The sequence below is a fragment of the Sphingomonas sp. BL-S-05 genome (assembly GCF_055521695.1).
Genome location: NZ_CM145499.1, coordinates 235,325 through 292,995, shown reverse-complemented (window position 1 = coordinate 292,995; position 57,671 = coordinate 235,325). Strand labels below are relative to the sequence as shown.

The 57,671-nt window shown below is 66.5% G+C and carries 44 protein-coding genes, 1 tRNA gene and 2 riboswitches (2 of these 47 running past the window's edge); of the genes, 19 read left to right on the top strand and 26 right to left on the bottom strand.

Annotated elements, in window-relative coordinates; all coding sequences use genetic code 11:
- The 6 genes from ACZ1JS_RS01285 to ACZ1JS_RS01260 all read right to left on the bottom strand — a co-directional run.
- Positions 1-9,121, bottom strand: partial view of a hypothetical protein gene (locus ACZ1JS_RS01285; RefSeq protein ID WP_465167360.1) — the 5' portion only. Its footprint begins 1,160 nt before the window's first position; 9,121 of the gene's 10,281 nt are visible here — the first part of the coding sequence; its start codon is at positions 9,119-9,121; the stop codon falls past the left edge of the window.
- A 650-nt stretch (positions 9,122-9,771) separates the two neighbouring features.
- The gene (locus ACZ1JS_RS01280) at positions 9,772-10,731 is read right to left on the bottom strand and encodes an ATP-dependent nuclease (RefSeq protein ID WP_465167359.1); all 960 of its coding nucleotides are present in this window, start codon (positions 10,729-10,731) and stop codon (positions 9,772-9,774) included.
- A complete protein-coding gene (locus tag ACZ1JS_RS01275) occupies positions 10,704-12,359 on the bottom strand; it encodes a relaxase/mobilization nuclease domain-containing protein (RefSeq protein WP_465167358.1) in 1,656 nt (551 codons plus the stop codon). The genes ACZ1JS_RS01280 and ACZ1JS_RS01275 overlap by 28 nt, the downstream gene beginning before the upstream one ends.
- A complete protein-coding gene (locus ACZ1JS_RS01270) occupies positions 12,356-12,733 on the bottom strand; it encodes a hypothetical protein (protein ID WP_465167357.1) in 378 nt (125 codons plus the stop codon). The genes ACZ1JS_RS01275 and ACZ1JS_RS01270 overlap by 4 nt, the downstream gene beginning before the upstream one ends.
- 199 nt (positions 12,734-12,932) lie before the next feature.
- The gene (locus ACZ1JS_RS01265) at positions 12,933-14,771 is read right to left on the bottom strand and encodes a site-specific integrase (protein ID WP_465167356.1); all 1,839 of its coding nucleotides are present in this window, start codon (positions 14,769-14,771) and stop codon (positions 12,933-12,935) included.
- Between the two features lie 262 nt (positions 14,772-15,033).
- Positions 15,034-15,108, bottom strand: a tRNA-Gln gene (locus ACZ1JS_RS01260).
- A 122-nt stretch (positions 15,109-15,230) separates the two neighbouring features.
- Here ACZ1JS_RS01260 and ACZ1JS_RS01255 point away from each other — a divergent pair.
- A complete protein-coding gene (locus tag ACZ1JS_RS01255; protein WP_465167355.1) occupies positions 15,231-15,710 on the top strand; it encodes a pyridoxamine 5'-phosphate oxidase family protein in 480 nt (159 codons plus the stop codon).
- 57 nt (positions 15,711-15,767) lie between these two features.
- Here the strand turns inward: ACZ1JS_RS01255 and ACZ1JS_RS01250 are convergent, their stop codons facing one another.
- Positions 15,768-17,000, bottom strand: a complete 1,233-nt coding sequence (locus tag ACZ1JS_RS01250; protein ID WP_465167354.1) for a polyhydroxyalkanoate depolymerase — start codon at positions 16,998-17,000, stop codon at positions 15,768-15,770.
- A gap of 219 nt (positions 17,001-17,219) precedes the next feature.
- Here ACZ1JS_RS01250 and ACZ1JS_RS01245 point away from each other — a divergent pair, with 219 nt between their 5' ends.
- Positions 17,220-18,998: an ABC transporter transmembrane domain-containing protein gene (locus tag ACZ1JS_RS01245; protein ID WP_465167353.1), complete on the top strand. Its 1,779-nt coding sequence runs from the start codon at positions 17,220-17,222 to the stop codon at positions 18,996-18,998.
- A 576-nt stretch (positions 18,999-19,574) separates the two neighbouring features.
- On the opposite strand, the gene ACZ1JS_RS01240 is transcribed toward ACZ1JS_RS01245, so the two are convergent.
- Together ACZ1JS_RS01240 and ACZ1JS_RS01235 are read right to left on the bottom strand one after the other, a co-directional pair.
- Positions 19,575-20,843, bottom strand: coding sequence for a methyl-accepting chemotaxis protein (locus ACZ1JS_RS01240; protein WP_465167352.1), 1,269 nt, complete (start codon positions 20,841-20,843; stop codon positions 19,575-19,577).
- Positions 20,844-20,937: 94 nt separating this feature from the next.
- On the bottom strand, positions 20,938-22,770 hold the full coding sequence (locus ACZ1JS_RS01235) for a ribonuclease R family protein (RefSeq protein ID WP_465168602.1): 1,833 nt from the start codon (positions 22,768-22,770) through the stop codon (positions 20,938-20,940).
- A 525-nt stretch (positions 22,771-23,295) separates the two neighbouring features.
- Here ACZ1JS_RS01235 and ACZ1JS_RS01230 point away from each other — a divergent pair.
- Positions 23,296-23,757 (top strand): DUF3597 domain-containing protein, encoded by a 462-nt coding sequence (locus tag ACZ1JS_RS01230; RefSeq protein WP_465167351.1) that lies wholly within the window; start codon positions 23,296-23,298, stop codon positions 23,755-23,757.
- 131 nt (positions 23,758-23,888) lie between these two features.
- Here the strand turns inward: ACZ1JS_RS01230 and ACZ1JS_RS01225 are convergent, their stop codons facing one another.
- Positions 23,889-25,154: an aminoacyl--tRNA ligase-related protein gene (locus ACZ1JS_RS01225; protein ID WP_465167350.1), complete on the bottom strand. Its 1,266-nt coding sequence runs from the start codon at positions 25,152-25,154 to the stop codon at positions 23,889-23,891.
- A gap of 319 nt (positions 25,155-25,473) precedes the next feature.
- Positions 25,474-25,650 (bottom strand): hypothetical protein, encoded by a 177-nt coding sequence (locus ACZ1JS_RS01220; RefSeq protein WP_465167349.1) that lies wholly within the window; start codon positions 25,648-25,650, stop codon positions 25,474-25,476.
- A gap of 250 nt (positions 25,651-25,900) precedes the next feature.
- Between ACZ1JS_RS01220 and ACZ1JS_RS01215 the strand changes: the two genes are divergently transcribed.
- Positions 25,901-26,797, top strand: coding sequence for a DMT family transporter (locus tag ACZ1JS_RS01215; RefSeq protein WP_465167348.1), 897 nt, complete (start codon positions 25,901-25,903; stop codon positions 26,795-26,797).
- On the opposite strand, the gene ACZ1JS_RS01210 is transcribed toward ACZ1JS_RS01215, so the two are convergent.
- From ACZ1JS_RS01210 to ACZ1JS_RS01185, 6 genes are all read right to left on the bottom strand, one after another.
- On the bottom strand, positions 26,794-27,648 hold the full coding sequence (locus ACZ1JS_RS01210; RefSeq protein WP_465167347.1) for a formate/nitrite transporter family protein: 855 nt from the start codon (positions 27,646-27,648) through the stop codon (positions 26,794-26,796). The genes ACZ1JS_RS01215 and ACZ1JS_RS01210 overlap by 4 nt on opposite strands.
- Before the next feature lie 49 nt (positions 27,649-27,697).
- Positions 27,698-29,272: an aminomethyl-transferring glycine dehydrogenase subunit GcvPB gene (gcvPB, locus tag ACZ1JS_RS01205; protein WP_465167346.1), complete on the bottom strand. Its 1,575-nt coding sequence runs from the start codon at positions 29,270-29,272 to the stop codon at positions 27,698-27,700.
- Positions 29,269-30,627 carry an aminomethyl-transferring glycine dehydrogenase subunit GcvPA gene (gene gcvPA / locus ACZ1JS_RS01200; protein ID WP_465167345.1) on the bottom strand — a complete coding sequence of 453 codons (1,359 nt, stop codon included), beginning with the start codon at positions 30,625-30,627 and terminating at the stop codon, positions 29,269-29,271. The genes gcvPB and gcvPA overlap by 4 nt, the downstream gene beginning before the upstream one ends.
- A 161-nt stretch (positions 30,628-30,788) precedes the next feature.
- Entirely contained in the window at positions 30,789-31,160 is a 372-nt protein-coding gene (gene gcvH, locus ACZ1JS_RS01195) for a glycine cleavage system protein GcvH (RefSeq protein ID WP_110153316.1), read from the bottom strand.
- Positions 31,161-31,174: 14 nt separating this feature from the next.
- A complete protein-coding gene (gcvT, locus tag ACZ1JS_RS01190) occupies positions 31,175-32,380 on the bottom strand; it encodes a glycine cleavage system aminomethyltransferase GcvT (protein WP_465167344.1) in 1,206 nt (401 codons plus the stop codon).
- A gap of 62 nt (positions 32,381-32,442) precedes the next feature.
- A riboswitch (glycine riboswitch) is annotated at positions 32,443-32,551 on the bottom strand.
- Positions 32,552-32,640, bottom strand: a riboswitch (glycine riboswitch).
- A gap of 215 nt (positions 32,641-32,855) precedes the next feature.
- Positions 32,856-33,506, bottom strand: a complete 651-nt coding sequence (locus ACZ1JS_RS01185) for a hypothetical protein (RefSeq protein ID WP_465167343.1) — start codon at positions 33,504-33,506, stop codon at positions 32,856-32,858.
- Between the two features lie 180 nt (positions 33,507-33,686).
- On the opposite strand from ACZ1JS_RS01185, the gene ispH reads away from it, so the two are divergent.
- Genes ispH through ACZ1JS_RS01165 form a run of 4 tightly spaced genes read left to right on the top strand, consistent with a single transcriptional unit; the run spans position 33,687 to position 36,704 of the window.
- Positions 33,687-34,640 carry a 4-hydroxy-3-methylbut-2-enyl diphosphate reductase gene (ispH, locus tag ACZ1JS_RS01180; RefSeq protein WP_465167342.1) on the top strand — a complete coding sequence of 318 codons (954 nt, stop codon included), beginning with the start codon at positions 33,687-33,689 and terminating at the stop codon, positions 34,638-34,640.
- Positions 34,640-35,593 carry a homoserine kinase gene (gene thrB, locus ACZ1JS_RS01175; protein ID WP_465167341.1) on the top strand — a complete coding sequence of 318 codons (954 nt, stop codon included), beginning with the start codon at positions 34,640-34,642 and terminating at the stop codon, positions 35,591-35,593. Before ispH ends, thrB begins: the two co-directional genes overlap by 1 nt.
- On the top strand, positions 35,590-36,042 hold the full coding sequence (gene rnhA, locus ACZ1JS_RS01170) for a ribonuclease HI (RefSeq protein ID WP_465167340.1): 453 nt from the start codon (positions 35,590-35,592) through the stop codon (positions 36,040-36,042). The genes thrB and rnhA overlap by 4 nt, the downstream gene beginning before the upstream one ends.
- Positions 36,039-36,704, top strand: a complete 666-nt coding sequence (locus ACZ1JS_RS01165) for a spermidine synthase family protein (protein WP_465167339.1) — start codon at positions 36,039-36,041, stop codon at positions 36,702-36,704. The genes rnhA and ACZ1JS_RS01165 overlap by 4 nt, the downstream gene beginning before the upstream one ends.
- Before the next feature lie 396 nt (positions 36,705-37,100).
- On the opposite strand, the gene ACZ1JS_RS01160 is transcribed toward ACZ1JS_RS01165, so the two are convergent.
- From ACZ1JS_RS01160 to ACZ1JS_RS01145, 4 genes are all read right to left on the bottom strand, one after another.
- Positions 37,101-37,244 carry a hypothetical protein gene (locus tag ACZ1JS_RS01160; protein WP_162235335.1) on the bottom strand — a complete coding sequence of 48 codons (144 nt, stop codon included), beginning with the start codon at positions 37,242-37,244 and terminating at the stop codon, positions 37,101-37,103.
- A 72-nt stretch (positions 37,245-37,316) separates the two neighbouring features.
- Complete coding sequence (locus ACZ1JS_RS01155; protein ID WP_465167338.1) at positions 37,317-38,894, bottom strand: aldehyde dehydrogenase (NADP(+)); 1,578 nt, start codon at positions 38,892-38,894, stop codon at positions 37,317-37,319.
- Positions 38,895-38,969: 75 nt separating this feature from the next.
- Entirely contained in the window at positions 38,970-40,061 is a 1,092-nt protein-coding gene (locus tag ACZ1JS_RS01150; RefSeq protein WP_465167337.1) for an NAD(P)/FAD-dependent oxidoreductase, read from the bottom strand.
- Positions 40,058-41,017 carry an alpha/beta fold hydrolase gene (locus ACZ1JS_RS01145; RefSeq protein WP_465167336.1) on the bottom strand — a complete coding sequence of 320 codons (960 nt, stop codon included), beginning with the start codon at positions 41,015-41,017 and terminating at the stop codon, positions 40,058-40,060. Before ACZ1JS_RS01145 ends, ACZ1JS_RS01150 begins: the two co-directional genes overlap by 4 nt.
- Positions 41,018-41,063: 46 nt before the next feature.
- Between ACZ1JS_RS01145 and ACZ1JS_RS01140 the strand changes: the two genes are divergently transcribed.
- From ACZ1JS_RS01140 to ACZ1JS_RS01105, 8 genes are all read left to right on the top strand, one after another.
- Positions 41,064-41,537 (top strand): A24 family peptidase, encoded by a 474-nt coding sequence (locus tag ACZ1JS_RS01140; RefSeq protein ID WP_465167335.1) that lies wholly within the window; start codon positions 41,064-41,066, stop codon positions 41,535-41,537.
- A 44-nt stretch (positions 41,538-41,581) separates the two neighbouring features.
- Positions 41,582-42,631: a Flp pilus assembly protein CpaB gene (gene cpaB / locus ACZ1JS_RS01135; protein ID WP_465167334.1), complete on the top strand. Its 1,050-nt coding sequence runs from the start codon at positions 41,582-41,584 to the stop codon at positions 42,629-42,631.
- On the top strand, positions 42,631-44,292 hold the full coding sequence (locus ACZ1JS_RS01130) for a type II and III secretion system protein family protein (protein WP_465167333.1): 1,662 nt from the start codon (positions 42,631-42,633) through the stop codon (positions 44,290-44,292). The genes cpaB and ACZ1JS_RS01130 overlap by 1 nt, the downstream gene beginning before the upstream one ends.
- Positions 44,293-44,303: 11 nt before the next feature.
- A complete protein-coding gene (locus tag ACZ1JS_RS01125) occupies positions 44,304-44,969 on the top strand; it encodes a CpaD family pilus assembly lipoprotein (protein WP_465167332.1) in 666 nt (221 codons plus the stop codon).
- On the top strand, positions 44,969-46,249 hold the full coding sequence (locus ACZ1JS_RS01120) for a pilus assembly protein CpaE (protein ID WP_465167331.1): 1,281 nt from the start codon (positions 44,969-44,971) through the stop codon (positions 46,247-46,249). The genes ACZ1JS_RS01125 and ACZ1JS_RS01120 overlap by 1 nt, the downstream gene beginning before the upstream one ends.
- Positions 46,250-46,265: 16 nt before the next feature.
- Positions 46,266-47,243 (top strand): type II secretion system F family protein, encoded by a 978-nt coding sequence (locus ACZ1JS_RS01115; protein ID WP_465167330.1) that lies wholly within the window; start codon positions 46,266-46,268, stop codon positions 47,241-47,243.
- A 4-nt stretch (positions 47,244-47,247) separates the two neighbouring features.
- The gene (locus tag ACZ1JS_RS01110; RefSeq protein ID WP_465167329.1) at positions 47,248-48,240 is read left to right on the top strand and encodes a type II secretion system F family protein; all 993 of its coding nucleotides are present in this window, start codon (positions 47,248-47,250) and stop codon (positions 48,238-48,240) included.
- Between the two features lie 73 nt (positions 48,241-48,313).
- Positions 48,314-48,859 (top strand): hypothetical protein, encoded by a 546-nt coding sequence (locus tag ACZ1JS_RS01105; protein WP_465167328.1) that lies wholly within the window; start codon positions 48,314-48,316, stop codon positions 48,857-48,859.
- 30 nt (positions 48,860-48,889) lie between these two features.
- On the opposite strand, the gene ACZ1JS_RS01100 is transcribed toward ACZ1JS_RS01105, so the two are convergent.
- Positions 48,890-49,339: a winged helix-turn-helix transcriptional regulator gene (locus ACZ1JS_RS01100; protein ID WP_465167327.1), complete on the bottom strand. Its 450-nt coding sequence runs from the start codon at positions 49,337-49,339 to the stop codon at positions 48,890-48,892.
- Positions 49,340-49,389: 50 nt separating this feature from the next.
- Here ACZ1JS_RS01100 and ACZ1JS_RS01095 point away from each other — a divergent pair, with 50 nt between their 5' ends.
- Entirely contained in the window at positions 49,390-49,998 is a 609-nt protein-coding gene (locus ACZ1JS_RS01095) for an NAD(P)-dependent oxidoreductase (RefSeq protein WP_465167326.1), read from the top strand.
- A 40-nt stretch (positions 49,999-50,038) separates the two neighbouring features.
- Here ACZ1JS_RS01095 and ACZ1JS_RS01090 read toward each other — a convergent pair whose 3' ends face one another.
- From ACZ1JS_RS01090 to ACZ1JS_RS01075, 4 genes are all read right to left on the bottom strand, one after another.
- Positions 50,039-50,233, bottom strand: a complete 195-nt coding sequence (locus ACZ1JS_RS01090; RefSeq protein WP_465167325.1) for a hypothetical protein — start codon at positions 50,231-50,233, stop codon at positions 50,039-50,041.
- Between the two features lie 7 nt (positions 50,234-50,240).
- Positions 50,241-52,901 (bottom strand): pyruvate, phosphate dikinase, encoded by a 2,661-nt coding sequence (ppdK, locus tag ACZ1JS_RS01085; protein ID WP_465167324.1) that lies wholly within the window; start codon positions 52,899-52,901, stop codon positions 50,241-50,243.
- Between the two features lie 101 nt (positions 52,902-53,002).
- Positions 53,003-55,231: a glycine--tRNA ligase subunit beta gene (gene glyS / locus ACZ1JS_RS01080; protein WP_465167323.1), complete on the bottom strand. Its 2,229-nt coding sequence runs from the start codon at positions 55,229-55,231 to the stop codon at positions 53,003-53,005.
- Entirely contained in the window at positions 55,228-56,094 is an 867-nt protein-coding gene (locus ACZ1JS_RS01075; protein WP_465168601.1) for a glycine--tRNA ligase subunit alpha, read from the bottom strand. The genes glyS and ACZ1JS_RS01075 overlap by 4 nt, the downstream gene beginning before the upstream one ends.
- Before the next feature lie 124 nt (positions 56,095-56,218).
- Here ACZ1JS_RS01075 and ACZ1JS_RS01070 point away from each other — a divergent pair, with 124 nt between their 5' ends.
- Together ACZ1JS_RS01070 and ACZ1JS_RS01065 are read left to right on the top strand one after the other, a co-directional pair.
- Positions 56,219-57,076, top strand: a complete 858-nt coding sequence (locus tag ACZ1JS_RS01070; protein ID WP_465167322.1) for a TraB/GumN family protein — start codon at positions 56,219-56,221, stop codon at positions 57,074-57,076.
- A 277-nt stretch (positions 57,077-57,353) separates the two neighbouring features.
- Positions 57,354-57,671, top strand: partial view of a 50S ribosomal protein L25/general stress protein Ctc gene (locus ACZ1JS_RS01065; protein ID WP_465167321.1) — the 5' end (the start) only. 351 nt of this gene lie beyond the right edge of the window; the window shows 318 of its 669 coding nt (coding positions 1-318); it begins with the start codon at positions 57,354-57,356; its stop codon lies off the right edge, out of view.

The window sequence follows — 57,671 nt, the reverse complement described above, 5'->3', positions numbered from 1 at the left end:
TTTCGACCTTCAGCCCCGACACGTCGAGATCACCCGCCGCGCTGATGATGGTCTTCAGGATCGTACCGGGCTTGATCGCGCCGAGATTGAGCAGCGTCGGGCGCAACGTGCCGGCCAGCTTGCCGGTGCCCGTCACCTCGAAACTGTCGGCCGCGCCGGTCGCCTGATCGAGGCGGACCAGCAGCGACGCACCCTCGGACTGGATCAGCGACCCGTTGATCGTGACCTTGCCCAGGTTGCCCGCATTGGCCAGCACGCCCGCGTTGTTGAGCGTGCCGCCGCCGAGGTCGAGCGACGCGCCGGCGTTGATGATGGCTCCTTCCAGATTGTGCAGCACGTTCGTACCGCCCTGGGCCAGCTTCACCGATCCGATCAGCGTACCCTTGTTGGTGAAGGTCGTGTCACCCGAAAGGGTGTGGACGGTCCGGCCAGCGGCCCCATCCATCGTCGACAATGTGCCGGCATTGGTGATCTGGCTGATCGGGCTGTCGAGCAGCAGCGCGGACCCGCCGACGCCACCGGTGATCTGGACACCTTCGGCGATGTCGATGACCGGATCGTTCGAGGACATGGCGACGATTGCGCTCGATCCAGTTCCGCTGACATGCACGTTGGCGTTACCGGTGACGTAGACGATACCCGAACGGCCATCGCCTCCGGCGTCCTGGACGGCACTGGTCGTGCCGCCAAGTACGACACCGCCGCCGCCACGGATGGACTGGGCGATCACGCCATGCGAGTAATCGCCGGAGGTCGTGACGCTGTTGTTGATCGTGACGGTCACGTCGGACGAGCTACCCGATCCACGGACAAAGCTCGTCGAAACGGAGCCACTGTTCGACAGGACGACGCCGCCACCGCCGCCGACACTCTGCGCGATGATGCCAGGCGAGTTCCTACCATGGGTTTCGATCGCGGCATCGCTGGTCACGTTGACGGTTCCGGCATCTGCACCGGGCTGGCTGCCTCCAGATCTCGTGTTATTCGTTCTGCCGGCACTCCCGACGCTAGCCACGCCACCGCCGCCCAATGTCGCACTGTCGACCGCGATGGCGAAGCCGCCGCCCCCTGCAACGCTCTGCGCTACGATCCCAGGCGACGCGTCGGCGTTGGTGACGATCGCAGAAGCGTTGTTGATCGTTACTCCGCTGCTGAAGCCCACGACACCGCCGCCCAGTGCGGCCTCGCTGTGCCGCGTCAGAGACAGTCCGCCGCCACCCGAGACACTCTGCGCCACCAGTCCCGGCGAGTAGAGCGCCGACGTCGTGATCGTGCCGTAGTTGCTGACGTTGACCAAGCTCGAGCTCTGTCCCCCGGACCCGTACCTATAACCGAGCTGTACCCTATCGTTAAAGGTCGCGTTGTTCGTGGTCAGCATGCTGGCCAACCCGCCACCGGCGCTGATGCTTTGGGCAACGATACCGGCGGATTGCTGGCCATGCACGGTGACGTTCGCGTGCGAGGCGACGTTCACCGTGCTGGACGTGCTGGAATATGCGTCGCCGTCATACTGCCCCAACTGGGCGCTGCCCGATGCGCTATTACTCGTGCTGCCGGCCGCGAACGTCGCGACGCCACCGCCGCCGCCGATCGATTGCGCGACCAGGCCATAGCTGTTGCCCCCGGCCAGATCGATCGTCGTCGACCCGATGATCATATCGACCGTACCGGCATCATTATGGCCAAGGGCCCTGCTTCCGAGCGTGACGGGCGCGTTGATCGATCCTTCGGCGGCGACGTTGTCGATATGGAAGGACGCGATACCGCCCCCGCCACCGATCGACTGCGCGATGATGCCGCTGCTGTTGACGCCGGTGGTGGTCAGGGTCGCCCGCGTTCCGCCGGTGCCATCACCGGTTATCAGCGTGACGCTCTTGCCTCGCCCGGCGGCACTCGAATGGGTCGCGCCGAGGTTCAACGGCGCGGTGACGCTATTCCCCGCTTGGCCGCGCGCAACGTCGGAGATCGCCACACCGCCGCCGGCACCGATCGACTGCGCGATGATCGCGGTCGCCTGGTTGCCGGTGGTGCTGTAGCGGCCATATTCGGCGTTGGTGTAATCGGCAACGGAACCAGCGCCGACCGACAAGGAGCGATCCTCGTTCTTGCCACCCCCGATATAGTGATTGGCCAACCCGGTGACGTCGGCGCCATAGCCGGCACGCAGGTCGGCATTGTTCGCCCAATATTGCGAGACGTTGAACGCGGTCGGTGACCGCATATCGGCGGTGTTGACATAGTGGGCCTGCGCGGCCGCATTATTCTGACCGAAAGCGTTGATCAGATCGGTATAGCCCGCCGTATAGACTGCAGGGTCGAAACTCGCGCGGACCGAGACGTCTTCGCCGTTACCCTGGCTAGTGCTCGCGCCGACCTGGAAGGACATGCTGGTATCACCGGCGCTGATCGTCGCCAGTCGGGATACGGTGTTGCCACCGCCGCCGCCGATCGACTGCGCCATGATGGCGCTGGAACCGGCGCCACTGGTCGCGATCTTGCCATCGCTCCAGACATGGATTTTCTGGGCGTGCTGATTGCCGCCGCCCGCACCGCTGAGCGACAGGGATCCGCTACCGTTGCCGCCATCCGCCGCCGTGGCGCTGGCCACGCCCGCCGCGCCGCCGCCGCCGCCGACCGATTGCGCGAAAATGCCGTGCGACATGGTGCCCGAGGTCGTCAGAACGCTGCCACGCATCGCGGACACATAGACCTCGCCGCCCTGGCCGCCACGTCCACCCGAACCGCCGAGCGCCAGCGCCACGGCATAGGTGCCGCCATTGGCGTTGCTGATCGAGGTGCCGCCCGTGCCGCCGCCGCCGCCAATCGACTGACCGAACAACGCCGTGGCGAAGTCACCCGTGGTCGTCACCCGCGCCGCGCTTTGGATCTGCACCACGCCGCTGCTACCGCCATACGCGCCTTTCCCGCCAAGGCCCATCGATACCGCGACGCCAGATTCGGTCGACGACTCCGATCCGGAATCGTCGTTCGATACCATCGCGACCGCGCCTTCCTTCTTGTCTGTAGTTTTCGCCGTGGTCGCGGTCGTCACGGACCCGCCGGATCCGCCGCCGCCGCCGACCGATTGGGCGAAGACACCGTGGCTGTTGGCGCCCGCCGTCGTCACCGTGCCCGAAAGGAAGGTTGCGCACGATCCATCGTCCTTGAACGTGCCACAGACATAGACCCAACCGGCATCACCGCCGCCCTCGCCGGAACCGCCCAGGCCCAACGCGACTGACGTCGCGCCGCCGTCGCCAGTCTTGGAGGAAGCGGAACCGCCCGTACCGCCGCCGCCTCCGACCGACTGCGCGAAGACCGCGGCGGAATTGGCCGCATAGGTGCTGAGCGTACCCGTCGAACCGGCACGGACCTGACCACCGTTTCCGCCACCAGCGCCGGTGCCGCCGATCGATAGCGCGACGCTGGCCTTGCCCGCATTGGCTTCGGAACTGGTCGACCCGCCATTGCCGCCACCGCCGCCGATCGACTGCGCGAAGATCGCGTGCGCATTGGCGCCCCCGGTCGTGATCGTTCCGGTGTTTTCAACCTTCACGTCGCCACCCGGGCTGCTGGTGCCGCCCGCACCGCCTATGGCGATGCCGGCCGCATAGCCCCCACTGGCCCCGGCACCAGCACCCTTGTCGGTTCCTTGCCCGGTCTTCCCAGCAGAAGCCGCGCTATGACCACCGCCCGGCCCCGAACTGGCGGGCTTGGTCGAGGCGCTGGTGCTATTATCCTCCTCCTCCTCCGCCATCGCGGCCACCGCGCCGGCCGATGCCGCGCCGCCATTGCCACCGCCGCCGCCGACCGATTGGGCGAAGACACCCGCCGAGTTGCTGCCGGTCGCCCGAATCGTGCCGTCGTTGCGAACCAGCACCGCGCCGCCGGTGCCGCCACCGCCGCCCGAGCCGCCAAGGCCCAGCGACACGGCGGCAATACCACCCGATTCGGACGTTGCGTGCGCGGCACCCCCATTGCCGCCGCCGCCGCCGACCGACTGGGCAAACACGGCGGTCGCTTGACTGCCACTCGTAGTGATCCACCCATGGTTCAGGACGTCGACCGTATTACCGTTTCCGCCGCCGCCGCCGGTGCCACCGAGGCTGACCGAGGCCGCCGCGTTGCCGCCCTTGGAGTCGGACACTGCGGAACCGCCGTTGCCGCCGCCGCCGCCGATCGACTGCGCGAACACGCCGTTGGACAAGGCTCCGCTGGTCAGGACCGTAGCCGCGGTTTCGACATGCACGATACCGCCGTTACCGCCGCCGCCGCCGGCACCGCCGATGCTGATGCCCGCCCCAGCACCATTGTCGGGACTTTCCTCCGCGGCAGCATCACCCTTGCTGCTTTCGCCCGAACTTTCGCTCAGCTTGCTCGCGATCGCCAGCGTGGCCTTTCCGGCCATGTCGCCGACCAGCCCTGTCCACGCCGCGGCGCCCGCCTCCTCCAATGCGCCTTCCGCACCGGCGCCGCTGGCGGAAGTCGAGCCGCCATTGCCGCCACCTCCGCCGACCGACTGGGCGAAGATCGCGGTCGACATCTTGCCGCTGGTGCTCAGCGTGCCGCCATCGCGGAAGACGACCACGGCATCGCCGTTGCCGCCGCCACCGCCAAAGCCGCCGATCGAGACCGAAGCCGCATATTTATTGCTCGTTGCAGCCGACAGCGCCGACCCGCCATTGCCGCCGCCGCCGCCGATCGACTGCGCGTGGATCGCCTGCGAGTGATCGCCGGTCGTCACGATATCGCCGGTGTGCGGCATCGCCACGACCTGGCGTCCGGTCAGCGCCGTGTCCGTTCGACCTTGGGCATAGCCGGTAGTGATGAAATGATGGGCCGCCGCGCTCAGGTCGTCCCCGAACATCGTCTTCACATCGTCGTAGTTCGCCAGATATTGTGCCGCGTTGAATTTGTTCGGCGCACGGTCGAAATAGGTCGTGCGATGCCAGATCGCCTTGCTGATGTCGTCGCCCAACGCCGTGATGAGGTCGGCGTAAGAGGCGACATATTGATAGGGGTCGAACCCTACCGTGACCGTGCTGGCGGTATTGCCCGAACCGCCGCCGCCGCCGACCGCGACCGAAACGGCCGCCGACTTGGAGAACGACTTGGACACGGACGAGCCGCCATTGCCGCCGCTGCCCCCGATCGACTGCGCCAAAATGCCGGCCGATCCAGCACCGTCCGTATGGATGTCGCCATATTGCGCAACGGTGACGCGCTGCCCGGTGCCGCCCGCCGCACCCTTGCCGCCGACGGTCACGGAAACCGCGCCGGACTTGGTTTCCGGGTTCGGGGCGAGCGCCAGGCTGAAGGCCATGCTCGACCCGCCGTTGCCGCCGCTGCCGCCGACGGACTGGGCGATGATGCCAAGGGAGGTATTGCCGTGGGTGGCGATATCCCCCCGGTTGGAGACGAACACGGTGTCCGCATTCTGACCGCTGCCGCCATTGGCGCCATTGGCCCCGGCGCCGCTGACCGATAGCTTTGAATCGAGAACGCCGATCGATGCCGCGGCCGAGACGCTGGACCCGCCATTGCCCCCGCTGCCGCCGATCGACTGCGCGACGATACCGTGCGACAGTTCGGCCGCCGTCTCGACGTCGGCGGAGGCGTTGACGTAGACGGCGCCGGCCTTTCCACCGGTACCGCCGCCGCCGCCGATCGAGACGGCCGGTGCCGCCACGAGCGAGGCGCTGGCCGCGACCGTAAAGCCGCCGTTACCGCCCGCACCACCGATCGACTGCGCCACGATGCCGGAGGATTGATCCTTCAGCGTGCTGATCGACTGACCCATCATCGTGCCGATGGTGACGTTGCGCGCCTCGCCACCGCCGCCGCCAGCGCCGCCGAGAGCGACCGAGGGCGAGGCGATTCCAGCGATGGATCCCGCCACGGACCAGCCGCCCGATCCGCCGCTACCGCCGATCGACTGAACCAGCAATCCGGTCGATTGCGATCCATTGGTGGTGATGTCGACCTTCCGGTCGCTTAACGCGATCATGGCGTCGCCGGCTCTACCGCCAGCCCCGCCCTCCGCACCGATCGCAGCAGAGGCGGCAACACCTGCGGCAACACTCCCCGCAACCGTGAAGCCACCCGTGCCGCCGCTGCCGCCCATGCTCTGGGCGACGATGCCGGATGACACGGCACCCGCCGTGGAAACGTCCTCCGTCGTCGTAACAAAGACCGTCTGTGCCGTACCGCCGGGACCACCGCTACCCCCGATCGAAACGCTGAGCGCATCTAGGAACGATCCCGCGCCCGTTACGGCAAAGCCACCCGTACCGCCGCCGCCGCCCAGCGATTGGGCGAGAATACCGGGTGCATGACCCGCATTCGCCGTGGTGGCCAGCGTCTGGATGGCGCCGTGGTTTTCGACCGTGACGGTGCCGCCGCGAAGGCCGGCCCCGGCGCTGCCGCCGATACCGACAGCCAAAGCACCACTACCGCTAAGCGCTCCGGATATAGCACCCCCGCCGTTACCGCCGCCGCCGCCGATCGATTGTGCGACCAAAGCACCCGCGCCGCCACCCCTTGTCGTGAGCGCGCCGTAGTTGTGGACTGTTACGCCTGCCGCATAGCCACCAGCGGCGCCGCTGCCACCGATCGACAGCGCGGCGGCATTGCCGGTAGACACAAGGGCGAGCGAACCGTTCATCGCGAAACCGCCGTTTCCGCCGCCCCCACCGATAGACTGCGCCACGATAGCGCTGCTGGCGTACCCGCCCGTGGTGATATTACCGGTGCCGTAGGTGGAATTGAACGCGGACGACGCATTGCGGACATAGACGCCGTTGCCATCACCGCCCGTCCCACCATTGCCGCCGAGCGAAAGGCCGAGCGATAGATATCCCGATCCTTGCAATCCGAGCGCCATGCCACCCGATCCGCCGCCGCCGCCGACGGACTGCGCGCTGATGCCGGGCGCATTCCTCCCCTCGGTCGTGATCGTGCTGCCATTGTTGAACGCCGTAACGACGCCACCGTCGTTGCCGGCCCCGCCCTTGCCGCCGACGGTGAGGCCGATAGCCGCGAAGCCACCGACAGCGCCGCTGACGGAGAACCCGCCGCTGCCGCCGCCGCCGCCGATCGACTGGGCAAACAGACCTGCGGAATCGTCACCGTTCGTCGAGATGTTCACGCCATTCGTAGCGGCATACACCTCCCCGCCTTTGCCGCCCGAGCCGCCTGAACCACCGAACGACAAATTCAGAGCCGCGATTATCGAGTCCGCCCGGGAGATCGCATAGCCGCCATGGCCGCCACCGCCGCCGATCGACTGTGCAAGGATACCGGGGGAGGCCGCGCCTGCCGTTGCAATCGTCTTGCCGTGCGCTACGCCACCCGTTGAGGGGGCGCCGATGGCAGTCGATGTGCAGACCGCATTGCCCCTTAAATCGGTGTAGCTGTCGCAGTTGACGCCAACGCCGCCACCATTCCCGCCGCTACCGCCGCTACCCCCATGGGAAACGCTGATGGCCGTCAAACCACCTTTGGCAACCGACAGGGCACCACCGCCGGAACCGCCGCCACCGCCCACCGACTGCGCGAAAATGCCGGCCGAATTCAGTTCATTCGTGCTGATGGATCCCGCGTTCACGACGCCGACGCCGCCGCCCGCGCCGCCATTGCCGCCCGCGCCTCCAACAGCATGGGCGCTGGCGAAGAACAGCGAGGTCGCTTTCGCCTTTGCGAACGCGCCGTCACCGCCCCCGCCGCCGACCGACTGTGCGAAGATGCCGTAGGAATTCCCTCCGACATCTTCGAGCGCATTTGTATTCAGGGCACACGTCGTCCCGGTGCAGATATCTCCCGAATTGTACAGGAAGACGCGACCGCCATCGCCGCCGCCGCCGCCGCTGCCGCCGATCGCCGAGGTATGCTCACCGCTGGCATAGGCCATACCCCCCTTGCCACCGCCGCCGCCGACCGATTGCACGTACAGGCCGGCCGATGCCAGATCATAGACCGACACATTGCCGCTGTTACCCAAACTGGCCGTGCCGCCACTGCCGGCGGCGCCCCCGCTATTGCCCAGGACGCGCCGTCCGCGCTTGGCGCCTGCATCGCCGCCGCCGCCGCCGACCGATTGAACCCCTATCCCGACCATCCCTTGGGGATTGCAATAATTCAGCAACGTTTCGGTGCAGTTGGGTGCGTTGGGATAGCCGGCCCGAATGTTGGCGGAATTGCTGACATTCGCCCAGCCGCCATTGCCGCCGCCGCCACCCGAGCCACCATATCCGCCGCCGTTCAGCCCGGCATCACCACCAAATCCACCGATGCTCTGTGCGAAAATGCCGCTACCGCCGCCCGTGCTGATCAACGCACGATTGTCGATGAAGGCGTTGCTTCCGTTACCGCCAACCCCGCCTGATCCGCCCGCGGCGGAATTCGTGGTCGTGCCGTCGGCGTTACGGAAAATACCACCACCACCACCGGCACCGCCGCCGCTCTGGGCCACGATGCCGAACGCTTGACCGACCGTGTCGGCCATTTCTCCAGTGATCCTCATCGGCACGTAATTGGTTATATAGACGCCTGCGGCGTCGCCGCCGTACCCGCCTTCGCCGCCACGGCTGCCACTTCCCTCCTTTACAGCGCCACCCGTGCCGCCATTGCCGCCCAGGCTTCGGGCAACGATGCCGGAGTTGCCGATCTCCCATCCGTTCGGCGGCTTGTAGGCATTACCGTCATGCAGCGTGATATTGACGTCGCGGCCGTTTCCACCGCGCCCACCGACTTCGCCATGATAGTCGCATTTGTCAGATTGCGATGCGCCGCCGGTTCCGCCACGTCCACCATTATTGCTCGCCGCCACCAGCGTACCACGATATACATAGTCGTTGTGCGGTGTGACGTACGACTGATCGTAGTTGATATTCCCGCTGGCGTCCGACCCCCATGTGCCGGCCGTAGGCCCACGGCACTTGCTGGATCTCGATCCGGCACCCTCCTGTCCATCGGTTCCCTCGACCCGCAGTTGCGTCGAATAATAGGCGTCGCCCCAATCAACGAGCTTATCGTCCTGTGCGTGGGCCGGCGTGGACAACATCGTCACCACATTCACGGCGACTGCCAGCGTCGACGCCGACGAAAGGAACGTTCTGCGCATGCAACCCAATGCCCCCTGTGTTTCAGGAAGCCCGGACGAAAACGCGTCGATGCCGATTTTGGTGAACTGATTCGATCCGACGACCGGACGAAATCTTTTCTACCTAGCCAACGAGCTAACCAGCTAATCCTCGACACGAACCTCATCACGAGCTTCTTACCACGCCGAGAATTAATCTGGATCAGTTAACAACGAATTCACGCAAACATCATGTTGAAGACGAGATCCCAATATTTGGTCGCTATATGATTGAAATATATTGAAAAATATAGGGTTGGCCCGCCGGCCGTTCAGTAATGCGCTACAGCGTGATCGCGACCATTGGATACTCTACTTCAGGGAATCCTATAAATTAGTAGCCTCGACAGGTTGTGCAGGATCGCTGTCATCGGTCGTCTGCGATCGGCATGGCGCAACGTTGCCGGGCGAATTTGCGCTGGGAACGGCTGGTTTTGACGGAAGCTGATCTTTAACGCGAAATCAGCGAACGGCGTATGTTGGTCGGGAGCTGCCGCCCTTCCCTTCTGTCCCGCCGACCAGGTGCAGAGGTTGGCGACCCCAATTTCGTAGGCGCAGTTTCTGCCGTTCGCTCATCTCGCGTTGGCGCAGGTTCCTAGTGTCACAATCGCGGTCGTGGCACATTGCTCAAATTAAACCAGCGCAGCCATTTTCCTGAGCCAGCCCTCGATCTCACCGCAAGGATCACGATCGCGAACTTGGGTGGCGGTCATGTGACTGAATGCCTTCGAGAGATACCCCTTGGATTTGTCGGCCCCCATTCTCCCGTCGAAGTTTCGCTTAGCCGAGAACGCGATTGCGAACGCTTCGGGGACAGACGGCAATCCTTCGGCGGGATGGTCAACACAAACCACGTCGACATCGAAGGCAGCTTTAATTGCGTCGGCGTGCAGGTAGCACTCTATCTCATGCTTCTGTGTTTGGGCCGCCCACGAGCCGAGACCGTCGGCTCGCCCATTCACCTCTGCAACCGATGCCGCATATTTTGCGACGTCTGAGTCGTAAATGTGCGCCTCAGGCCGGTGCATATTACGCAGGTAGTTCTCGGTGACCCAGTGCTTGAGCGTTGACCCTCCTGCAGGAATGAACGCGAAACGCTCATCGATCATCAGGTTCGGTATCGTGTCATCCTCTGCGTGCAGTGCTGCACTGAGACACTTCAGTGCCGTGACATCCGTAGGTCCTTCGACGCAGATGAGCACGCGCACTCTGCTGTCGGGAGTAAGGCCGAGAGCCTTCGCCACGGTGTCGAAGATGTCCACGCCGGCCTTGACTGCTGGCGTTGCCGGCGGACCTTCACCGGGAACAAACCGAATACTCTCTATAGGGAGGTCAGCTGCGAGCCCTGGACTGTGAGTGGTGAGGATCACTTGACAATGAGGTGCCGTCGCAATCTCTTTGAACGCATCAATAAGGACCCGCTGATTTGCCGGGCGCTGCGACGTCTCGGGCTCCTCAATCGCGTAAATAAGGTTCCGCTTCGACGAGCTCGTCAGCTTCCGTTCCGCTTCGGCTTTGAAAAAGCTTACCAGGATAAGCCTACGTACTCCGCTTCCGCGCTTGTTCAGAGGGATCCGATCATCGGTATCCATGCCGAGCGAAAAGAGGCCCATCCACTTGGCTGCAGTCGGCGGAACAAACTTGGCGGAGCAAGGCGCTCAGCGAGAGCCTTATCCGGTTGCGGGGGCGACGGCTGAAGCGCGAGCCACCGCTGCGCTAGGTCAGCGTCCGCCAGCGCATCGGCGAGGCCATATTTGACGGCCATGGCGTAGGTCCGCTCACGGAATTCGGGATCGCCCGTCACAATCACGCGGCCGTCCGATTTTTGAACGGCAAGACGAAACGCCGCGAGCATGGCCACCTCGTCCCGTGCGATCACGTCGATTGCCTCACCCCTGTCGAGGAAGGCTGTGGGACCATCGGCTTTCCGGGCGTAGCGGACGCCGTCCGAGCAGGGATAGGCCTGAAATCCATCGATCGACGGCAGATCGGCCGGGCGCTTGCCGCCCCCTACTCCGAAGCTGGGGAACGCCCTTGTGCTATGGCGATGACGCCACGCTTCGGCAAAGGGCCCTTCCCCCTGCTCATAATACCAGCTTTCCAGATTTGGCGGGGGCCGTTTGGGCGCCTTTTGCCTGGCGAGGGCAGCCGCGCGTGCGCGATCGGTGGCATGCTCCGACGATGCGACGTCGCGCTTGGCTTTCTGCCACCTTTTCCACCGCTCGAGCTCCCCGCGATATTCATCAGCCCTGAAGGCCTTCGCTAGCCGATCCCTCTTCGCGTCACGGGCCGCGATTTCCACAGCGGCCGTCCGCGGGACGAAGTCCCCAAGGCGCTTTTCCAAGCGCACGCGGGTGATCGACCGATCGACGGCCGATGCTCGTACCTTCTCGTTTCCAACCGACAGGATGACGCCGTCCGTCCCGATGGTGTCATAGCTGATACCAACCTCGGCGAGCGACCGATGCAACGTGTCCCACGATCGCGCCGCCCGGATCAGGGGCACGGCTTCCTCCTGGGCGATGCGTTGCGCGGAACGATAGCCCGTCCGGGTTTCGAACGCCGCGGCCTTCTGGGAGATCGGTTTCCGATCCGCATCGACGCGCGCCGCTGCCCCGGCACTCATCACCACCCGACCATCGACCACCTGATAGCGCGCATCGGCTTCGGCCTGCCAGCCGAACCGATCGACGATCAGGGCAACCGCCTGATGCGCTGCCTCGAGCGTGAAGCCATCGTTGATCTCGATCATCCGCCCGGCAAGCGGATCAAAGCGATTGAGCGCGATATGGACGTGGCGGTTGTCGGTGTCGCCATGGCAAGCATAGATGCACGGCTGGTCGCTGACGCCGAGATGCTCAAGGAACATGCCGACCGCTTCGTCAATCTGGGTAGGCGTCGGCAACTCGCCCTCACGCCAACTCAGTAGCCAGTGGTCGATCGGATTGGGGCTGCGGGTCGCCGCCTGCGCGACGGCGATCATCTCCGCGCGTTGCCCCTTGATGGCGGTGCTGACGAAGTTGCGACCACCGATGTGGAACAGGCGCTCGCCTTTCGTGCCGCCGAGCTTCTCGCGCAGCATATAGGCGACCTGATAATCCCTCTCCTCGCTCTGCTTCTCGGGCTGCCGGAGATAGTCGACAAGGTTGCGAGCATGCCTTGCCCGCTCGGTGGTCGCATTGCGTCCGGCAGGGCGCGCCGGGATTCGTTTCACGATCACGGGGCGTCAGCCTTTTCGCTGTCATCGACCATATCGTCTAATTCGTCAGCTAATCGGAGAATCGTAGCGCACACATCGCCGAGCGTGGTGGCAATGATGAGCTCATCGACATGATGCGTCTCTGCCAACTTCTGGATGCGGCGACCCGCGGCATGCAGCACGGCGATCTTGCGCAGGGCATCGCGATTGCGCACACCACCACCGAACAGACGGGCACGAATGTATGTAGAAAGCCCGACTTCACCGGCTTCGCTGAGCAGGCGCTGCCGCTCCTCATCAGTCACCCGGAATACGATGCGGTCGCCGGAATCCTTCCTCGGCGGACGTTTGGCGCGTGCCTTTCGAGGAGATCGGCTGGCTTGGTTCTCGCTCACGCCACTTCCCCTGCGACAAGCCTCCGGCGCGGAGCAGGACCCGCAATGCGGCCGGTGGTGTCATACACCACCCATCCTGCTACCTTATTTCCTCCTTCTACTGTGCGGAGGCGAGAGCCGAAGTGCGTGCTCCTTCTCACTTGGGTGCGCACCCTCTTTCTTCTGTCCTGCCCAGTCCACCGGGCTGGCTTGGCGCGCGTCATGCGCGGTCCCCCTTCGAGCGCGTGGGGCGCGCCTGCCGCAGTTTTTGCGGCAGGAGGTGGATGGTCCGCTGGTCGGGCAGATGGCCGGTCACGGTAGGGATCTTCGCCACCGTGACCTTGAGCTTTTCGAGCGAGGCACGGCCCGGATAGCGGGTCATGCCCTCGCCACCGGTCCCCTTGTGGCCGAGCAGATCGTTGCGGAACTCGATGAACACCTCCTGGTCCTTCAACTCGTCCGAGACGGTGTGGCGGGCGGAGTGCATCGCCTGACCGCGCTTCCGGTCTGGCACGCTCGGCGCGATATAGATCCACCACAGCTTGTAAAAGACATTGCCCAGCTTCCGCTTGGTATCGCCGCCGGGCACAAACTCGGGGAACAGCAGCGTCTCGCCAGCCGCGCGCATCGCCTCGACATAGCGCAGGAAGCCGAGCCGGATCAGTTCGTCGGCAATAACGATCACGCGCCGGGCGGACTTATTCTTGATCCGCCCGGTGATGGTGGGGCGGATCAGCAGATAGTCGATACCATGCCGCTCCTCGACATCGTCGAGCATGAGCTTGGCCAATTCCTCGCGCCGCGCACCGGTGTACCAGACGAGCAGCAGCAGATAGAACAGGCCATCGTGGATGATCTTGGAGCCGGGCTTCAGTCGCTCCTCGGTGCCGACGCAGCCCGTCCATGGCGGCAGGCGGAAGATCGCCTCGCCCTGCTCCCGCGTGTAGCGCAGTCGTGCTTCGCGCTCATCCTTATCGATCGGGGCCGTGAACTCGCCAAAGTCGATCGGCTCGGCGATGGGCACCGCCTTGCGCGTGAAGCTGTGGATCTGGCCCAGTTTGTTGAAATGCTTGTTGGCGGTGCCGGTGGACAAGCCGATCTGGTCCATCGGCACGTCGCCCGTCTCGACTCGATCGGCGAACACGGCCGCGGCCTGTTCCAAGCTCTGCCCGAGGTCGTGATCGCCAGCCGCCTTGCCATAGTTGACGGAGAGCTGATCGAACCATTTGTCCAGCTTGACGATGTCCGCCTTGGTAACCCGCCACATCGGCGTGCCGGACGGCAGCGACTTCTGTAGAAGCACAGCGGCCCATCGAATCTGGCGCAGCGTCTGTTCGCCTACGCTGTCCTTCTCGCGCTTGCCGCCCTTGCGATGCTCCAGCAAGCGGGGCGTCGTGGCGATCATGCGCTCTGCTGCCTCGACGGGGGTGCAATGCAGCCAGTCGTCCGGCACCGCTGGCGTGGCACCGACCGGCGCCGGATGAACGCCAGCGACGGGCGAAGGAGACGGCTGCGCCGGGGCAGGCGTGGCTGAATTGCCAAGCGACGCCATCCCCGGCGTGGCCGCGCCTCGAAGCTGCGCCTCTGCGGCGGCATAGACGTCGCGGTACGCTGGGTAGAGGGCAAGCTCCAGCATCCAGCGCAGCCGATCATCGATCGCGAAACCGGCGGCGGCAAGATGACGATCGATCTCCTCCTGCCGGATCGGGTCGATGCCGCGCTCCTCCCGCATGGCGATGATCCTGCGCAGGCCGGCGATCCGCTGCGCGCTCCAGCCCTCCGCCTCCAGTTTGCGCTCTTCGGCCGGCAGAAAGGACATATGGCCGCCCTGGTTCTTCAGTCGCTCGAAATAATCGATGAACGCCAGATTGGCGGCCGAGTGGTTCTCGACATCGTATGGCGTCGATCGCTGCAGGGTGCACACCTCCGCCAGCCGCTCCTCGTACATCGCCTTGGCGATCGTCTGGAGCTCCTGCTCGGTGATATCGGTCTTCTGCCTGGCCCGCCTGTCGAGCATCTCCAGCACCTTCGGCGTCACCGCCGTGAGCGCCGCCCCCATGTTGCGCGCTGCCTTCCGGTCGGTGGTCCGCAGCGACAGCCGGACATCTAGGGTGCCATTATCCAATAAACGGTGAATTCGGCGCCACCAGAAAATATGCCCGCGCCGATATACATGCTGAAGACAGTCCAAAACCGCGGCCTTCCCGGCCAGCGCATTGGCACAATCCGATGCACAATTGTGCAGGTGCCAACGGCCGACCCTTATAGTCAGCCAGCATCTTCAAACACTTAGCAGCCAATTGGCTGGGATTTCAGGCAGATGGCTGGGGCGGCAGGATTCGAACCTACGAATGCCGGTACCAAAAACCGGTGCCTTACCGCTTGGCGACGCCCCAGCGACCGCGCGTTGCGCGGTGGTGGGGCACTAGGGGGATTGTCGTTGTTGTGCAACCGGCTTTGTGGGGAAACCTGTACGCGCTGGGTCGTTGAGGCGGAACACAGCCAGGAAGGAACATTCATGTCGACCAAGAGCCCCGCCGAAATCCGCGAAACCATGTGGAAGGCGATGGCCGCCAGCCCCTATGTCATGCTCGGCCTGACCGGCAAGCACCAGCATTCCGAACCGATGTATGCCGTGCTCGACGAAGAAGCCGACAGCGAATTCTGGTTCTATACCAAGCGCGACAACCGCGCGGCCGAGGGCGGTCCGGCGATGGTGCAGTTCGTCGCCAAGGGCCATGACCTGTTCGCCTGCATCGCCGGCACGCTGACCGAGGAAAGCGACCCCGCCGTCATCGACAAATATTGGTCGAAGCAGGTCGAAGCCTGGTACGAACAGGGCCGGCAGGACCCGTCGCTGCTGATGCTGCGCTTCGACCTCGACAGCGCCGAAATCTGGGAAACCGACCAGTCGCTACTCGGCAAGCTGAAGATGTTCACCGGCCAGACGATCAAGGGCGGCGACGAAGCCGGTAGCCACGCCAAGGTCGACGTCTGATATGAAAGAGGGCGGGGGTTCGCGCCCCCGCCCTCTTCCTTTCCGCTAGCCGTCCGGTCAACCGGCGTGGCGCGCGATCCATTCCTCCAGCACCGGCGCGATGCGGTTGCGCCATTTCGACCCGTTGAAGATGCCGTAATGGCCGACTTCCGGCGCCATGTGATATTGCTTCAGTTCGTCCGACAGGCCTGTCGCCAGCGTCAGCGCGGCGCGGGTCTGGCCCAGCCCCGAAATATCGTCGCGCTCCCCTTCGATCGCGAGGATCGCCGTGTCGGTGATCGCACCCGGATCGACCGGCCGCCCGCGATGCTTCATCGTGCCCTCGGGCAGGGCATGGGTCTGGAACACCACGTCGATCGTCTGCAGATAGAATTCGGCGGTCATGTCGCACACCGCGCGATATTCTTCGTAGAAGCGCTGGGTCGTCCCCGCCCCCTCGCCATCGCCCTGCACCAGATGCTTGAACATCTCCCAGTGCGAGATCATGTGGCTGCCGAGGTTCATGGTCATGAAACCGGCGAGTTGCAGAAAGCCCGGATAGACGCGACGGCCGGCCCCGGGATAGGTCATCGGCACGGTCGCGATGACATTCTGTTCGAACCAGGCATGCGGCCGTTCGGTCGCCAGCGTATTGACCGCGGTCGGCGCTTCGCGCGTGTCGATCGGCCCGCCCATCATGGTCAGTGTGCGCGGACGGTTGGGATGCCGGTCCGCGCCCATCAAAGCGGTCGCGGCATAGACCGGCACCGACGGCTGACACACCGCCAGCACATGGGCCCGCGCATCGCCGGTCTCGCCCATCTTTTCGAGGAAAGCGGTGACATAGTCGATATAATCGTCGAGGTCGAAACGGCCCGCCGACAGCGGCACCAGCTTCGCATCGCGCCAGTCGGTGATGTAGACGTCGGCCGACGGCAGCATCCGTTCGACCGTACCGCGCAACAGCGTCGCATAATGGCCGCTCATCGGCGCGACGATCAGCAGCTTCGGTCCGCCTTCGACGCCTTCACGAACGAAGCGCTTGAGTTGTCCGAAGGGGCGGCGCAGCACGATCTCCTCGCGCACCGCCACCTGCCTGCCATCGACCGTCGTGCTGGTCAGGTCGAAGGCCGGCTTGCCGCGCGGGGCGGCGGCATGGGCGAACACCGCCAGCGCCGATCCGAGCACCGGCCCACCGCCGAAATAGGCGAAGGGGTTGCTGGGGTTCTGCAGCAGGCCCGCGCCGAAATTGGCCATCGCGCTGGCACCGGCGAGCAACGAGCGTTGCCATTCATAAGTGTCGTACAACATGGGGCACCCCGAACCTGGTCTGACGGGGAACACCCGTACCAGTAAAAATATAGCGATTCGTTGCCATCAGCAACGCTCCGAACGTCGTACGCCATAGCTGACCCTACGCTGAAAGCGCATGGGCGATACGGAGCACCGCATCCTTCGATACGTGTAAGCAACGAAGCGGGGCAGAGGTTCCCTTTGCGGTCGGTTCGCACAACCGCTAAGCCGCGCGCCATGGCAGATCCGGCCCCCGCCCCCGACCGTTCGAAGATGCTGCCGGCGCTCCGGCTGGTCTGGCGATTCACCATTCGGTACAAGCTGCAACTGGTCGGCGCCCTGGTGTCGCTGATCACCGCGGCGATCGCGACGCTGTGGATTCCGCGAACCTTTCAGAAGGTCGTCGACAACGGCTTCGCCATGGGCGCGAACCCCGACCAGATCGGCACCTATTTCGAAGGGCTGCTGGGCGTGGTCGTGATCCTGGCGATCGCGACCGCCGGGCGCTTCTACTTCGTGTCGTGGCTGGGCGAACGAACCGTCGCCGATTTGCGGCTGGCGGTCCATCGCAACCTGTTGACGCTGTCGCCGGGCTATTTCGAGGAAAACCGCCCGTCGGAAATCGCGTCGCGGCTGACCGCCGATACCGCGATCGTCGAAGGGATCGTCAGCACGACGGTATCGGTCGCGCTGCGCAACCTGCTGGTCGGGGTCGGCGGGGTGCTGTACCTGTTCACGCTGCAGCCCAAGCTGACGCTGTACCTGATCGTCGGCATTCCGGTGATCGTGCTGCCGATCATGTGGCTGGGCGGGCGGGTGCGCAAATTGTCGCGGTCGAGCCAGGACCGGATCGCCGATATCGGATCGGTGGCATCGGAAACGCTGGGCGCGATGAAGATCGTGCAGGCGTTCGGACAACAGGGCCGCGAAGGCGACCGGTTCGAAGCCGCCGTCGATCGCGGCTTCGAAACCGCCAAGAAACGCTTCGCCACCCGCGCGATCATGACCGCATTCGTCATCGGCATGTTGTTCGCCGCGATCACCCTGATCATGTGGGACGCGGTCAGCGACGTGGCGGCGGGGCGGACGACGGGGGGTGCGATCACCGCCTTCGTGCTGACCGCCGCGCTGGTCACCGGGTCGTTCGGTGCGCTGACCGAAGTCTATGGCGACCTGATCCGCGCCAGCGGTGCCGCCGGGCGGCTGGCCGAATTGCTGGCACAGCGTCCGGTGATCGCCGCGCCCGCCCGGCCGGTGGCACTGCCCGAACCGGCGCGCGGCGCGGTGTCGTTCCAGGGCGTCACCTTCCACTATCCGACCCGGCCCGAGGTAGCGGCGCTGGCCGACTTCACCCTCGACGTCACGCCCGGGGAAACGGTGGCGGTGGTCGGCCCGTCGGGCGCCGGCAAGTCGACGCTGTTCCAGCTGGTCGAGCGTTTCTACGATCCGGCAACGGGCATGGTCGCGGTCGACGGCGTCGATGTCCGCGATGCCGATCCCGAAGCGGTGCGCGCGCGGATCGCGATGGTGCCGCAGGAAACGGTGATCTTCGCCGCCTCGGCTCGGGACAATCTGCGCTATGGCCGCTGGGACGCGAGCGACGAACAGCTATGGGCGGCGGCGGAGGCGGCCAATGCCACCAGCTTCCTGCGCGCCCTGCCCGACGGGCTCGACACGTTCCTCGGCGAAGGCGGGGCGCGGCTGTCGGGTGGCCAGCGGCAGCGGGTGGCGATCGCGCGCGCGCTGTTGCGCGACGCGCCGATCCTGCTGCTCGACGAAGCGACCTCGGCACTGGATGCGGAGAGCGAGCGGCTGGTCCAGGACGCGCTCGACCGGTTGATGGCCGATCGGACGACGCTGGTCATCGCCCATCGGCTGGCGACGGTGCGCGCGGCGTCGCGGATCATCGTCATGGACCATGGCCGGATCGTCGAGACCGGACGGCATGGCGAGTTGATCGCGCAGGGCGGACTGTATGCGCGGCTGGCGAATTTGCAGTTTCACGAAGCGGGTTGAGGGGGCTTTCCCTAGCCGTTCGGTTCGAGCGCAGGTTCGAGCCTGTCGAGAACCGAAGTCGAGAACGGGGTGCCTCAAACGGGGCGTTCCCGACTTCGCTCGAAGCTGCTCGAACCGAACGAATGGGATCTGGGCCGGATCGACATTCAGATAAGCCCTTCTTTCCCTCGCCCCTCGTAGAGGGGAGAGGGTTGCGCAGACTTGGTCTTTGCGTAGCAAAGGCTTAGTCGGAGCTGGGTGAGGGGTGAAGCGCTCGCGCAAGCGAGCGCGCGAGCCTTTGGCTCGCTCGACCCCTCTCCCAAGCTGCGCTAGCCAGCACGCGGGCAAGCTCCGCTAACCCTCTCCCCTGCCCCGGGGAGAGGGAAGGGTGGCGACCGTTGACTGTCGATCCGCCCTAGCGTCGGTTGACTTGAACCTGACCCGTTCGTCCTGACTAGCCATTGCGCCTGTCGAAAGGGCGTATCGAAGGACCGTCGCAAGCATGTGCTTCGATACGGGTCTTCGACAAGCGCAGCCCCTACTCGGCACGAACAATTCTACCTGCTGTTATCATGCTGTGGGGTCGGCGCCCCTGAGCTACGCCACCGCTGCGACCAATTCGGTCGCGCGCCCCTGCAACTGGGTGTTGAGGGCACCCAGTCCATCGACCAGTCGGGCCAGCGCGCCCGCCTGTTCGCCGATGCCGTCGGCGGCCGTCGCGATGCCGCTGGCGCGCGCATCGATATCGGTGCCGGCGCTGCGAGCTTCCTCGACCCGGGTCGCGATGGCGTGGATCGTGTCGCGTTCGGCGGCGATGGCGGTGGCGATGGTCGTGGTGATCGATCCGATCGCGGCGATGGCCGACTGGACCGCACGCTGACCGCCGGCCACGTCGTCCAGCAGCGCCCGGACGGCGTCGACGCGTCCGGCGATATCGCTTGCCGCATGCTCGGTCTGCCGCGCGAGGGACTTCACCTCGCCCGCGACGACGGCGAAGCCCTGCCCCGCCGCGCCCGCCCGCGCCGCCTCGATCCCGGCGTTGAGCGCCAGCAGGTTGGTCCGTTTGGCAAGGCCGCGGATCAGGTCGAGCATCGCTTCGATCGTCGTGGCGACGTCGGACAGCGACTGGACATGGTCGCAATTGCGGTCGACCAGGTCGCCGGCGTCGCGGCGCAGCCGGTCGGCGCGCTCGGTATCATGGGTGATGCGTTCGAACGACGCGGCCAGCGCGTGGCCACGCTGTTCGATATCGACCATGCCGCGTGCGGTCTGATGCGCGGCGGCGGCGACCGACATCGCCCCGCCCCGCGCCGCTGCGGCACGCTGGTCGAGATCGCCGGCCATCCGCCCGATCGCGGTACAGGCCGCGGAAATATCGCCCGACAGCCGGGTGATCCCGGTTTCGAAGGCATTGGCCGCCTGCCCGACCCGCTCGGCGCGGCGGCGGGCCGCCACCGCCATGTCGCCGTGCCAGCCCGCCGCCATTCGCAACAGCCGCGTCGCATCGAGCAGCCCGGCGAATTGGCCGCCGCGCACCAATACGACGCCATCGTCGCTGTGCAGCCCGACCAGTTCGGGGACCGTCGTATCGGCATCGGCGATCGTCGCCCGGCGGAGCAGCCGCCCGATACCGTTGCCGAAGCTGGGATTGCCGAGCAGCGCGTGACCGAACGGATTGAACAGCAGCTCGCGAATGTCGATTTCGCGCAGCACCCCCACCGGGCGGCGCTGCGGATCGAGTACCGCCAGCAGCCGCAGGTCGTGATGCGCCCGAAACCGCTCGACGACCGCGGTCAGCGTCGCATCCTGCCCGATGGTCAGGTGGTCGGCGGTAATGCCGGGGTCGAGGCGGGAAGGACGGGTCATCGCACGTCCGACCTTGGGGCCATAGGGTAAACCGGTGGCTAACCGGGCGTGACAATGCGATGACACGCCCGGTTTTCTTGTAATTTGCCGGTCGTCAGCGCTTGCGCCCCTGATGCCGGTTATTGGCGGGGCGGCCACGACGCTTGAGCACGCGCGGCGGCGGCCCCTTGCGCCGGTCGTGGCCACTGCCGGTCGCCGACCCCTTGCCATCGGGCAGTTCGAAGCGGAGCGCCCCCGATACCGGGTTCGCTTCGGCAAGGCGGAGCGACAGGCGCTGGCCGGCGCTGAACGTCTCGCCGCTATGGTCGCCGATCAGCGACTGCGACGCTTCGTCGAAGCGGAAATATTCGGTGCCGAGGTCGCGGGCCGGGACCAGCCCGTCGCCGCCCACGCCCTCGACCGTCGCGAAGAAGCCGAAGCTGGCGACGCCGGTGATCCGCGCCTCCATCACCGTGCCGACATGTTCGGCCAGATAGGCGGCGACATAGCGGTCGACCGTCTCGCGCTCCGCCTCCATCGCGCGGCGTTCGAGGCCGCTGATCGCCTCGCCGACGCGCTCCATGTTCGCGGCATCGTCGGCGGGCAGCGCCCCGTCGCCAAGGCCATAGCTGCCGACCAGCGAGCGATGGACGATCAGATCGGCATAGCGCCGGATCGGCGAGGTGAAATGCGCATAGCTGCCGAGGCTCAGGCCGAAATGGCCGTGGTTCTGCGGGCCGTAGAATGCCTGGGTCTGGGTGCGCAGGATCTGCTCCATCACCTGCGGTTTAAAATCGGCCTCGCCGATGCGTTCGAGCACATGGTTGAACGTCGCCGGGCGGATCACCTGCCCCAGCGCGAACGGCACGTCGAACGTCTCCAGATAGTCCTTCAGCGCCACCAGCTTCTCGCGCGTCGGCGGTTCGTGGACCCGGTACATGACGGGCGCCTTCTTCGCCTCCAGCGCTTTCGCCGCGGCGACGTTGGCGGCGATCATGAAATCCTCGATCAGCCGCATCGAATCCAACCGTTCGCGCGGCGCAACCGACAGGATGCGGCCCTTCTCGTCGAGCACGATCCGCCGTTCGGGCAGATCGAGGTCGAGCGGCTCACGATGCGCCCGCGCCTTGGCCAGCGCCGCCCAGCAGCCCCACAGGGGTTTCAGCGCGCCATCGACCAGTTCCGGCGCGACCGGTGCGTCGGCGACGCCGTCGATCGCCGCCTGCGCATGTTCATAGGCGATGTTGGCGGCGACGCGGATCACTGCGCGGGAGAAGCGCCAGTCCTTGAGCTTCCCGTCCTTCGCGATGGTCAGGTGACACACCAGCGCCGCGCGATCCTGCCCGGCCTTCAGCGAACAGACGTCCGCCGACAGGATCTCGGGCAGCATCGGCACGACCCGGTCGGGGAAATAGACGCTGTTGCCGCGCGAGCGCGCCGATTTGTCGAGTTCCGATCCGGGCCGGACATAGAAGGACACGTCGGCGATGGCGACGATCGCCTGCCAGCCGCCCTCATTGTCGGCGCGGTCGTCGGGGCTGGCCCAGACCGCATCGTCATGGTCGCGCGCGTCGATCGGGTCGATCGCGACGATCGGCAGGTGCCGCAGGTCCTCGCGGTCGCCATCGAGCGGATACCCGGCAACCTTCTTCGCCTCGGCGAGCACTTCTTCCGCAAACACGTCGGGAATGCCGTGCTTGTGGATCGCGATCAGCGAGAAGCTGCGCGCCTCGAACGGATCGCCCAGCCGCTCGACCACGCGCGCGGTGATGCGCGGGGGACGGCCGCCCAGCGCGGCGAGCACCAGATCGCCGGGCGCGGCACCGCCGGCATCGGTCACCGGCACCTCGCGGCGCTCCTTCTTGTCGACACCCTGCAGCCACAGCTTGTCGCCCTCGGCACGCAGCACGCCCAGCACCGCTTCGGCGGCGCGGTCGAGCTTCTTCATCGGATAGGCGGCCCAGCCGCTGCCGGCCTCCTCGGTCCGGGCAAGGATGCGATCGCCGACGCCCAGCGCGCTGCGCCGCCCGCGTTCGCGCACCCGGACACGCGGCGGTTGCGTATCCGCATCCCATCGTTCGGGCACCGCCCAAACATTCCCCCCATCGTCGACATCGGCGACGCGCAGCACGGTCACCTTGGGCAGCCCGCCCATCTTGTGAAAGGCGCGGCCCGGCGCGCTGTCGATCAGCCCTTCGTCGGCCATGTCCTTCAGCAGTGCCTTCAACGATATCTTCTGCTGCGCCGACAGCCCGAACGCACGCGCGATCTCACGCTTGCCCGCCGGGGTGTCGGACGTCTGGATGAAGTCGAGGATCTGCTCGCGGGTGGGCAGGCCGGGCGGCGTCTTGGTGCGTACCATCGCCCAGGACATAGGGCGTGCGGGGCGTCAGACCAATGGCGTATCGTCGGCGGACCCGAACCGCCCGCCGTCCGTTGGGCCGCAAACCCTATTGGACAGGAGGAGACGGCCATGGGAATCTTCGAACGCATCAAGACGCAGATCTTCGGTAAGGACGGTGGCCCGTTCGGCGACAACTATCTGGGCAAGAAGAAGGAAGCGCCCGCGCCGCAGCCCGTGCCCGCTCCCGCACCGGTGCCGCAGCAGCATGCACCCGCGCCGGCACCGGCAGCCCCCGCCGCTCCGGCACACGCTGCGCCCGCCGCGCCGCAGCCGGTCGATCCGATGACCGCGATCGAGCGGATCGCGCAGCAGAAGGGCAATCCCGCGCTCAACTGGCGGACGTCGATCGTCGACCTGATGAAGCTGCTCGACCTCGATTCCAGCCTCGACAACCGCAAGGAGCTGGCCACCGAACTGGGCTATACCGGCGCCAAGGACGGCAGCGCCGAGATGAACATCTGGCTGCACCGCGCGGTGTTGCAGGAACTCGGCAAGGCCGGTGGGCAGGTGCCGGGGAACTTGAAGGACTGAGTAGTTCGTAAACGTCCGTCGAACCGTACCCCCGCGCAGGCGGGGGTCCAGAGCCACGGGCGAAGGCGTTGGTGGCCCTGGATCCCCGCCTACGCGGGGATACGCTGGGAGTGACCTCGCGGGCTAAACCGTCAATACGCGCGGCCGATCAGCACGCGCTCGACCGCCGGCTCACCGGTGAACACACACGGGCCGTCGTCGCAGCCGGTCTGGCCGAGCGGCGCGTTGCGGATCGTCAGCTTCAACCCCTTCAACCGCTGCACCACCGTTTCCAGTGCGTCGCCGGTCGGCTTCGACCAGCGGACATCGACCCAGCCGGGGTTCTTCACGCCATCAGCGAAATGCGCTTCGACGCCGGCCCAATCGTCGATCGGCACGATTGCGGCCCGCAGCCGCTCGGTCGACTGCGCCAGCAGCGTCGCTTGAATGTCGGCCAGCGTTTCGCCGATCGTCGCGGCAAAGTCGTCGCGGGCCACGACCTGCGAATCCAGCTTGCCATCGGCACGGTACAGCCGGTCGCGACGCACGACCGAGACATTGCCGCCCGCCATGTCGCGTCCGCCGACCTCGACGATCACCGGCGCGCCCTTCTTGACCCAGCCCCAGCGCTTGTTCGCGGCCTTGGCCGGCTTCAGGTCGAGCAACGCACGCACCGGTTCGCCCAGCGCCGACTGCTTCGCCAACGATGCCTGCAACTCGCGGCAATAGGCGATCAGCGGTTCGTCCTCCGGCGCATCGCGCAGCATCGGGACGATCACCACCTGCCACGGCGCGATCGCCGGCGGCACACGCAGGCCGTCATCGTCGCCATGGACCATGATGACGCCGCCGATCATCCGCGTCGACACGCCCCAGCTGGTCGTGTTGGCGTGTTCGAACTGCCCCTCCGCATTCTGGAAGCGGATATTCTGCGCATGCGCGAAATTGGTGCCGAGAAAGTGCGAGGTGCCCGCCTGCAACGCCTTGCCGTCCTGCATCATCGCTTCGATGCTGTAGGTCGCGACCGCGCCGGGGAAGCGTTCATTCTCCGGCTTCTCGCCCGCGATCACGTGCAGGCCGAGACAGGTCTCGGCGAACTCGCGATACACTTCGAGCATCTTGAGCGTCTCGCCCTGCGCCTCTTCCGCCGTGGCATGGGCGGTATGCCCTTCCTGCCACAGGAACTCGGCGGTGCGCAGGAACATGCGGGTGCGCATTTCCCAGCGGACGACGTTCGCCCATTGGTTGATGAGCACCGGCAGGTCGCGCCACGACTGGACCCAGCGCGAAAAGGCGGTGCCGATCACCGTCTCGCTGGTCGGACGCACGACCAGCGGTTCCTCGAGCTTCGCTTCGGGATCGGGCACCAGCCCGCCCTTGCCGTCCGCGACCAGCCGATGGTGGGTGACGACCGCCATTTCCTTGGCGAAGCCGTCGACATGCTCGGCTTCCTTCTCGAAATAGGAGAGCGGGATGAAGAGCGGGAAATAGCAATTCTCGTGCCCCGTCGCCTTGATCCGATCGTCGAGCAGCCGCTGGATCCGCTCCCAGATGCCATAGCCCCATGGCCGGATGACCATGCACCCGCGTACCCCGGATTCCTCGGCCAGATCGGCCTCGGTGATGACGGCTTGATACCAGGCGGCGAAATCCTGTTCGCGCGTGACGTTGAGAGCGTGCTTCATGCAGCGCGCGATAGCGGCAAAGGGGGCCGTTCGCCAAGCGGCGATACGCGGCTCAGCCTCGGCGCAATGCGAGTGCGACGATGACGATCCACGGCACGATGGCGATCGCCAGCCAGAACAACAAGGTCGTCCGCGGTTGCAGGCGATCGCGACCGGCGCGGCGCACGATCCGTTCGATCGGGAAGACTTCGATTTCCGCAAAACGATCGATATTCTTCTCGTACTTCATGCCTTACGCTCCGACGATCCAGTCCTGTCGCATCCATGTACCGCCGCTTTCCTTGCCACTGCGCGCACGGACCCGCCGGCCAAATCGCGTGGCCGCCGCAACCGCCGGTGACGGCGGACAGGCGCCGGCTCCTCCGCATGGGCACCATGGTTAGCGAAGTCTCTCGGTGCGCGAAGGCGACAAGCCTGCAAACTCCATGGGCAGGCGCATGGGGTGGCGTCGGCGCGACACAGTCTGTACGTGCCCGTTCATGCCCGGCGACCGCATCCTGAAGGGGCTGGCGCTCCGCCTGCTCGCAATCTTCTTCCTGTCCACCATGTCCGCACTGGTGAAGTTGGCCGAAACGCGCGGCGCGTCGCTGCCCGAGACGATGTTCTATCGTCAGCTATGCGCGTTGCCGCTCGTGCTGGGCTTCGTCGCCGCCGGACCGGGGTTGCGATCGCTGCGCACGACACGGATCAAGGGGCATCTGACCCGGTCGATGATCGGGCTGGTCGGCATGGTCTTCACCTTCGGTGCAGTGCTGCTGCTGCCGCTTGCCGAGGCGACGACGTTCCAGTTCACCGTGCCGATCTTCGCGACGCTGCTGGGGGCGCTGGTCCTGCGCGAACCGACGGGGTGGCAGCGGTGGGGCGCGGTGCTGCTGGGCTTTGTCGGCGTGCTGGTCGTGGCGCAGCCGGGCAGCGCCCATGTACCGCTGTTCGGGGCGTTCGTAGGGTTGATGGCGGCGCTGTTCGTCGCGCTGGTCGCGATCGCGCTGCGCCAGTTGCGCGACGAACCGGCGGGGACCACGGTGTTCTGGTTCTCGACGCTGACGCTGCCGTTCATCGCGACGGCCTATGCCTTCAACATCCGCTCGCACGACTGGCTCACCTGGGCGAACCTGATCGCGATCGGCATGGTCGGCGGCATGGGACAGATCGCGCTGACCGCCGCGTCGCGTTCGGCCCCCGTCGCGGCGGTGGTGCCGATGGACTATTCGGGGCTGCTCTGGGCGACCGTCTATGGCTGGTTGCTGTTCGGCGTATTGCCGACGCCGATGACCTGGGCCGGCGCCCCGATCATCATCATGAGCGGGCTGTTCATCGTATGGCGCGAACATCGCCTCGGTCGGCAGAAGGTGCGATCGATGGTCGAGGAGGATTAACTCTCCTCGATCTCACCGCGCACCTGGGCATGGGCGAGCAACGCGAACAGCACGCTGCCACCGACGATATTACCGAACAGCACCGGAAGGAAAAAGGCCAGCGCCTGTCCGGCGCCCATGTCGCCATGCAACACCAGCACCCACATTTCCGCCGATCCGGCGACGACATGCGCGAAGCCGCCAAGATCGATCAGCCCGGTAAGCAGCACGATCAGCGTGACCTTCTGCCCCTCGACGCTCGGCAGGCACCATACGACGCTAGCCAGCAGGATGCCCGACGGGATGCCTGCCAGAAAGCCCTCCATCCCGACATGCTCCAGCACGACGCCGCTGACCTCGACCAGTTCGCGCGCCTGTTCCACGCCAAGACCGCCGAGCATCGCGAAGCCGGCAAAGGCGAAGGTGCCGACCATGTTGGCGAGCAGCACGATACCCCATAGCCGGAGCGTCCGTACCAGATTGCGGGCCGACGGATCGGTCGCCAGCGGCAGGACTGCCGACAAGGTGCTTTCGGTGAAGAGCTGCATTCGGCCGAGGATCACGACGACGAACCCGATCGCATAGCCCAGCGACTGAAGCAGCGGCGTCCATGGTCCGGCGGGAACCGCGGTTTCCATTACCGCCTTGCCCAGCAGCGACAGGCCGATCGCAATGCCTGCGGTAATGCCCGACCACATCAGCGAAGCGGCAGGGCGTTCCAGTTCCTCGATGCCCTGTCGCCGCACGACCTCGTGGACGATCAGGGCAGAGGCGGCACGGCGATCGTCGACCACCTCCTCCTGTTCGGGATTCAGCGCGACCTTCTGTTCTTCGTCGTCGGTATCGGGTGCAGCGGGTTGTGGGTCGGCCATAGGCCATTGGGAACCGCCGGTTGTTGCGGCGGTTCCTTTTACCAACCCGTTACTCCGCCGCTTCCGCGACAGGAGCCACCGGTTCCCTCCACGCCAGCACCGGCTTGCGCGCCGCCAGCGTCTCGTCGAGACGACGGCGCGGTGCGAAATGCGGAGCCGATTTCAGTGCGGTGTCGCCCGCCTTGGCGCGTTCGCCGACCGACTTCAAAGCGCCGATGAACTGGTCGAGCGCCGCCTTGCTCTCGGTCTCGGTCGGTTCGACCAGCATCGCGCCGTGGACGACCAGCGGGAAATACACCGTCATCGGGTGATAGCCCTCGTCGATCAGCCCCTTGGCCACGTCGAGCGTCGAGAAGCCGTCGGCGAGGTTCGCATCGCTGAACAGCGCCTCGTGCATGCACGGGCCGCTCTTGCCGAACGGTGCGTCGAGCGTGTCGTCGAGGCTGCGCAGGACGTAATTGGCGTTGAGCACCGCGTCTTCCGACACCTGCTTCAGTCCGTCCGCGCCATGGCTGAGGATGTAGGACAGTGCGCGGGTGAACATGCCCATCTGGCCGTGAAACGCCACCATCCGGCCGAAGCTGTCGGCATGATGCTCGCCTGCGGTTTCCTCCTCGACCAGCACGAACTTGCCGTCCTGCTTCTCGACGAACGGCAGGGGCGCGAACGGGGTCAGCGCCTTGGAGAATACCACCGGCCCCGACCCCGGACCGCCGCCGCCATGCGGGGTCGAGAAGGTCTTGTGCAGGTTGATGTGCATCGCATCGACACCGAGATCGCCCGGCCGGACCCGCCCGACGATCGCGTTGAAGTTCGCGCCGTCGCAATAGACGTACCCGCCCGCCGCATGGACCGCGTCGGAGATTTCCTTGAGGTCGCGTTCGAACAGCCCGCAGGTGTTCGGGTTGGTGATCATCACGCCCGCGACGTCGGGACCCAGCCGGTCCTTCAGCGCCTGCGTATCGACGCGGCCGTCGGCGGTCGCCGGAATGTCCTTGACCGTGAAGCCCGCGAACGCGGCGGTGGCGGGGTTGGTACCGTGCGCGCTCTCGGGGACGAGAATGACCTTGCGATGCCCCTCGCCGCGCTTCTCCAGCGCCGCTTTGATCGCGAGGATGCCGCACAGCTCGCCATGCGCGCCGGCCTTGGGGCTCATCGCCACCGAATCCATGTTGGTCAGCGTGACCAGCCAGTGCGCCAGCTGATGGATTACCTCCAGCGCGCCCTGCACCGTGTCGATCGGACCCAGCGGGTGCAGATCGGCGAAGCCCGGCAGTCGCGCCATCCGCTCGTTGAGGCGCGGATTATGCTTCATCGTGCACGACCCCAGCGGGAACAGGCCGAGGTCGATCGCGTAGTTCTGCCGCGACAGGCGCGTATAGTGACGCACCGCTTCGGGTTCCGACAGACCGGGCAGGCCGATCGCACTCTTGCGGGCATGGTTGCCCAGCCGCGACGCGACCTTGGGTGCGTCGTCGATATCGACGCCGGTCGTTTCCGCCGACCCGATCTCGAAGATCAGCGCTTCTTCGAGCATCAGCGCACGGTTGCCGGTGAAGGTCGCCTGCGCACCGCCCGTTGCCTCACCCATGGCCGGACGCCAGCCGCTCTGGTTCACGCTCATGCCAGTACCTCCGTGAGCGCTGCGGCGAGCGCTTCGATATCTTCCTCGGTCACCGTCTCGGTCACCGCCACGACCAGCCCGTTGGCAAGGCCATCCTCCCCCGGATAGAGCCGGCCGAGCGATACGCCGGCCAGCACGCCGCGATCGGCGAGTTCGCGCACTACGGGCCGCGCCTCGGTCGGAAGCTTCAGCGTGAATTCGTTGAAGAAGCTGTCATTGACCAGTTCGACGCCCGGCACCTGCGCCAGCCGCGCGGCCGCCGCGCATGCCTTGGCATGGTTGACCTCGGCCAGCTGCCGCAACCCCTTTTCGCCAAGCAGCGTCAGATGGATCGAGAAGGCGAGCGCACACAGCCCCGAATTGGTGCAGATGTTCGACGTCGCCTTTTCGCGGCGGATATGCTGTTCGCGGGTCGACAACGTCAGGACGAAGCCGCGCTTGCCCTCGGCATCGACCGTCTCGCCGCACAGCCGCCCCGGCATCTGCCGCACCAGCTTTTCCGAACAGGCGAACAGCCCGACATAGGGACCGCCGAACTGGAGGCCGACGCCCAGCGACTGACCTTCGCCCACCACGATATCGGCGCCCAGATTGCCCGGCGCCTCGATCGCGCCCAGCGCGACCGGCTCGGTCACGACCGCGATCAGCAGCGCCTTCACCGCATGCGCGGCATCGGCGATGCGCTGCAGGTCGGGGATGCGGCCGAGGATATCGGGATACTGGACGACGACGCACGAGGTATCGGCATCGATCTTCTCGATCAGCCGGTCGTCATCGGTCTCGGCGACCAGCCATGGCTGGGTCGTGTCGAGCACGTCGCCGGTGAACTTCGCCATGGTCTTCGCGACCGAGACATAGTGCGGATGCACGCCGCCCGAAAACACCGCCTTGGCCTTGCGCGTCACGCGGCGGGCCATCGTCACCGCTTCCCAGCAGGCGGTCGACCCGTCGTACATCGACGCATTCGCCACGTCGCAGCCGAGCAGCCGCGCGACCTGGCTCTGGAATTCGAAGAGCATCTGGAGCGTACCCTGCGCGATCTCCGGCTGGTACGGCGTATAGGCCGTCAGATACTCGCCGCGCTGGATCAGGTGGTCGACGCTGGCCGGCACATGGTGGCGGTACGCGCCACAGCCGAGGAAGAACGGCACCGACCCCGCCGCGACATTCTTCGCCGCCAGCGCCGACAGATGCCGCTCGACCGCCAGTTCGCTGGCATGGTTGGGCAGGCCCGGCACCGGCCCGTCGAGCCGTGCGGATTCGGGGACGTCGACGAACAGGTCGTCGATGCTGTCGGCACCGATCGTGGCCAGCATATCGGTCCGGTCGGTCGGGGTCAGGGGAAGATAGCGCATGATGGTCCTTGTTGGTCCGCGGGAAGCTGGAGACTGATCCGCCACCGGAACCTGCGTCATCCCAGCGAAGGCTGGGATCTCTCGGTAATAGCCGGGAGACAGGAGCCGCATGATGCCCCAGCCTGCGCTGGGGCGACGTCTCCCGTCGAACCAGCCAGTCCTTACAGCCGCGCGACGTAGGCGGCGTATTTGTCCTCATCCATCAGCTCGCCCAGCTCGCTGTCGTCGCGCAGCGTCAGCTTGAAGAACCAGCCCTCACCCTCGGGGTCCTCGTTGACCAGCGCAGGGTTGTCGGCCAGCGCGGCATTGCCCTCGAGGACCGTGCCCGATGCGGGGGTATAGACGTCCGACGCGGCCTTGACCGATTCGACGACGGCGGCGTCATCGCCCTTGGTCAGCTGCTTGCCCTCTTCGGGCACGTCGACGAACACGATGTCGCCAAGCTGCCCGGCGGCATATTCGGTGATGCCGACGGTCGCGACTTCACCGTCGACCTCGATCCATTCATGTTCCTGCGTAAAATAACGGCTCATCCGACAAGCTCCCTTTAGCGGACGTAACGATGGGGGACGAAGGGCATCGGCACGACGCGTGCCGCATGCACCTTGCCACGCTGGCGCAGCATCACGGTACCGGCTTCGGCCAGCGCCGGCGGGCAATAGGCCATGGCGATCGGCGCCTGTACGCTCGGCGCGAACCCGCCCGAGGTGACGCGGCCGACGGCATTGCCATCGGCATCGATCACCTCGGCACCCTCGCGCACCGGCTGGCGACCTTCGACGATAAGGCCGATCCGCTTCGATTCCGGTCCGGCGGCGCGCTCGGCAAGGATGCGCTCAGCACCCGGAAAGCCACCTTCCTCACGACGGCGCTTCGACAGCGCGAAGCCGAGATCGGCGGCGACCGGCGTGGTATCGGGACCGAGGTCATGGCCATAGAGCGGCAACCCAGCCTCCAGCCGCAGCGAGTCGCGCGCGCCCAGACCGATCGGCTTCACCTCCGGCTCGGCGCAGATCGCGTCGGCAAAGGCGGTGGCGGCATCTTCGGGCAGCGAGATCTCATAGCCGTCCTCGCCGGTATAGCCCGAGCGGCTGACCCACAAAGCATGGCCGTTCCAGTCGAACGCGCCGGCGGTCATGAAGGTCAGCGCGGCGACACCCGGCAGGATGCGATCGAGCGCATCGACTGCCTTCGGCCCCTGCAACGCCAGCAGCGCGCGGTCGTCGAGATGGTTGAGCGTGATCTCGTCGGCGAGGTGCTCGCGAAGATGACCGATGTCGTCATATTTGGTCGCGCCGTTGACGACCATGTAGAAGGCGTCCCCGCCCTCGGCCGCATCCATCGGGAACGGCACGCCCGGCTCCGCTCCCAGCCGCGTGACCATCAGGTCGTCGAGGATGCCGCCCTGCTCGTCGAGCAGCAGCGAATAGCGCATCTTGGCGGGCTTCAGTATCTTCAGGTCGCCGGGCAGCAACGCCTCCAGCGCCGCGGTCGCATCCGGCCCCTGGATGAGCAACTGGCCCATATGGCTGACGTCGAACAGCCCGGCGCTCTCGCGCGTCCACAGATGCTCGGCCATGATGCCTTCATACTGGACCGGCATCATATAGCCCGCGAACGGGACCATCCGCCCACCCTTGACCCGGTGCCATGCGTCGAGCGGCAGCGTCTGCGGCGGCAATTCCTCGACGGGATCGCTGCCGTCGGCGCGCAGTTCGTGGGCGGGTTCGCTGTTCGGGGCGCTATCGCTCATCGCCAAAGTCCTTCGTGAATCGGTTCAACGACGCCCGACGGCACAAGGGTGCCGGATCGGTCGTCGCCCCCTCTGTCACGGAACCTGAGAGCTTTCGCACGGGCGATTGGCCCGGCTTACCCCTTCGGTGGTCCGGCCGTTACGGCCGCGACGCTTTCCAGAGTATCTTGTGCCAGTTGCGCGGTCCCTGTTGCCTGAGAGATTCCGGGGCGGTTGCTCCTTCGGCGGCGGACTGCTCCGCACTCTCCCGCGCATGGCGTCGGCTGTAAGCCTGTCGATGGCAAAAGCTCTGGCTCGGGGGCCGGGATTAGTCAATCGGGAAAGCGGGGATGGAACCGGACAGACGGCAAACGTCCCTTTGCACGACCGCCCCGTACCCTCGCGCCGGCGGGGGTCCAGGGCAGCATACGCAACCCAATTCTTGCTCGGCTCTGGACCCACGCCTGCGCGGGGGTACGTCAAGGAGCCAATTTCCTTACCGCGTAACGTTGTACTTCAGTTGCTCGTCGGTAAGCTGGAAGCCGACCAGCGCCTCGAAGGTCGCAGCGAGTACCGCCTGCCGCACCGCCGGATCGGACAGCGGATCGACCGCCGCGTCCTGATCCCCGGGCTTGCGGCGACGGTTGATCTGGTCGCGGGTCTCCTGCGGCAGCGTCGCGGCGGCGCGGTCGACGATCGCGCTGCCCTGCCCCTGTGCCTGTGCGCGTGCCTGCCCGTCGGCGAAGTTCAGCGTCACCTGTCCCACCCGCTTCGACACGACCTGCGTGCCGCCGCGCACCACCGACACGAAATAGGGCAGCGTCACGGTCCGCGCACCCTGCACATTGTTGCGGCGCGCCTGCACGTCGAAGGTCAGCGTGCTGTTGATGGTGTCGGTGCCCTCGGCGCAGGTGGCGCGCACATTGGTCAGTGTCGCGACGACGTCGATCGCCTTTGCTTCGCGGCTGGCGGGCGGGTCGAACAGGGTGATGTCGCCGGTCCCCGCCGGGACACCCGCCACCGGACAGGCCGATCGCACCGCCGAAATGCCGACGCCCTGCGTCACGTCGAGTTCGCCGGTGCGCTTGCATCCACTCAAAGCCAGAACGGCGACGGCGGCAATGGCGGCAGTTTTGCGGAGGGTCACGGGAACACGATACCTTATGCACGGGTGCGGCGATGCCGCGCCTCCTGATCGCACGCTTCATAGGAACCGGCTTTCGCGCGCGCAAGCAATCGAGTCGCTTTCGAGGCAGGCGGCACCAGCCCGCTCCTCAAACCGTGCACGGCTTGGCGTGCCTTCAAACAAGCTGTAAGCGCTTGGACCATGACCGACATCCACCGCCCCGTCATCGAACTGCTGATCGCGGCCCCGCGCGGCTTCTGCGCCGGCGTCGACCGCGCCATCCAGATCGTCGAGCTGGCCATCCAGAAGCACGGCGCGCCGGTCTATGTCCGGCACGAAATCGTCCACAACAAGTTCGTCGTGGACTCGCTGCGGGCGAAAGGTGCGGTGTTCGTCGAGGAACTCGATCAGGTGCCCGACGGCGTGCCGGTCGTCTTCTCCGCACACGGCGTACCCAAATCGGTCCCCGCCGCCGCCAGCCAACGCGGGCTCGAATATCTCGACGCCACCTGCCCGCTGGTGTCGAAGGTCCATCGCCAGGCGGAACGGCTGGTCGCCAGCGGCCGCCACATCCTGTTCGTCGGCCATGCCGGCCACCCCGAAGTCATCGGCACCTTCGGCCAGGTGCCCGCGGGTCAGATGACGCTCATCGAAACGGTCGAGGACGTAGCCGCGCTCCAGCCCGCCGATCCCGACAACCTCGCCTTCCTGACGCAGACGACGCTGTCGGTCGACGATACCCGCGCCATCGTCGAGGCGACGATCGCGCGTTTCCCGACCATCGTCGCGCCGAAGGCCGACGATATCTGCTATGCCACGTCGAACCGGCAGAATGCGGTGAAGGCGATCGCGCAGAGCTGCGACATGATGCTGGTGATCGGCGCGCCCAATTCGTCGAACTCGGTCCGACTGGTCGAGGTCGCCGAGCGCGAGGGCACGCGCGCGCGCCTGATCCAGCGCGCGGCCGAGCTCGATTTCGAATGGCTCGATGGAGTCGGCACGCTCGGCATCACCGCCGGCGCCTCGGCCCCCGAAGTGCTGGTCCGCGAACTGGTCGACCGCATCGCCGAGCGGTTCGAAGTGACCGAGCGCGAGGTCGAGATGACGCGCGAGACGATCGCGTTCAAGCTGCCGCGCGGTCTCGAAGCCGCCTGATGGCCGTCTATACGCAGGTGTCGGCGGAGGCGCTCGCGCGCTTCCTGTCCGCTTACGACCATGGCGAACTGATCTCGGCCAAGGGCATTGCTGAGGGGGTCGAGAACAGCAACTATCTGGTCGACACCACCACCGGCCGTTTCATCCTAACGCTGTACGAGAAACGGGTCGATCTCGCCGACCTGCCCTTCTTCTTCGCGATGACCGACGCGCTGGCGGACGCGGGCAATCCGGTGCCCCGCGCGCTGCCCGATCGCGCGGGACAGGTGATCCAGACGCTGGAGGGGCGCCCCGCCTGTCTGATCGAATTCCTGTCGGGCGTCTCGGTCAGCCATCCGACCGCCGGACAGGCGCACGCCGCCGGTGCGGCACTGGGCGCGCTGCATCGCGGTCTTGCCGGCTTCGCGCCGAAGCGCGCCAATTCGATGGGCGTCGCGGCATGGCCGAAGCTGTTCGCCGATTGCGCGCCGCAACTCGATTCGATTCAGGCAGGGCTGCGCGCACGGGTCGGCTCGGCGCTCGACAGGGTCGTCGCGGCTTGGCCCACCGATCTGCCGACCGGCGCGATCCATGCCGATCTCTTTCCCGACAACGTCCTGATGCTCGGCGACCGCGTCACCGGCCTGATCGACTTCTATTTCGCCTGCACCGACATCATCGCCTATGACGTGGCGATCACCCATTCGGCATGGAGCTTCGATGCGAAGGGCGAACCGCTCGACCCGGCGATCGGACAGGCGCTGCTGGCGGGGTACCGGACGCAGGCGACGCTCTCCGACGCGGAAGTCGCCGCGCTGCCGCTGCTGGCCAAGGGTGCCTGTATCCGCTTCCTGCTGACCCGCGCATGGGACTGGATCAACACGCCCGCCGACGCGCTGGTGACGCGCAAGGACCCGCTTGCCTATCTGCGCCGGCTCGACTGGTACGACGCGAACCCGAACGCCTTCGCATGACCGACACCGCCGAACTCCCCCGCGTGGAAATCGCGACCGATGGCGCGTGCAAGGGCAATCCGGGGCGCGGCGGCTGGGGCGCAGTGCTGCGCGCTGCGGACGGCCGCGAACGCGAATTGTCGGGCGGGGAGAAGGTCACCACCAACAACCGCATGGAATTGATGGCCGCGATCGAAGGGCTCAAGGCGCTTAAGCGCCCGTGCCGCGTGATCCTGTCGACCGACAGCCGTTATGTGATGGACGGCCTGACCAAATGGATCAAAGGCTGGCAGAAGAATGGCTGGAAGACCGCCGCGAAACAGCCGGTCAAGAACGCCGAACTGTGGCAGGAACTGCTCGCCGCCGCCAAGCCGCACCGCATCGAATGGGTGTGGGTGAAGGGCCATGCCGGTCACCCCGATAACGAGCGCGCCGACAAGCTCGCCAGCGATGCGGCACTGACCCAATGATCCCCCGCGTCCTGATCGACACCGCCCAGGTGCCCGGCGACAATGTCGAACTGCGCCTCGTCCAGCGCGGCGACGATTTCATGATCGTCCTCGACCGCAACGAATTGATGAGCAGCCGCATGTCGGCGTCGGAGGAGGCGCTGGCCGATCTCGGCTGCGCGCATCTGAAGGGACGGAAAGGCGCACGCGTGCTGATCGGCGGCCTCGGCATGGGCTTTACCCTGCGCCGTGCGCTCAGGATTCTGCCCGCCGATGCCGAGGTGGTGGTCGCCGAACTGGTGCCCAAGATCGTCGAATGGGCGCGCGGGCCGCTGGCGCATATCTTCGATGGCTGCCTCGACGATCCGCGCGTGCGGATCGCGGTCGGCGATGTGGCATGGGCGATCGAGGAGGGCGGCTGGGATGCGATCCTGCTCGACGTCGACAACGGTCCTGACGGGCTGACCCATGCCGGCAACGACAAGCTGTATTCGACGCGCGGGTTGCAGGTCACGAAGCGTTCGCTCCGGGTCGGTGGCGTGCTGGCGATCTGGTCGGCCTATGCCGATGCGGCGTTCACCAAGCGGTTGAAGGATAGCGGCTATGCGGTGGACGAACAGGTCGTGCGGGCGCGGGGGACCAAGGGCGCGCGGCATGTGATCTGGCTGGCCGGGCGGCGGTAGGGGTTCCTCAACCCTCACCCTCTCCTTCCCCCTCCCCGTTCGGTTCGAGCTTGTCGAGAACGGGGTTCCGCGAGGGCGCCGTGGCAGACCGGCAACCGCCTTCTCCACCGTTCAGTTCGAGCTTGTCGAGAACCCGCCAGCCCCAAACAACCCGTTCTCGACGGACGCTTCTCGACAAGCTCGAAGCTGCTCGAACCGAACGGCGTGGGGGAGGTTGAGACAAAAACCTCAGCCGTTCGTGCTGAGTAGGGACCGAGCTTGTCGAAGGCCCGTATCGAAGCACCTACCCCTTCACGATCCTTCGATACGCCGCTTCGACAGGCTCAGCGGCTACTCAGGACGAACGAGTCGGAGCCTATCCACGACCTCCCCTACCAACAATACCGGGCAAACCCCTTACTCATCCGTCCGTATCTTCACCTTGTTCGGCAGGTCCTTCCCCTTGGTCCGCCGCGAAGGCACCTGCACCGGGTTCTTTTTCTTCCAATCCCCCCAGCGCTTCGGGCCTTCGGGGGTATCGATGATCGTATCGTCGTCCATGCGCGCTATCCAAAACGAAAAGGGGCGGCGGATCAACGACCCGCCGCCCCATTCTTTCCAGCTCGGAAACGATCAGCCGACCGTCCACGCCCCGTCGATCCGTGCCAGCGCACCCTGCTGGTTCCCTTCGCGCAGGGTTTCCGGCAGCAGCGCTTCCGGGAAGTCCTGATAGGACACCGGCCGCAGGAAGCGGTGGATGGCGAGCGTGCCGACCGAGGTCGTGCGCCCGTCCGACGTCGCCGGGAACGGCCCGCCATGGACCATCGCATGGCCCACTTCGACGCCGGTCGGCCAGCCATTGCACAGGATGCGGCCGACGGTGCGTTCCAGCACCGGGATCAGCTTCCGCGCGTCCTCGTAATCGCCCTCGTCGATCTGCAGCGTCGCGGTCAACTGCCCTTCCAGCTTCGAAAGCACCTCGACCAGTTCGTCGGCGCTCGCGCACTTCACGACCATCGACGACATGCCGAACACTTCGTGCGCATGCGCCGGATCGGCGATGAAGTCCTTGCCCGACACGGCGAAGATCGCCGCGCGGCCACGGGTCGGGCCTTCCGGTTCCTGACCTTCGCCGACCAGCGTCACCGCCGGGCTCGACGCCAGCTTGGCGCGGCCTTCCTCATACGCCTTGTGGATGCCGTCGCTCAGCATGACCTGCGCCGGGGTGCCGAGGAGCGCGTCGCCCGCGATGTCGAGGAACGCGTCCAGTTCCGGCCCGTCGATGCCGAGCACCAGACCCGGGTTGGTGCAGAACTGGCCCGCGCCCATGCTGAGCGACCCGACATAGCCCTTGGCCAGCGCTTCGCCGCGGTTCTTGAGCGCTTCGGGCATCAGCACGACCGGGTTGATCGACGACATTTCGGCATAGACCGGAATCGGCTGCGGGCGTTCCTGCGCCACCTTCATCAACGCGGTGCCGCCGCTGCGCGATCCGGTGAAGCCCACCGCCTGCACGCGCGGATCGGCGACCAGCGTCGTGCCGATCACCTGACCCGATCCCGAAACCATCGAGAAGACGCCATCGGGCATGCCGGTCTTTTCGGCCGCGCGGATGATCGCCAGCGCGACCAGTTCGGCGGTGCCCGGATGCGCCTGATGCGCCTTCACGATCACCGGGCAGCCCGCTGCCAGCGCCGACGCGGTGTCGCCACCGGCGGTCGAGAAGGCGAGCGGGAAGTTCGACGCGCCGAACACCACGACCGGGCCGACCGGAATGGTGCGCAGCCGCAGGTCGGGCTTCGGCACCGGGGCACGCGCCGGGTCGGCATGATCGATGCGCAGCTGCTGCCACGCGCCGTCGCGCACTTCCTTGGCGAACAGGCGGAGCTGGCCACAGGTACGGCCACGCTCGCCGGTCAGGCGCGCGGTCGGCAGGCCGGTCTCGCGGCTGCCGCGCTCGATCAATTCGTCGCCCAGCGCCTCGATTTCGTCGGCGATCGCGTCGAGGAAGCCAGCGCGCGCTTCGAGCGGCAGCGCGGCATAGATCGGGAATGCCTCGGCCGCGCGGGCGCAGGCCTCTTCCGCGTCTTCCTTGGTGCCCTTCGAGAAACCTTCGCCGAACAGCGCGCCGGTCGCGGGGTCATAGGCCTGGAACAGATCGTCGCGGGCAACCCGCTTGGACCCCAGGAACAGTTCGCCGGTGATCGTCATGTGCATCCTCTTGGGCTGATAGCGTTGGCGCTGGAGATAGGGATTGATAGCGCTAACGTAAAGTCGACTCGAATATTACTCCGACAATCTATGCGGCGAATAGGCAGCCGGGTCGACCCCCTGCGGCACATCGCAGTGACCAAGCAGCGCCGCGCAGAGCTGTGCTGCGGCCGGCGCGGTCTGAATGCCGAAGCCGCCCTGCCCTGCGCACCAGAAGAGACCGGGAATGTCCCTGTCGAACCCATAGACCGGCAACCGGTCGGGCGCGAAGCTGCGCAAGCCGGCCCAGCGCCGCTCGACCGCCTCGACCCGCCAGTCGACCGCTGCCTCGAACCGGTCGATCGCCAGCGCGACGTCGATCTCCTCGGGCGCGACGTCGTGCGGCCGGTCGGGCGTCTCGTCGTGCGGCGACAGCCACAGCCGCCCACCCGGCTCGGGCTTGAAATAGAAACCGCCCGCCGCGTCGATCACCAGCGGCAGGTCGGGCGATGCCGGCGGATCGACCCGCAGCTGCACCACCGTCCGCCGATAGGGGCGGATGCCGGGCGGCGCCGCCCCGAACAACGCGGCGACGTCGTCCGCCCATGCCCCCGCGGCGTTGACGACGATATCGGCCATGATGGTCCCCGCCGCCGTGTCGAGCTGCCAGCCGTCAGCGACACGCCGAACGCCGGCCAGCCGCGCATCGCACCTTAGCTGCACGCCGCTGCGCCGGGCCTTGGCAAGATAGGCGGCATGCAACGCTCCGACATCGATATCGGCACAGCCAGGCGACCACAGCGCATGCCATTCGCCGCGCAGCCCCGGCACCACGCCATGCGGATCGCGCCGTCCGATCGGTACGCCGCTGTTCGCGAAATCCTGCGCCAGAGCGTCCAGCACCGCCGGATCGCGCGCCAGCAACAACTCGCCCCGCGTTCGCAGGAAACTCCGTTCGGCGAAATCGGCGGGCGGGGCGTGTAGCAGCGGCCCCGACGCCGTCGTCAGCGGCTGGACCAGCGGCCCGCCATAGGTTTCCGACCAGAATGCCGCCGAGCGACCGGTCGCGTGATAGCCCGGCTGCGACTCGGCCTCGCACAGCACCACATCATCGTGCGGCGCCAGTTCGGCAGCGAGGCTCGCTCCGGCCATCCCCGCACCGATGATCGCGACACGGCGCCGCGTCACGCGTGCGTCCGGTGCGGCGCGGGCGCGCGGGCGTCGAGGAAGGTGTCGATCGCCGCAATGGCTTTGCTGCGCACCGGATCGGCCTCGCGCAAAATCTCGTGCGCCGACTCCGCACCGAAGCGCAGCAGTTCGACATCGGGCAATCGCCCGGCAATCTCGATCGCCGCGCGCGGATCGACCAGCGCATCGGTGTCGGCGACCAGCATCTGCACCGGCACCCGCGTTTCCGCCAGCCGCGGATCGCCGCGCAGTTCGCGGGTCGACCGGAACGCATCGATCACCCAGCGCCAGCTCGGCGGGCCGGTATGGTGCGACGGGTTGGCGCTGTGCCACCACAATTCGTCGGCATAGCGCGCCGGGTCGTGCGTCAGCATCGCCTCGCGCGGACGCATGGTGTGCGGGCGTTCATTGCCCTTCCATGCCGGCCTGAACGGGCTGCCCATCGCGCCCAGCACCCGCGCCATCCGCTCGCCGAAGCGCGGCCCGATCGGCGAGCGCAGCCCCAGCATCGGTGCCACCAGCACGCACGCCGCCGGGTCGATCCGCCGTTCTACCACGGCACGCAGCGCCAGATGCCCGCCCATCGAATGGCCGATGATCGCACGCGGCCCAACCGCATCCCACTGGTTCCAGAAGGCGGTCAGATCGTCGAGATAGGTTTCGAACCGGTCGATATCGCCGCAATCGCCCGCCAGCGTGCAGCGGCCCGACCCGCCCTGCCCGCGCCAGTCGAAGGCGGTGATGCTCCACCCGCGGACATGCCAATGGGCGAAGGCCTCCAGATATTTCTCGAACACGTCGCCGCGTCCGGTCTGGAACAGCAGCGACCCGCGCGGGCGGACATTGGCCGGCGCACCCCAGTCGAACCGGCGATGCGCCCAGCCATCGGGGGCATGCCATGTCGTAATGGCGGCGGCGGCGGGAATCGCGCGACGATACAGGGCGTGGGCGGCCATGGGTTCGGTTACGGTTTCGCAACCCCTTACGTCTAGTCTTAACGACATGGGGGGAAATCTCGTTCCGTGGCTGGCCTTCGCGCTCGTCCTGCTGCTGGCCGCGGCGGGAATCGAGGATGCGCGCACCCGCGAAATCGCCAATTGGAAGAATGCGGCGATCGCGCTGCTCGCGCCCCTGTGGTGGTGGGGCAACGACCTGTCCGGCATCGACATGGCGTGGCAGGCGGGTGTGGCGCTCGCCGTCTTCGTCCTGTTCGTCGCGGCCTATGCCGCCGGACAGATGGGCGGCGGCGACGTGAAGCTGATCGGCGCGCTGGCGCTGTGGCTGCCGCCGGGTGCCGTGCTGTCGATGCTGCTGGTCATGTCGCTGCTCGGCGGTGCGCTGACGATCCTGTTCCTGATCGATCGCTGGTGGCGTCGCGACCGCCAACTACCGGAAATTCCCTACGGTATCGCCATCGCCCTAGCGGGCATGCTGGCAGTTGCCAACCCGATCTTAACCCATTCCGGTCATCTTTGACCACGAATCAAACCGGCCAGACGAACTGAAAGGCCAACGAGGTCATGGACTCACGCAAATTGTTCCTGTTGGCCGGCGCACTGGTCATCGCCGCGCTGACGGCGTTGATGGCGCGCAGCCTGATGGCCGGGGCAGCGGCACCGGTCGCGGCTGCGAACACGCCTGCCGAAGCGCCGATCGATGGACCCCGCGTACTGGTCGCGACCAAGGCGCTGCCGGTCGGCACGATCATCGATGCCGCCGCGCTGCGGTTTCAGCCTTGGCCGAAGGAACTGGTCGAGAACGCCTATTTCCTCGAATCCTCGCCCGAATCGCGCAGCCTGGTCGGCACCGTCGTCCGCTTCGCGATCCCCGCCGGACAGCCGATCACCCAGGGCTCGCTGGTGAAGCCCGGCGACCGCGGCTTCCTGGCGGCGGCGCTCGGCCCGGGCATGCGCGCGGTGACCGTCCCGGTATCGGCGCAGAGCGCGGTCGCGGGCTTCGTCTTTCCGGGCGACCGCGTCGACCTCGTGCTGACCCAGACCGTGGAGGGCGGCGGCGACGGTCCGCCGCTGAAGGCGTCCGAGACGTTCCTGCGCAACCTGCGCGTGCTCGCGACCGACCAGCGCACCGACAAGAACAGCGACGATCAGGGCCAAACCGTCGTATCGACCTATTCGACCGTCACCGTCGAGGCGACGCCGCGCATCGCCGAAAAGATCGCGGTCGCGCAGACCGTGGGCACGCTGTCGCTGTCGCTACGCTCGATCGCCGACAACAAGTCCGAACTGGAGGAAGCGATCGCCAGCGGCGACGTCCAGCTGCCCGCCAATGGCGATGCGAAAGCGGAAAAGGCCGCGCTCGACCGGATCGCCAGCCGCCCGCTCGATGGCCCATCGACCTTTTCGACCGGCGCCGACGTATCGCGGTTCCAGCGCAGCTCGGTCCCCGGCAAGGGCACCGACAATGCCGACCGCTCCAGCGTCGGCACCATGACGCTTCCGGGCGCTCCCGCGCCCGGCGCGCCGCCCGCGCGCGCCGCTCCGCGCGGTCCGATGGTGCGGATCACCCGCGGCAACGATGTGACCGACCTGTCGGTCGGGGGGAACAAGTAATGCCTGTCATCTGCCTGTTCCAGCGATCGCTGGCTGCGACGCTGTCGATCGCGCTGGTCGCCGGACCCGCGCTGCCCGCCGCTGCCGCTCCGGCACCCGATGCGCGCAGCGTCCGTGCCGCCCGCATCGGCACGCCCGCCGCCGGCACGCAACGGCCGACCACCGACGTACAACTCTCGATCGGCCAGGGTGAACTCATTACCCTTCCCGGTAGCGTCGTCGACATATGGGTCTCCAACCCAACCGTCGCCGACGTGTATGTCGGCAACCCGCGCCAGATCCACCTGTTCGGCAAGGCCGATGGCGAGGCGACGGTCTTCGCCACCAGCGCCAGCGGTGCGGTCGTCTATTCGGCCAATGTCCGCGTCGGCCAGAACCTGACCTCGCTCGACCGGATGCTCAAGGCGGCGATGCCCGAGGCCGATATCCGCGTGACCACCGTCGGCCAGCTTGCGGTGCTGAACGGCACCATCGCCTCGCCCGCCGACAGTGCGCAGGCCGAGCGGCTGGTGCTGACCCTGCTCAACCCGGGCGTATCGACCTCCGATCCGAACGCGGTGCTGAAGGTCGGCGTCGTCAACCGGCTGAAGCTGGCGACCCCGTTGCAGGTCAATCTGCAAGTTCGCATCGCCGAGGTCAGCCGCAGTTTCGTCAAGAATATCGGTGTCAACCTGACCTCCCGCGACAGTTCGGGCGGGATCCTGTTCGGCGTTGCCCAAGGGCGGCAGGGGACGATCACGACCGTGCCGGGCACGCCGACCAACACCGGACCGGTCGACGTCAACGGCGCGCGTCCCGGCAGCACGCTGTTCGGCTTCCCGAGCAAGGGCGCGACCGGCACCACCCTGGGCCTCGCCGGCCGTCTCCTCGGTCTCGAACTGCTCGGCGCGCTCGACCTTGGCGAACGGATCGGACAGGTGACGACGCTCGCCAATCCGAACCTGACCGCCCTGTCGGGGGAAACCGGATCGTTCCTCGCCGGCGGTGAGATCCCCATTCCGATCGCCCAGGGACTGGGTGCGGTATCGGTCGAATACAAGCAATATGGCGTCAGCCTCGCCTACACCCCGACCGTCCTGTCCGATGGCCGCATCTCGCTGCGCGTCCGGCCCGAAGTGTCGCAGCTCTCGGCCGCCGGGTCGGTGCAGCTGAACGGTACGACCATCCCGGCGCTCAGCACCCGCCGCGCCGAAACCACGGTCGAACTGGGGTCGGGACAGAGCATGATGATCGGCGGCCTGCTGTCCAACAGCCATGACAATTCGATCGAGAAGGCGCCGGGCCTCGGCGATCTGCCGATCCTGGGTTCGCTGTTCCGTTCGAACGGCTTCAGCCGCAACGAAACCGAACTCGTCATCGTCATCACCCCCTATCTGGTGAAGCCGGTCGACAGCCAGTCGCGAATCGCGCTGCCGACCGATGCCTATTCCAGCCCCGGCGACATCGAACGCGTGCTGTTGGGACAGTTGCAGGGACAGCGTCGCCCGGATCCGCGTCCGGTGCCGACCATGGCGCCACAGGCCCCCGCGCGTCCGGCGATCGGCCTGACCGCACCGGTGCCGGTCGCGCCCGCCGCCGAGACCGGCGACACCGTCCCGCCCGCCCCGCGCAAGGGCAGCCGCAAGGCCGAACCGGTCGCCCCCGGCTTCAGCATTCAGTGAGGCACGCTTCGATGACCCTCCTCCGCATCCTCGCACTCGGCACCGCCATCGCCGTCGCCGGCTGTTCCGGCACCGTCAATCGCGGCGTCGAATCGGTGCATCAGCCGGTGGTGACGCGCGCCGCCTATGCCTTCGACGTCGCCGCCGGTCCCGGCGGCCTCGCCCCTGGCGAACGTGCCCGCCTCGCCGGCTGGCTGGAAACGATGCGCCTGCGCTATGGCGACGAGATCGGCATCGATGGCGGTGACGGCGCGGTACAGGCCGACGTCGCGGCGGAGGCCGCGCGGGTCGGGCTGTTGCTGGCCGACAGCGTTCCCCCGACGCCGGGCGCGATCGCGCCGGGCACCGTGCGTGTCGTCGTATCGCGCATGACGGCGTCGGTACCGGGCTGCCCCGACAACTCGCGTACCTATCAGCCGAATTTCGACGCCCATACCTCGTCCGATTTCGGCTGCGCCATCAATGCCAACCTCGCCGCGATGGTCGCCCGCCCCGGCGACCTCGTCCTGGGGCAATCGGCGCCGGGCACCACCGACACGATGGTCAACAGCAAGGCGGTCGGTGCACTGCGCCGCGCCGCGCCCAGCGGCAACGGCGGACAGGTCAGCAACAGCGTCGGCAGCGCCAACAGCGCCGGCGGCAGCGGCAGCAGCGGATCGGGTGGGAGCAGCAACTGATGAACGCACCCTTCTCCCTCGGCAAGACGACACAGCGCGAACCGTTCGTCGCCTTTGTCTGCGACGAATTTTCCGCCGACACGCTGCGTACCGTCGCCAGCGAACATGGCTGGCCGATCGAAAAGGTCCTGAAAGGCGGCCTTCGCAACGCGGTGCAGACGCTGGCGGTCTCGACCAGCCCCAACGTCCTGTTCGTCGACCTGTCCGAATCGGGCGATCCGCTGAACGACATCAACGGTCTGGCCGAGGTGTGCGAACCCGGCACGATCGTGATCGCCACCGGCCAGGTCAACGACGTCCGCCTGTACCGCGACCTCGTCGCCAGCGGCATCCACGATTATCTGCTGAAGCCGCTGCATCCCGACATGGTGCGCGATTCGATCCTGCAGGCGCATGCGCTGCTCAACGCGCCGAAGGCGGTCGAAGCGACCGTCGAACGCCCGCACTGCGCGACGGCGGTCATCGGCACGCGCGGCGGTGCGGGTGCATCGACCGTGGCGACATCGCTCGCGTGGCTGATGGGCGAGCAGGAAAAGCGGAGCACTGCGCTCCTCGACCTCGACGTGCATTTCGGCACCGGCGCGCTGGCGCTCGACCTCGAACCCGGCCGCGGTCTCACCGACGCGATCGAAAATCCCAGCCGCATCGACGGGCTGTTCATCGAACGCGCGATGGTGCGCGCGGGCGAGCGGTTGTCGGTGCTGTCCGCCGAAGCGCCGATCAACGCCCCGATCGAAACCGATGGCAGCGCCTTCTACCAGTTGCAGGAGGAGATGCGGAACGCGTTCGAATGCACGATCGTCGACCTACCGCGGACGATGCTGGTCAATCATCCGCATCTGATTGAGGAAGTGCAGACCGCGGTCATCGTTACCGAAATGACGCTGGCGGCGGCACGCGACACCATCCGGCTGCTGTCGTGGTTCCGCTCCAACGCCCCGCATGTAAAGGTCGTGCTGTTCGCCAACCGCGTCCATCCCGCGGGCGCGCAGGAGATCAGCCGCAAGGATTTCGAAGGGTCGATCGAACGCAAGCTCGACTTCGCCATGGCGTTCGACGGCAAGCTGGCGGCACAGTCGGCCAAGCTCGGCAAGCCGCTGGCCGAAGCGGCGAAGGGCAATCGCGCCATCGCGCCGCTGGCCGATCTGGCGCGCCATTTGTGCCGCCTGACCGAGGACCAGGACGACGGTGCCGCCGCCGACTCCGGCAAGGGTGGAACATCGCTGGTCGGCAAGCTCGCCAAGCTGCGCGCGCGCCTGCCGGTCAAGGCGAAGAAATAGGGGCGCGGGCGCGGCGATGGCGATCCTGCCGATCCTGCTCCTGGGCATGGGCGCGCTGCTCGCACTGGCGATGCTCGCGCTCGCCTTTTCGGGTCCGTCGGGCGAACGCGCCCGCAACCGCCGGCTGCTCGCCGTGCGCGAACGCCATTCCTCCTCCGCCAGCACGACGGCGATGGAGGCGCAGATGCGCCGCATCGGCAACCGCAATACGACGCGCGGCGACCGTGCCGCCGCCCGGCTGCTTCCCAATGTCGAACGTCTGCAACTGCGGCTGCAACGTACCGGCCGCAACTGGACCCTCGCCCAATATGGGCAGGCGACGCTGGGTGTGACCATCATCCTGTTCGGATATCTGTGGTTTGAAGGGCTGCCGCTCCTGTTGGCGCTGCTGATGGCGCTGTCGGTCGGGCTCGGCCTGCCGCATCTTGTCGTCAGCTACTTCATCAAGCGCCGCATCACCCGCTTCACCGCGAAATTCCCCGACGCGATCGAACTGCTGGTCCGGGGACTGCGCTCCGGCCTGCCGATCACCGAGACGATCACCGTCGTCGGTCAGGAGATCGATGGGCCGGTCGGGGAGGAATTCCGCATGGTCAGCGACCGGATGAAGATTGGCCGCACGCTCGACACCGCGTTGCAGGAAACCGCCGACCGGCTCGGCACGCCCGAATTCCAGTTCTTCATGATAACCATCGCCATCCAGCGCGAAACCGGCGGCAACCTTGCCGAAACGCTCGCCAATCTCGCCGACGTGCTGCGCAAGCGCGCGCAGATGAAGCTGAAGATCAAGGCAATGTCGTCCGAATCCAAGGCGTCGGCCTATATCGTCGGCTCGCTGCCGTTCATCGTCTTCGCACTGATCTGGACCATCAACGGCCGCTACATGCAAAGCTTCTTCGTCGATCCGCGGCTGATGATGATCGGCGCGGGCGGCGTGCTGTGGATGGCGATCGGCGCGTTCATCATGTCCAGAATGGTCAATTTCGAGATTTGATGCGATGCTGACTGGCCCCGCCTCGTCCATATTCGGTTTCGACGCCGCCAGCGTCGCGACGATCCTGTCGGGCATCGCCGTCCTGTCGATGCTGGTCGCCATCTATGTCGCGACATCGGTTCGCGATCCGATGGCCCGCCGGGTCAAGGCGTTGAACGACCGTCGCGAACAGCTCAAGGCCGGCATCACCGCCTCGACCAGCAAGCGCCGCGCCAAGCTGGTGCAGAAGAACGAGGCGACCGACCGCATCCGCGAACTGCTCGTCTCGATGAAGGTGTTGCAGGATTCGCAGCTCAAGGCGGCGCAACTGAAACTGATGCAGGCCGGCATCCGGTCGAAGGACTGGGCGGTCGCCGTCATCTTCGGCCGGCTGATGCTGCCAATCCTGTTCGGCCTGCCGATGATCTACATCGTCTATGGCACCGACAGTTTCGCCGACTGGTCACCGCTCAAGGCCTATGCCCTCGTCGCCGGCACGCTGATCCTGAGCTACAAGGCGCCGGATATCTATCTCAAGAACCGGATCACCAAACGTTCGGACGCGATCCGCAAAGGTCTGCCCGACGCGATCGACCTGCTGGTCATCTGTGCCGAGGCCGGGTTGACCGTCGATGCCGCCTTCACCCGCGTCTCGCGCGAACTGGGCCGTGCCTATCCCGAACTGGGCGAGGAATTCTCGCTTACCGCGATTGAACTGGGATTCCTGACCGAACGGCGCCAGGCGTTCGAAAACCTTGCGCTGCGCATCAATCTGGATGCGGTGAGGGGCGTGGTGACGACCATGATCCAGACCGAGAAATACGGCACCCCGCTCGCCAGCGCGCTGCGCGTCCTTTCCGCCGAATTCCGCAACGAGCGCATGATGCGCGCCGAAGAGAAGGCGGCCCGCCTGCCCGCGATCATGACCGTACCGCTGATCCTGTTCATCCTGCCGACGCTGTTCGTCGTCATCCTCGGCCCCGCCGCCTGCAGCATCAGCGACGCGTTCAGCAAATAGCGCGGCCGGGCGGCGGCGGAACGCCGCCCCCGCCCGACCGTTGTCGCCCCGTAATCACCGAAGGGGCCCGCACATGCTGTTCCAGACGCCGACCCAATTCGCGGTTCTCGCGCTTGTCCTCCTCGCCGGCTGGTTCTTCGGCCTCGCGTCCTCTTCGGGCGGCAAGAAATGGAAGCAGCGTTTCCGTGACGAGGAAGCCGCGCACAAGGCGTATCGCGCCGAGGTCGCGAACGACGTGAAGACCCGCGATGCCCGGTTGCAGGAGGTCGAGGCGGAACGCGACCGTCTGCTGAAGGAACGCACCACCGCGACGACTGCCTCCACCGCCGCAGCGGCGACCGGGGTGGCGGCGAGCACCGGCCATGGCAGCGGCTTCTTCGGCTGGGGCCGCGACAATCTGTCGCGTATCCGGGGCATCGACGCCGATCTCGAACACGCCCTCGGCCAGCGCGGCATCAAGACCTATCGCGCGATCGAGGGATTGAGCGAAGCCGACGAACGCGCGCTGGAGGATGATCTGCGCCTGCGCCCCGGCACCATCGACGCCGAACATTGGCGCGAACAGGCGGCGATGCTGCGCGAAGGGCGCGACGACGATCACCATGGCCGCTGGGGTTAAGGCGTAGCGACTGGAATATCATCGGTCGGCTTACGACTGGTCCGGCGTCGCGCAGTTCGACGCGGCCATCGCCTCGCGCGCGTCATAGGCCTGCTGGGCAGCCGTCACCGCGCCGATGCGTTGTTCGGACCAGGTCATCAACGCCCGCAACGCATCGATCAGTTCGCCGCCCAGCGGCGCGATCGCATAGCTGACGCTGACCGGCTTGGTCGCGATGACATGCCGCGTCACCAGCCCGTCGCGTTCCAGCGTCCGCAACGTCTGGCTCAGCATTTTCTGCGAAACGCCTGCGATCCGCCGCTTCAGGTCGTTGAACCGCCACGGCCGCTCGCCCAGCAACAACAATATCAGCACGCTCCATTTGTCGCCGACCCGGTCGAGCAACAGCCGCGTCGGACAATCGGCGGCGAACACATCGCCCTTCAGAAAGGCGGTTTCCGTCAGGATACCGGGTATCGGAAAAGTACCGTCTTGCGTCATCGGTATCGGCATAGCACCTAGTCGCCATTGGTTACCACTGGAGACTTGATATGAAGGTTGCGGTACTGGGCGCGAGCGGCAATGCGGGATCCGAAATCGTCCGCGAACTGGCACGTCGGGGGCATGAAATCCGCGCGATCGCGCGCAAGCCGGACGCAATCCCCGATCTGCCGCAGGTGACGCGAATGGCGGGCGATGCGCACGATCCCGCGAAGCTCGCGACGTTGATCGCGGGCACCGACGCCGTCATCAGCGCGCTGCATTTCGACGTCACCGCCGACACGTTGCTCACGGCGCTGCGCCAGGCGGGGGTCGGTCGACTGCTCGTTACCGGCGGCGCCGCCAGCCTCGAAGTCGCACCCGGCGTTCGGCTGATCGACTCGCCCGACTTCCCGGCCGAATGGCGCACGTTCGCGATGGGCGGCATCGCCTTTCTCGACGCGCTGCGCTCGGTCGAGGATATCGACTGGACCTTCTTCTCGCCCGCCGCGCTGTTCGAGGCGGGCGAGCGCACCGGCCAGTACCGGCTCGGTACCGATACCCTGCTCGCCGACGATGCCGGGGTCAGCCGGATCAGCTTCGCCGACTATGCCATTGCAATGGTCGACGAACTGGAGGCGCATCGCCACCCCCGCGCCCGGTTCACCGCCGCCTATTGAAGTTGCCACCCGCCCCGGTTCCGGCCGGGGCGGGTAGCGATCAGAACGTCACCCACTCCGGACCGCCGGGGAACACCACATCCTCGACCTTGTCGCCGATCTTGGTGATTGCCAGCAGCAGCGCCAGCACGACGATCAGGTCGAACACGATCACCGCGCCCCAAACGAACGCCGGGTGAAACGGGCCGATACGGTCATAGCCGTCCTTCGTGACCCGTGCCGCATCGTTCGTCATACGCTTCTCACTTCTGCAACGCGGCCTGCGCCGCCGCCAACCGGGCGATCGGCACGCGGTACGGGCTGGCCGACACATAGTCGAGCCCGACCTTTTCGCAGAAGGCGATCGACGCCGGATCGCCGCCATGTTCGCCGCAAATGCCGAGCTTGATGTCGGGGCGCGTCTTGCGGCCACGCTCGGCGGCCAGTTCGATCAACTCGCCCACGCCCTCGACATCGATCGAGACGAACGGGTCGCGCGCGTAAATGCCCTTTTCGACATAGACGCCGAGGAAGCGGCTGGCATCGTCGCGGCTGACACCCAGCGTCGTCTGGGTCAAATCGTTGGTCCCGAACGAGAAGAACTGCCCGGCCTCGGCAATCTCCCCGGCCTTCAGCGCGGCACGCGGCAGTTCGATCATCGTGCCGACCAGATACTCGATCGTCCGCCCCTTGTCGGCGAACACGGCCTGCGCCGCCTTGTCGACGACCGTCTTCATCAGCTCCAGCTCGCGCTTGGTGCCGACCAGCGGGATCATGACCTCGGGGATCGGGGCCTCGCCCGACTTCTCCGCGACGATCACCGCCGCTTCGAAGATGGCGCGGGCCTGCATCTCGTAGATTTCAGGGTATGTAACGCCCAGCCGGCAGCCGCGATGGCCCAACATCGGGTTGAACTCGTGCAGCTCGGCCGCACGGCGCTTCAACTGCTCGACCTCGATTCCCGCCGCCTGCGCCACTTCGGCGAACTCGGCCTCGGCATGGGGCAGGAATTCGTGCAGCGGCGGGTCGAGCAGGCGGATGGTGCAGGGCAGCCCGACCATCACCTCGAAAATCTCGACGAAATCGCTGCGTTGTTCGGGCAGCAACCGGTCGAGCGCGGCGCGGCGTCCGGCTTCGTCTTCGGCCAGGATCATCTGCCGCACGGCGGTGATCCGCGACTGTTCGAAGAACATATGCTCGGTGCGGCACAGCCCGATGCCCTCCGCGCCGAAATCGCGCGCGGTGCGACAGTCGAGCGGGGTCTCGGCGTTGGTCCGCACCTTCAGGCGGCGAACGCCATCGGCCCATTCCATCAGCGTCCCGAAATCGCCGGCCAGTTCGGGCTGCACCGTCGCGACGGCGCCGGCCATCACTTCGCCGGTCGCGCCGTCGATGGTGACGATATCGCCTTCGCGAATCTCACGCCCCGCGACCTTCATCACGCCCACCTTGGCGTCGATCGAGATCGACCCCGCCCCCGACACGCACGGCCGACCCATGCCGCGTGCGACGACCGCCGCGTGGCTGGTCATCCCGCCACGCGCGGTCAGGATGCCGCGCGCCGCGTGCATGCCGTGAATATCCTCCGGCGACGTTTCGGTGCGGATCAGGATCACCGCATCGCCGGCATTGGCACGCCGTTCCGCCGTATCGCTGTCGAACACCGCGATACCGCTGGCCGCCCCCGGCGAGGCCGGCAGCCCCTTGGTCAGCACGTCGCGCGCCGCATTCGGATCGAGCGTCGGGTGCAGCAGCTGGTCGAGCGCCTGCGGATCGACGCGGGCAATCGCTTCCTCGCGCGAAATCAACCCTTCCTCAGCCATGTCGACCGCGATCTTCAGCGCGGCCTTGGCAGTGCGCTTGCCCGACCGGGTCTGCAGCATCCACAGCTTGCCCTGCTGCACCGTGAATTCGATGTCCTGCATGTCGCGGTAATGCCGCTCCAGCCGGTCGAACACTGCCGCCAGTTCGGCATAGGCGTCGGGCATCGCCTCTTCCATCGACAGCGGCTTGGCGTTCGCCGCCGTCCGCGCCGCGGTGGTCAGATATTGCGGCGTGCGGATCCCCGCGACCACGTCCTCGCCCTGCGCATTGATCAGGAATTCGCCATAATAGGCATTGTCGCCGGTCGACGGATCGCGGGTGAAGGCCACCCCGGTCGCGGAGGTGTCGCCCATATTGCCGAACACCATCGCCTGCACGTTGACCGCCGTGCCCCAGTCGCCCGGGATGTCGTTCAACCGGCGATAGACCTTGGCGCGATCCGCCTGCCATGATCCGAACACCGCGCCGATCGCGCCCCATAGCTGATCGTGTACGTCTTGCGGGAACGGCTTGCCCCACAGTTCGACGACGATGTCCTTGTACTGCGCGACCAGCGCACGCCAGTCGTCGGCGGTCAGGTCGGTGTCGAGATAATAGCCGCGATCTTCCTTCGCGATCTCCAGCGCTTCCTCGAACCGGCCATGGTCGAGTTCGAGCACCACGTCCGAATACATCTGGATGAAGCGGCGATAGCTGTCCCAGGCGAAGCGCGCATCGTCCGACACGGTCGCCAGCCCCTCGACCGTCTGGTCGTTCAGGCCGAGGTTCAGCACCGTGTCCATCATGCCCGGCATCGAAATCCGCGCGCCCGAACGGACCGACACCAGCAGCGGGTCGGTGGCGTCGCCGAAACGCTTGCCGGTGACGCCTTCGATATGGGCGATGCCGGTCTTCACCTCGTCGCGCACGCTTTCCGGGAAGGTCTCGCCCTCCTCGTAATAGCGGGTGCACATCGTCGTCGCGATGGTGAAGCCCGGCGGCACCGGCAATCCGATCGACGCCATTTCGGCAAGGTTCGCGCCCTTGCCGCCCAGCAACACCTTGTCGCCCGATCCGCCGTCCGAAACCCCGCCGCCGAAGCGATAGACATATTGCGTCATTGCTCGTTCCCCATGCTCTCCGCGCGGGTGGTCCCGCGTCGGGGTATCTGATTCGATCGGGCGTCGCCCTTACGTCCCGTTAAACGGGTTAAACCGACAGGTCAGCCCTCAATTTTCGAGAAATCGGCAACGCGGTGTACCGCATCGCGCACCCGTGCCAGCAGGGCGAGACGAGCGGTGCGCTTGTGCGGGTCGGCATCGTTGACCGTCACGTCGGTGAAGAACGCGTCGATCGGCGCGCGCAGCGACGCCAGCGCTGCCATCGCCCCGGCGAAATCCTCGGCCGCGATCGCCGTCTGCGCCTGCGGTTCGGCCGCATCGAGCGCCGCGATCAGTGCGGCTTCCGCCGGCTCGCGGTCATAGTCGCGCTTCTCGCGCTCGGTCCGCGCATATTCGGCGACGATCGGCGCGAAGTCGGGATCCTCGACCTCGGCCAGCGGATCTTCCTCGCCGGTTTCGGGGATGTGCTTGCTGGTCCCCGAAGCTTCCTTCTTCAAGATATTCGCCGCACGCTTGTACCCGGCAAGCAGGTTCGCACCGTCCTCGGTCGTGACGAACGCCTGCAACGCATGGACGCGCGCGAGCAGACGGACGAGATCGTCCTCGCCGCCCAGCGCGAACACGGCGTCGATCAGGTCGTGCTGCACGCCCGCCTCGCGCTGCTGGACCTTGAGGCGATCGGCGAAGAAGTCGACCACATCCTCATGCGCGGTCGCGCCCGCTGCCGCCGTCGCCTTCGACAGCGACACGCGAACGCCATTGTCGAGCAGCAAGGCCAACACGCCGAGCGCCGACCGGCGCAGCGCGAACGGGTCCTTCGATCCGCTCGGCTTCAGCCCGACCGCAAAGAACTGGACGATGCTGTCCAGCTTGTCCGCCAACGCCACTGCAACCGTTACCGGTGCGGTGGGCACGTCATCTCCCTGCCCGACCGGCTTGTAATGATCGCGCACGGCCTCGGCGACTTCCGCCGATTCGCCCTGCGCGGCGGCGTAATAGCCGCCCATCAGCCCCTGCAATTCGGGGAACTCGCCGACCATGCCGGTCACCAGATCGGCCTTGGCGAGCCTTGCCGCGCGCTCGGCCATGTCAGCCAGTTTCTCCCTCTCCCCTTCAGGGGAGAGGGTCGGGGAGAGGGGCTTGTCCGCTAGAGCCGGGGCCGCAGTGGACACCCCCTCTCCCAACCCTCTCCCCCAAGGGGGAGAGGGCTTTACGACGCCGCTTTCCACCAACCACCGCGCCAGCTTCGCGACCCGCTCGACCTTATCGGCGACCGTGCCCAGCTTCTCGTGAAACACGATCTTCTCGAGCTTCGGCAACTGGTCCTCCAGCCGCGTCTTCAGATCGGTTTCGTAGAAGAATTTCGCATCCGACAGCCGCGCCGCCAGCACCTTGGCGTTGCCCGCGACGATCCGCTCGCCGCCATCCGCCGCATCGATATTCGCGGTACAGACGAACGCGTTCGCCAGCTTGCCATCGCCATCGCGGCACACGAAATATTTCTGGTTCACCCGCGCGGTCAGCTGGATCACCTCGGGCGGCACGGCGAGGAACGCTTCGTCGAAGCGCCCGATCAACGGCACCGGCCATTCGGTCAGCCCGGCATTCTCCGCCAGCAACCCCTCATCCTCGACCAGCGTCAGCCCAGCCCCCTGCGCCGCCATCTTCGCCCCCACCGCGATGATCGCGGCGCGTTCGTCCTGATCGACGATGACGTGGCAGGCGCGCAGCTTCTCGACATAGTCCGCCGCCGACCCGATGGTGATCGCGCCCGGATGGTGGAAGCGATGGCCCAGCGTCACCGCCCCGCTCGTCACCCCCGCGACCTCGCACGGCACCACGTCGCTGCCGAACAGCGCGACGATGCCCTGCAACGGCCGTACCCAACGTGGGGACTCCGGGCTGAGCGACGCCGCGCCCCAGCGCATCGACTTGGGCCATGGAAAGGCCCGCACGATCGCCGGGATCGCCGCGGCCAGCACCTGCGCCGTCTCGCGCCCCGGTACCTCGGTCACCGCGAACAACACGCCGTCGCGCTCGGTCAGCGCCTCGCGCGTCAGCCCGGTCTTGCGTAGAAACCCTTCCAGCGCCTGCGGCGGGGCGGAGGCGCGCGGCCCCTTCACCTCTTCGCGCACCGGTTCGGTCCGCTCGGGCAGGTCGTGCGCGATCAGCACCAGCCGCCGCGGCGTCGCATAGGTCGTGATCCGCCCCGCCGCGATCCCGGCCTTGCCCAGTTCGCCGACGAACAGCTTTTGCAGGTCCTCGCGGGCCTTGGCCTGCATCCGCGCCGGAATCTCCTCCGACCGCAGCTCGAGCAGGAAATCGGTCATGCCACCCACCCCGGAAACTTCGCCTGCCACATCGGCGTCTGCGTCTCGATGAACTTCGCGCACGACGCCTTCGCCAGATCGCGCACCCGCCCGATATAGGCCTGCCGCTCCGCCACGGAGATCACCCCGCGCGCGTTCAGCAGGTTGAAGACATGGCTCGCCTCGATCGCCTGTTCATAGGCGGCGATCGGCACGTCCGCGGCCAACGCATTCTCGCACTCGGCCGCCGCCTTTTTGAACAAATCGAACAGGCTATCGGTATCGGCGACCTCGAAATTCCATTTCGACATCTGCCGCTCGTTTTCGAGGAACACGTCGCCATAGGTGACGCCCGCGTCGTTGAACGCCAGGTCGTACACGCTGTCCTTGTCCTGGATATACATGGCCAGCCGCTCCAACCCATAGGTCAGCTCGCCCGCGACCGGCTTGCAGTCATACCCGCCCATCTGCTGGAAATAAGTGAACTGGGTGACTTCCATCCCGTCGCACCATACTTCCCAGCCAAGCCCCCATGCGCCCAGCGTCGGCGATTCCCAGTCATCCTCGACGAAGCGGATATCGTGCTGCGTGAAGTCGATCCCGATCGCCGCCAGCGACCCGAGATACAGTTCCTGCAGATCCGGCGGCGAAGGCTTCAGGATCACCTGATACTGATAATAATGCTGCAACCGGTTCGGGTTCTCGCCATAGCGTCCGTCGGTCGGTCGGCGCGAAGGCTGGACGAACGCCGCATTCCACGGCTCGGGCCCCAGTGCGCGCAGCGTGGTCGCCGGGTGGAATGTCCCCGCCCCCATTCGCATGTCATAGGGTTGCAGGATGACGCAGCCCCGATCGCTCCAGTATTCATGGAGCGTCAGGATCATTTTCTGGAAGCTGAGCGGGGCGGACATGGTTTCGCCTATTGGTGCAAGAGCCTCCGCGCCTAGCCCTTGGGTGGAGCACGGGTCAAGGTTGCCGCCGGGCGCTCCGGCCCGCTAAGCCGGGGGCATGTTCGCCCGCTCGCTCCTCGCCCTCCTGTGCTGGCTGCTGTTGGCCAGTCCGATCGCGGCCCCGGCGGCGCTCACCCCGGCTTTGTGGGTCGCGCGCGATGCCGACACGACGATCTGGCTGTTCGGCACGGTGCATCAGTTGCGTGCGCGCACGCCATGGCTGACCGGTCCGGTCGCAAAAGCCTTTGCCGACAGCGACGTGCTGACCCTCGAAATCGAACCGGTCACGCCCGAGGCGATGACGCAGGCGCTGGTGAAGGTCGCGCCGGTCCGCCCCGCCCCGCTGCCGCCCGAACTCGACCGGCGCCTGCGACGCCGCGCGCACGAACTCGGCTTTCCGCCACAGGCGTTCGACGCGACCGACCCCTGGTTCGCGGCCACCACGCTCGCGGCGCAACCGCTCGCCCGCGCCGGCTACGGTCCCGTCCCCGCCCCCGAAACGCTGCTGGCCCGGCTCGCCGATCGCAGCGGGACGACGATCGAACCGCTGGAGACGCTCGACGGCCAGCTCGGCATCTTCGCCGCCCTGCCGCAACCGGCGCAGCGCACGATGCTCACGCGCGTCCTCGACGATCCCGATCCGGTGCCGGCGATGGACCGGATCGTCGCCGCGTGGAGCAAGGGCGACGTCGCCACGCTCGACCGGTTGCTCGCCGGCGACATGGCCGAAGCCGGCCCGGCGGTCCGCACCGCGCTGCTGGAGCGGCGCAACGCGGCATGGGCGCGGACGATCGGCAAGTGGATGCGCCAGCCCGGCACCCGCTTCGTCGCGGTCGGCGCGGGGCATCTGACCGGGCCGGGGAGCGTGCAGGCGCGGTTGCAGGCGATGGGGGTGACGGTGGAGCGGGTGCGGTAGCAGCCTTCCCCCATTTGCAACCGTTCGGTTCGAGCAGCTTCGAGCCTGTCGAGAAGCGTCCGTCGAGAACACCTCTCTTGGGGCGCACCCTTCTCGACTACGGTTCTCGACAGGCTCGAACCTCCGCTCGAAGCAAACGGGGAACTGGGGGAAGCAGGGCGGCACGTCTTGCCTTTCGCCCCGAACTCCCCTATGCGCCCGCGCTTGTTCGTGCCGGGGTCATCCCTGGAGGCCCGGCCGCGCAAGACACACAAACACCGTTTCTAAGGAAGACATGATGAGCGATACGCTGCACCTGTCGGCCGAGACGCGCGATCGGGTAGGCAAGGGAGCCTCCCGCGCCCTGCGTCGCGATGGCCGCGTCCCCGCCGTGATCTATGGCAACAATCAGGATCCGCAGGGCATTCACCTGAACGCCCGTGAGCTGATGAAGCAGCTCATGACCGGCCACTTCATGAACTCGGTCATCATGGTCGATGTCGGTGGCAGCAAGGTGCGCACGCTGGCCAAGGACGTCGCGTTCGACGTCGTCACCGATCAGCCGATCCATGTCGACTTCCTCCGCATCGCGAAGAACGCGACCGTGACCGTCTCC

Excerpts from the sequence above, each read along its gene's own strand:
- ACZ1JS_RS01165 (WP_465167339.1), top strand. The coding sequence starts at position 36,039 with ATGATCCCCCGCGTCCTGATCGACACCGCCCAGGTGCCCGGCGACAAT.
- ACZ1JS_RS01240 (WP_465167352.1), bottom strand. The coding sequence starts at position 20,843 with ATGACCCGTCCTTCCCGCCTCGACCCCGGCATTACCGCCGACCACCTG.
- ACZ1JS_RS01070 (WP_465167322.1), top strand. The coding sequence starts at position 56,219 with ATGTTCGCCCGCTCGCTCCTCGCCCTCCTGTGCTGGCTGCTGTTGGCC.
- thrB (WP_465167341.1), top strand. The coding sequence starts at position 34,640 with ATGGCCGTCTATACGCAGGTGTCGGCGGAGGCGCTCGCGCGCTTCCTG.
- rnhA (WP_465167340.1), top strand. The coding sequence starts at position 35,590 with ATGACCGACACCGCCGAACTCCCCCGCGTGGAAATCGCGACCGATGGC.
- ACZ1JS_RS01160 (WP_162235335.1), bottom strand. The coding sequence starts at position 37,244 with ATGGACGACGATACGATCATCGATACCCCCGAAGGCCCGAAGCGCTGG.
- ACZ1JS_RS01255 (WP_465167355.1), top strand. The coding sequence starts at position 15,231 with ATGTCGACCAAGAGCCCCGCCGAAATCCGCGAAACCATGTGGAAGGCG.
- glyS (WP_465167323.1), bottom strand. The coding sequence starts at position 55,231 with ATGACCGATTTCCTGCTCGAGCTGCGGTCGGAGGAGATTCCGGCGCGG.
- ACZ1JS_RS01235 (WP_465168602.1), bottom strand. The coding sequence starts at position 22,770 with ATGAAGAAGCTCGACCGCGCCGCCGAAGCGGTGCTGGGCGTGCTGCGT.
- ACZ1JS_RS01155 (WP_465167338.1), bottom strand. The coding sequence starts at position 38,894 with ATGACGATCACCGGCGAACTGTTCCTGGGGTCCAAGCGGGTTGCCCGC.
- ACZ1JS_RS01110 (WP_465167329.1), top strand. The coding sequence starts at position 47,248 with ATGCTGACTGGCCCCGCCTCGTCCATATTCGGTTTCGACGCCGCCAGC.
- gcvPA (WP_465167345.1), bottom strand. The coding sequence starts at position 30,627 with ATGCGCTATCTTCCCCTGACCCCGACCGACCGGACCGATATGCTGGCC.
- ACZ1JS_RS01100 (WP_465167327.1), bottom strand. The coding sequence starts at position 49,339 with ATGACGCAAGACGGTACTTTTCCGATACCCGGTATCCTGACGGAAACC.
- gcvPB (WP_465167346.1), bottom strand. The coding sequence starts at position 29,272 with ATGAGCGTGAACCAGAGCGGCTGGCGTCCGGCCATGGGTGAGGCAACG.
- gcvH (WP_110153316.1), bottom strand. The coding sequence starts at position 31,160 with ATGAGCCGTTATTTTACGCAGGAACATGAATGGATCGAGGTCGACGGT.
- ACZ1JS_RS01225 (WP_465167350.1), bottom strand. The coding sequence starts at position 25,154 with ATGGCGGTCGTCACCCACCATCGGCTGGTCGCGGACGGCAAGGGCGGG.
- ACZ1JS_RS01105 (WP_465167328.1), top strand. The coding sequence starts at position 48,314 with ATGCTGTTCCAGACGCCGACCCAATTCGCGGTTCTCGCGCTTGTCCTC.
- ACZ1JS_RS01125 (WP_465167332.1), top strand. The coding sequence starts at position 44,304 with ATGACCCTCCTCCGCATCCTCGCACTCGGCACCGCCATCGCCGTCGCC.
- ACZ1JS_RS01280 (WP_465167359.1), bottom strand. The coding sequence starts at position 10,731 with ATGGATACCGATGATCGGATCCCTCTGAACAAGCGCGGAAGCGGAGTA.
- ACZ1JS_RS01210 (WP_465167347.1), bottom strand. The coding sequence starts at position 27,648 with ATGGCCGACCCACAACCCGCTGCACCCGATACCGACGACGAAGAACAG.
- ACZ1JS_RS01120 (WP_465167331.1), top strand. The coding sequence starts at position 44,969 with ATGAACGCACCCTTCTCCCTCGGCAAGACGACACAGCGCGAACCGTTC.
- ACZ1JS_RS01095 (WP_465167326.1), top strand. The coding sequence starts at position 49,390 with ATGAAGGTTGCGGTACTGGGCGCGAGCGGCAATGCGGGATCCGAAATC.
- ppdK (WP_465167324.1), bottom strand. The coding sequence starts at position 52,901 with ATGACGCAATATGTCTATCGCTTCGGCGGCGGGGTTTCGGACGGCGGA.
- ACZ1JS_RS01090 (WP_465167325.1), bottom strand. The coding sequence starts at position 50,233 with ATGACGAACGATGCGGCACGGGTCACGAAGGACGGCTATGACCGTATC.
- ACZ1JS_RS01230 (WP_465167351.1), top strand. The coding sequence starts at position 23,296 with ATGGGAATCTTCGAACGCATCAAGACGCAGATCTTCGGTAAGGACGGT.
- ACZ1JS_RS01140 (WP_465167335.1), top strand. The coding sequence starts at position 41,064 with ATGGGGGGAAATCTCGTTCCGTGGCTGGCCTTCGCGCTCGTCCTGCTG.
- ACZ1JS_RS01250 (WP_465167354.1), bottom strand. The coding sequence starts at position 17,000 with ATGTTGTACGACACTTATGAATGGCAACGCTCGTTGCTCGCCGGTGCC.
- ACZ1JS_RS01145 (WP_465167336.1), bottom strand. The coding sequence starts at position 41,017 with ATGGCCGCCCACGCCCTGTATCGTCGCGCGATTCCCGCCGCCGCCGCC.
- ACZ1JS_RS01220 (WP_465167349.1), bottom strand. The coding sequence starts at position 25,650 with ATGAAGTACGAGAAGAATATCGATCGTTTTGCGGAAATCGAAGTCTTC.
- ACZ1JS_RS01215 (WP_465167348.1), top strand. The coding sequence starts at position 25,901 with ATGCCCGGCGACCGCATCCTGAAGGGGCTGGCGCTCCGCCTGCTCGCA.
- gcvT (WP_465167344.1), bottom strand. The coding sequence starts at position 32,380 with ATGAGCGATAGCGCCCCGAACAGCGAACCCGCCCACGAACTGCGCGCC.
- ACZ1JS_RS01115 (WP_465167330.1), top strand. The coding sequence starts at position 46,266 with ATGGCGATCCTGCCGATCCTGCTCCTGGGCATGGGCGCGCTGCTCGCA.
- ACZ1JS_RS01265 (WP_465167356.1), bottom strand. The coding sequence starts at position 14,771 with ATGGGGGCGGCGCTCACGGCGGTGACGCCGAAGGTGCTGGAGATGCTC.
- ACZ1JS_RS01245 (WP_465167353.1), top strand. The coding sequence starts at position 17,220 with ATGGCAGATCCGGCCCCCGCCCCCGACCGTTCGAAGATGCTGCCGGCG.
- cpaB (WP_465167334.1), top strand. The coding sequence starts at position 41,582 with ATGGACTCACGCAAATTGTTCCTGTTGGCCGGCGCACTGGTCATCGCC.
- ispH (WP_465167342.1), top strand. The coding sequence starts at position 33,687 with ATGACCGACATCCACCGCCCCGTCATCGAACTGCTGATCGCGGCCCCG.
- ACZ1JS_RS01130 (WP_465167333.1), top strand. The coding sequence starts at position 42,631 with ATGCCTGTCATCTGCCTGTTCCAGCGATCGCTGGCTGCGACGCTGTCG.
- ACZ1JS_RS01075 (WP_465168601.1), bottom strand. The coding sequence starts at position 56,094 with ATGATCCTGACGCTCCATGAATACTGGAGCGATCGGGGCTGCGTCATC.